The organism is Massilia niastensis DSM 21313 (genome assembly GCF_000382345.1).
Classification (GTDB): Bacteria; Pseudomonadota; Gammaproteobacteria; order Burkholderiales; family Burkholderiaceae_D; genus Telluria; species Telluria niastensis.
Map to the genome: position 1 here is coordinate 1 of NZ_KB908109.1, position 56097 is coordinate 56097.

56 protein-coding genes and 1 tRNA gene (1 of these 57 only partly in view) are annotated in these 56097 nt (G+C 64.7%); 29 read left to right on the forward strand and 28 right to left on the reverse strand.

From position 1 onward, the window contains the following. Positions 1-257 (forward strand): transposase (locus tag H162_RS0118635; protein ID WP_156885691.1); only part of this gene is annotated, 257 nt, incomplete at its 5' end. 96 nt (positions 258-353) lie between these two features. Here the strand turns inward: H162_RS0118635 and H162_RS0118640 are convergent. The 7 genes from H162_RS0118640 to H162_RS0118670 all read right to left on the reverse strand — a co-directional run bounded on the left by H162_RS0118640 (position 354) and on the right by H162_RS0118670 (position 7831). Beyond that, on the reverse strand, positions 354-1001 hold the full coding sequence (locus H162_RS0118640; protein ID WP_020655010.1) for a hypothetical protein: 648 nt from the start codon (positions 999-1001) through the stop codon (positions 354-356). Positions 1002-1466: 465 nt separating this feature from the next. After that, the gene (locus H162_RS32765) at positions 1467-1922 is read right to left on the reverse strand and encodes a hypothetical protein (protein ID WP_156885692.1); all 456 of its coding nucleotides are present in this window, start codon (positions 1920-1922) and stop codon (positions 1467-1469) included. Beyond that, on the reverse strand, positions 1919-2056 hold the full coding sequence (locus H162_RS34155) for a hypothetical protein (protein WP_156885693.1): 138 nt from the start codon (positions 2054-2056) through the stop codon (positions 1919-1921). Before H162_RS34155 ends, H162_RS32765 begins: the two co-directional genes overlap by 4 nt. A 445-nt stretch (positions 2057-2501) precedes the next feature. After that, positions 2502-3815, reverse strand: coding sequence for a DNA recombination protein RmuC (locus tag H162_RS0118655; protein ID WP_020655012.1), 1314 nt, complete (start codon positions 3813-3815; stop codon positions 2502-2504). Between the two features lie 5 nt (positions 3816-3820). Then, complete coding sequence (locus H162_RS0118660) at positions 3821-4216, reverse strand: group II truncated hemoglobin (protein ID WP_020655013.1); 396 nt, start codon at positions 4214-4216, stop codon at positions 3821-3823. Between the two features lie 66 nt (positions 4217-4282). Further along, positions 4283-6814, reverse strand: a complete 2532-nt coding sequence (locus H162_RS0118665; protein ID WP_026354815.1) for an ABC transporter permease — start codon at positions 6812-6814, stop codon at positions 4283-4285. Positions 6815-6823: 9 nt separating this feature from the next. Beyond that, positions 6824-7831, reverse strand: a complete 1008-nt coding sequence (locus tag H162_RS0118670; RefSeq protein ID WP_020655015.1) for an adenosine deaminase — start codon at positions 7829-7831, stop codon at positions 6824-6826. Between the two features lie 566 nt (positions 7832-8397). Between H162_RS0118670 and H162_RS0118675 the strand changes: the two genes are divergently transcribed. The 17 genes from H162_RS0118675 to H162_RS0118755 all read left to right on the forward strand — a co-directional run bounded on the left by H162_RS0118675 (position 8398) and on the right by H162_RS0118755 (position 28845). Further along, positions 8398-10320, forward strand: a complete 1923-nt coding sequence (locus H162_RS0118675; protein ID WP_020655016.1) for a PrkA family serine protein kinase — start codon at positions 8398-8400, stop codon at positions 10318-10320. Positions 10321-10563: 243 nt separating this feature from the next. Then, a complete protein-coding gene (locus H162_RS0118680) occupies positions 10564-11835 on the forward strand; it encodes a YeaH/YhbH family protein (protein ID WP_020655017.1) in 1272 nt (423 codons plus the stop codon). Between the two features lie 36 nt (positions 11836-11871). Further along, positions 11872-13395: a SpoVR family protein gene (locus H162_RS0118685; RefSeq protein ID WP_020655018.1), complete on the forward strand. Its 1524-nt coding sequence runs from the start codon at positions 11872-11874 to the stop codon at positions 13393-13395. A gap of 700 nt (positions 13396-14095) precedes the next feature. Then, the gene (locus H162_RS0118690; RefSeq protein WP_020655019.1) at positions 14096-14755 is read left to right on the forward strand and encodes an energy transducer TonB; all 660 of its coding nucleotides are present in this window, start codon (positions 14096-14098) and stop codon (positions 14753-14755) included. A gap of 83 nt (positions 14756-14838) precedes the next feature. Next, on the forward strand, positions 14839-15786 hold the full coding sequence (locus tag H162_RS31260) for a MotA/TolQ/ExbB proton channel family protein (RefSeq protein WP_040787683.1): 948 nt from the start codon (positions 14839-14841) through the stop codon (positions 15784-15786). 3 nt (positions 15787-15789) lie between these two features. After that, entirely contained in the window at positions 15790-16221 is a 432-nt protein-coding gene (locus H162_RS0118700; RefSeq protein ID WP_020655021.1) for an ExbD/TolR family protein, read from the forward strand. A gap of 73 nt (positions 16222-16294) precedes the next feature. Then, entirely contained in the window at positions 16295-16726 is a 432-nt protein-coding gene (locus H162_RS0118705; protein ID WP_026354816.1) for an ExbD/TolR family protein, read from the forward strand. A 67-nt stretch (positions 16727-16793) separates the two neighbouring features. Continuing rightward, positions 16794-18023, forward strand: coding sequence for a tetratricopeptide repeat protein (locus H162_RS0118710; RefSeq protein WP_020655023.1), 1230 nt, complete (start codon positions 16794-16796; stop codon positions 18021-18023). 395 nt (positions 18024-18418) lie between these two features. Beyond that, positions 18419-19390: a bifunctional riboflavin kinase/FAD synthetase gene (locus H162_RS0118715; RefSeq protein ID WP_020655024.1), complete on the forward strand. Its 972-nt coding sequence runs from the start codon at positions 18419-18421 to the stop codon at positions 19388-19390. 65 nt (positions 19391-19455) lie between these two features. Further along, on the forward strand, positions 19456-22350 hold the full coding sequence (gene ileS / locus H162_RS0118720; protein ID WP_020655025.1) for an isoleucine--tRNA ligase: 2895 nt from the start codon (positions 19456-19458) through the stop codon (positions 22348-22350). Positions 22351-22438: 88 nt separating this feature from the next. Continuing rightward, positions 22439-22966, forward strand: coding sequence for a signal peptidase II (gene lspA / locus H162_RS0118725; protein WP_020655026.1), 528 nt, complete (start codon positions 22439-22441; stop codon positions 22964-22966). 26 nt (positions 22967-22992) lie between these two features. Continuing rightward, on the forward strand, positions 22993-24213 hold the full coding sequence (gene coaBC, locus H162_RS0118730; protein WP_026354818.1) for a bifunctional phosphopantothenoylcysteine decarboxylase/phosphopantothenate--cysteine ligase CoaBC: 1221 nt from the start codon (positions 22993-22995) through the stop codon (positions 24211-24213). A gap of 9 nt (positions 24214-24222) precedes the next feature. Beyond that, the gene (gene dut / locus H162_RS0118735; RefSeq protein WP_020655028.1) at positions 24223-24672 is read left to right on the forward strand and encodes a dUTP diphosphatase; all 450 of its coding nucleotides are present in this window, start codon (positions 24223-24225) and stop codon (positions 24670-24672) included. Between the two features lie 16 nt (positions 24673-24688). Continuing rightward, positions 24689-25774, forward strand: coding sequence for a M48 family metallopeptidase (locus H162_RS0118740; RefSeq protein WP_020655029.1), 1086 nt, complete (start codon positions 24689-24691; stop codon positions 25772-25774). 194 nt (positions 25775-25968) lie between these two features. Further along, a complete protein-coding gene (locus tag H162_RS0118745; protein ID WP_020655030.1) occupies positions 25969-26982 on the forward strand; it encodes an XdhC family protein in 1014 nt (337 codons plus the stop codon). Positions 26983-27058: 76 nt separating this feature from the next. Beyond that, the gene (locus H162_RS0118750) at positions 27059-27970 is read left to right on the forward strand and encodes a DMT family transporter (RefSeq protein ID WP_026354819.1); all 912 of its coding nucleotides are present in this window, start codon (positions 27059-27061) and stop codon (positions 27968-27970) included. Beyond that, on the forward strand, positions 27967-28845 hold the full coding sequence (locus H162_RS0118755; RefSeq protein ID WP_020655032.1) for a DNA-3-methyladenine glycosylase 2: 879 nt from the start codon (positions 27967-27969) through the stop codon (positions 28843-28845). The genes H162_RS0118750 and H162_RS0118755 overlap by 4 nt, the downstream gene beginning before the upstream one ends. Before the next feature lie 125 nt (positions 28846-28970). Here the strand turns inward: H162_RS0118755 and H162_RS0118760 are convergent, their stop codons facing one another. Continuing rightward, a complete protein-coding gene (locus H162_RS0118760; RefSeq protein WP_020655033.1) occupies positions 28971-29384 on the reverse strand; it encodes a T6SS immunity protein Tdi1 domain-containing protein in 414 nt (137 codons plus the stop codon). On the opposite strand from H162_RS0118760, the gene H162_RS35585 reads away from it, so the two are divergent. After that, on the forward strand, positions 29383-29517 hold the full coding sequence (locus H162_RS35585) for a hypothetical protein (protein WP_267872155.1): 135 nt from the start codon (positions 29383-29385) through the stop codon (positions 29515-29517). The two genes, H162_RS0118760 and H162_RS35585, sit on opposite strands and share 2 nt — an antisense overlap. Positions 29518-29544: 27 nt before the next feature. Here H162_RS35585 and H162_RS0118770 read toward each other — a convergent pair. Further along, positions 29545-29621 (reverse strand) — tRNA-Met (locus H162_RS0118770). A 174-nt stretch (positions 29622-29795) separates the two neighbouring features. On the opposite strand from H162_RS0118770, the gene H162_RS0118775 reads away from it, so the two are divergent. From H162_RS0118775 to H162_RS0118790, 4 genes are all read left to right on the forward strand, one after another. Continuing rightward, positions 29796-30377, forward strand: a complete 582-nt coding sequence (locus H162_RS0118775) for an NUDIX hydrolase (RefSeq protein ID WP_020655034.1) — start codon at positions 29796-29798, stop codon at positions 30375-30377. Position 30378: 1 nt separating this feature from the next. After that, the gene (gene aat / locus H162_RS0118780; protein ID WP_020655035.1) at positions 30379-31107 is read left to right on the forward strand and encodes a leucyl/phenylalanyl-tRNA--protein transferase; all 729 of its coding nucleotides are present in this window, start codon (positions 30379-30381) and stop codon (positions 31105-31107) included. 53 nt (positions 31108-31160) lie between these two features. After that, entirely contained in the window at positions 31161-31889 is a 729-nt protein-coding gene (locus H162_RS0118785; RefSeq protein WP_020655036.1) for an arginyltransferase, read from the forward strand. 80 nt (positions 31890-31969) lie between these two features. Continuing rightward, on the forward strand, positions 31970-33007 hold the full coding sequence (locus H162_RS0118790; RefSeq protein ID WP_020655037.1) for a quinone-dependent dihydroorotate dehydrogenase: 1038 nt from the start codon (positions 31970-31972) through the stop codon (positions 33005-33007). A 46-nt stretch (positions 33008-33053) separates the two neighbouring features. Here the strand turns inward: H162_RS0118790 and H162_RS0118795 are convergent, their stop codons facing one another. The 7 genes from H162_RS0118795 to H162_RS0118825 all read right to left on the reverse strand — a co-directional run bounded on the left by H162_RS0118795 (position 33054) and on the right by H162_RS0118825 (position 39026). Further along, positions 33054-33983, reverse strand: a complete 930-nt coding sequence (locus H162_RS0118795) for a CysB family HTH-type transcriptional regulator (protein WP_020655038.1) — start codon at positions 33981-33983, stop codon at positions 33054-33056. Next, positions 33980-35053: a sulfate/molybdate ABC transporter ATP-binding protein gene (locus H162_RS0118800; RefSeq protein WP_020655039.1), complete on the reverse strand. Its 1074-nt coding sequence runs from the start codon at positions 35051-35053 to the stop codon at positions 33980-33982. The genes H162_RS0118795 and H162_RS0118800 overlap by 4 nt, the downstream gene beginning before the upstream one ends. A gap of 4 nt (positions 35054-35057) precedes the next feature. After that, positions 35058-35972: a sulfate ABC transporter permease subunit CysW gene (gene cysW / locus H162_RS0118805; protein ID WP_020655040.1), complete on the reverse strand. Its 915-nt coding sequence runs from the start codon at positions 35970-35972 to the stop codon at positions 35058-35060. Continuing rightward, on the reverse strand, positions 35969-36832 hold the full coding sequence (gene cysT / locus H162_RS0118810; protein ID WP_020655041.1) for a sulfate ABC transporter permease subunit CysT: 864 nt from the start codon (positions 36830-36832) through the stop codon (positions 35969-35971). Before cysT ends, cysW begins: the two co-directional genes overlap by 4 nt. A gap of 112 nt (positions 36833-36944) precedes the next feature. Further along, positions 36945-37718: a sulfite exporter TauE/SafE family protein gene (locus H162_RS0118815; RefSeq protein WP_026354821.1), complete on the reverse strand. Its 774-nt coding sequence runs from the start codon at positions 37716-37718 to the stop codon at positions 36945-36947. Between the two features lie 207 nt (positions 37719-37925). Continuing rightward, a complete protein-coding gene (locus tag H162_RS0118820) occupies positions 37926-38564 on the reverse strand; it encodes a peroxiredoxin (RefSeq protein ID WP_020655043.1) in 639 nt (212 codons plus the stop codon). 75 nt (positions 38565-38639) lie between these two features. Then, positions 38640-39026: a diacylglycerol kinase gene (locus H162_RS0118825; protein WP_020655044.1), complete on the reverse strand. Its 387-nt coding sequence runs from the start codon at positions 39024-39026 to the stop codon at positions 38640-38642. A 161-nt stretch (positions 39027-39187) separates the two neighbouring features. On the opposite strand from H162_RS0118825, the gene H162_RS0118830 reads away from it, so the two are divergent. Further along, positions 39188-39973 carry an IclR family transcriptional regulator gene (locus H162_RS0118830; protein WP_026354823.1) on the forward strand — a complete coding sequence of 262 codons (786 nt, stop codon included), beginning with the start codon at positions 39188-39190 and terminating at the stop codon, positions 39971-39973. Positions 39974-40022: 49 nt separating this feature from the next. Here H162_RS0118830 and pbpG read toward each other — a convergent pair whose 3' ends face one another. The 3 genes from pbpG to H162_RS0118845 form a co-directional block, all read right to left on the reverse strand. Next, entirely contained in the window at positions 40023-41171 is a 1149-nt protein-coding gene (pbpG, locus tag H162_RS0118835; RefSeq protein ID WP_051109958.1) for a D-alanyl-D-alanine endopeptidase, read from the reverse strand. A gap of 149 nt (positions 41172-41320) precedes the next feature. After that, complete coding sequence (locus H162_RS0118840) at positions 41321-42022, reverse strand: nitroreductase (RefSeq protein ID WP_020655047.1); 702 nt, start codon at positions 42020-42022, stop codon at positions 41321-41323. An 8-nt stretch (positions 42023-42030) separates the two neighbouring features. After that, positions 42031-42924, reverse strand: coding sequence for a DMT family transporter (locus tag H162_RS0118845; RefSeq protein ID WP_020655048.1), 894 nt, complete (start codon positions 42922-42924; stop codon positions 42031-42033). Positions 42925-43238: 314 nt separating this feature from the next. On the opposite strand from H162_RS0118845, the gene phaP reads away from it, so the two are divergent. Beyond that, positions 43239-43823 (forward strand): TIGR01841 family phasin, encoded by a 585-nt coding sequence (gene phaP, locus H162_RS0118850; protein WP_020655049.1) that lies wholly within the window; start codon positions 43239-43241, stop codon positions 43821-43823. Positions 43824-43984: 161 nt separating this feature from the next. Here the strand turns inward: phaP and H162_RS0118855 are convergent, their stop codons facing one another. From H162_RS0118855 to H162_RS0118880, 6 genes are all read right to left on the reverse strand, one after another. Further along, a complete protein-coding gene (locus H162_RS0118855) occupies positions 43985-44707 on the reverse strand; it encodes an ABC transporter ATP-binding protein (RefSeq protein WP_020655050.1) in 723 nt (240 codons plus the stop codon). Further along, positions 44707-45477, reverse strand: coding sequence for an ABC transporter ATP-binding protein (locus tag H162_RS0118860; RefSeq protein WP_020655051.1), 771 nt, complete (start codon positions 45475-45477; stop codon positions 44707-44709). The genes H162_RS0118855 and H162_RS0118860 overlap by 1 nt, the downstream gene beginning before the upstream one ends. A 16-nt stretch (positions 45478-45493) precedes the next feature. Continuing rightward, entirely contained in the window at positions 45494-46705 is a 1212-nt protein-coding gene (locus H162_RS0118865) for an ABC transporter permease subunit (protein WP_020655052.1), read from the reverse strand. 19 nt (positions 46706-46724) lie between these two features. Next, positions 46725-47654: a branched-chain amino acid ABC transporter permease gene (locus H162_RS0118870; RefSeq protein ID WP_026354824.1), complete on the reverse strand. Its 930-nt coding sequence runs from the start codon at positions 47652-47654 to the stop codon at positions 46725-46727. A 279-nt stretch (positions 47655-47933) separates the two neighbouring features. Then, the gene (ispH, locus tag H162_RS0118875) at positions 47934-48881 is read right to left on the reverse strand and encodes a 4-hydroxy-3-methylbut-2-enyl diphosphate reductase (RefSeq protein ID WP_020655054.1); all 948 of its coding nucleotides are present in this window, start codon (positions 48879-48881) and stop codon (positions 47934-47936) included. 20 nt (positions 48882-48901) lie between these two features. Continuing rightward, the gene (locus H162_RS0118880; RefSeq protein WP_020655055.1) at positions 48902-49354 is read right to left on the reverse strand and encodes an FKBP-type peptidyl-prolyl cis-trans isomerase; all 453 of its coding nucleotides are present in this window, start codon (positions 49352-49354) and stop codon (positions 48902-48904) included. A gap of 101 nt (positions 49355-49455) precedes the next feature. On the opposite strand from H162_RS0118880, the gene radC reads away from it, so the two are divergent. From radC to H162_RS0118900, 4 genes are all read left to right on the forward strand, one after another. Next, positions 49456-50127 (forward strand): RadC family protein, encoded by a 672-nt coding sequence (radC, locus tag H162_RS0118885; RefSeq protein ID WP_020655056.1) that lies wholly within the window; start codon positions 49456-49458, stop codon positions 50125-50127. Positions 50128-50336: 209 nt separating this feature from the next. Then, positions 50337-50573 carry a 50S ribosomal protein L28 gene (gene rpmB / locus H162_RS0118890; protein ID WP_026354825.1) on the forward strand — a complete coding sequence of 79 codons (237 nt, stop codon included), beginning with the start codon at positions 50337-50339 and terminating at the stop codon, positions 50571-50573. 13 nt (positions 50574-50586) lie between these two features. Then, positions 50587-50754, forward strand: a complete 168-nt coding sequence (gene rpmG / locus H162_RS0118895; RefSeq protein ID WP_005665735.1) for a 50S ribosomal protein L33 — start codon at positions 50587-50589, stop codon at positions 50752-50754. An 87-nt stretch (positions 50755-50841) separates the two neighbouring features. After that, positions 50842-52416 carry a DUF418 domain-containing protein gene (locus H162_RS0118900; RefSeq protein ID WP_156885694.1) on the forward strand — a complete coding sequence of 525 codons (1575 nt, stop codon included), beginning with the start codon at positions 50842-50844 and terminating at the stop codon, positions 52414-52416. Positions 52417-52655: 239 nt separating this feature from the next. Here H162_RS0118900 and H162_RS0118905 read toward each other — a convergent pair whose 3' ends face one another. The 3 genes from H162_RS0118905 to H162_RS0118915 form a co-directional block, all read right to left on the reverse strand. Then, complete coding sequence (locus tag H162_RS0118905; RefSeq protein WP_026354827.1) at positions 52656-53867, reverse strand: DesA family fatty acid desaturase; 1212 nt, start codon at positions 53865-53867, stop codon at positions 52656-52658. A 104-nt stretch (positions 53868-53971) separates the two neighbouring features. Beyond that, a complete protein-coding gene (locus H162_RS0118910) occupies positions 53972-55294 on the reverse strand; it encodes a mechanosensitive ion channel family protein (RefSeq protein ID WP_020655060.1) in 1323 nt (440 codons plus the stop codon). Between the two features lie 9 nt (positions 55295-55303). Beyond that, a protein-coding gene (locus H162_RS0118915) for an RsmB/NOP family class I SAM-dependent RNA methyltransferase (RefSeq protein WP_040787684.1) crosses the window boundary here: on the reverse strand, positions 55304-56097 show its 3' portion. 517 nt of this gene lie beyond the right edge of the window; 794 of the gene's 1311 nt are visible here — the last part of the coding sequence; its start codon lies beyond the right edge, outside the window; the stop codon is at positions 55304-55306.

Consider the following 56097-nt stretch of genomic DNA (forward strand, 5'->3'; position numbering starts at 1 on the left):
AGTGGGAGTCCGGTTCCTCGGTACGTGGGCGTCCTCGCATGTCCAAGGCGGGCCCGGCGCATCTGCGCAAGCTTCTGTACATGCCTGCTGTTGTGGCCAGGCGCTGCAACCCACACATCAAAGCCCTGAACGACCGGCTGCTTGCCAAAGGCAAGTCCAAGATGGCGGCGATCGGTGCAGCAATGCGCAAACTGGCGCACCTGTGCTTCGGCGTTGTCCACTCCGGCAAGCCCTACGACCCAGAATTTGCGATGTAGGGCTTGACGGTGAAGACGGTATCTACCGGTAACTCGTCGTAGGATGGGCATGGGAATCAGTCCAGTGGACTGATTCCCGCCCACGCGTTCATGCGATTAACGCGGCGCCGTCTTGATCGAGATGTTATCGACCGCGACGTCGTAGGTGGTCCAACCATAGAACATGCCTGGCACGAAGGTCGTAAACGCGATCTCGTCGACACCGGCGAGGACGTCGGCAAAGGTGCGTCCCGGCGGCAGCGCGACCCCGCCGGATCCGGTGCCGCCCCAACCCGCAGGCAGGCTGGCGGCCTTGGTATCGGCGATCGTCACCGACATGCTCTTCCAGTTGCCTTTCTTGACAGGACCGAGGTTGTACCACACCGAGGTATAAGGCATGCCGTTGTAGGGATTGTCGTAGTCGCGCAGTTCGACCACCAGGTGACGCTCCACTTCGCGCCCCTGGTAGGTAATGGAATTGGCCTTCACGTCAATACCGATCGTGACCGAGCGGACCGTGCTGTAATCGCCGATCCAGGCCGTGTCCCTGTTGACCCAGTTCAGGCCGAAGGTGTCGGGGATATAGCTGTAATAAGCTGCGCCGTGCTTGCCAGGCGTACCACTGATCCACGACCCGCCTATCCCCTCGCCGACGCCGGCCCAGCCTTGCGTCCCATTCGAAAACGTCACCGTCGTACTGGCCGGTGCCGCCGAGGCTACCGCGGACACGATCGACAGCAGCAGCATCGCAAGCTTTTTCTTCATGGTATCTCCTTGTTTATTTGAGCACATTGGTTGTATGTACATGCCTGGAAGGCAAGTCATACTGCAAGCCGCTGGAAATAGTGTCAAATGTGCGAGAGTGAAATTTTGTAATGATATGTATTTCACAACATTACAAATTTTTAAAAGAATCTTTGCCTGGATTGCGCTAGCAGGAAACACAATAACTCGGCTTTTCACTCTTGTGGAAAGCCGGACAGAAGCGATCGGGACCGGTGGACCAGCCCGGTGCTCCCCCCGGTTGGCAGCACTTCAGGCCTTGCCACAGATCAGCACGAGTGCGCCACTTCCGCGTGTTTTCATAGTCGATAGTGGAGGACAGTGCTGCCGCTGCGGATGGGCCAAGCGCGACAATCCGCTTGCGCCATCGCGGCACCCAGCTCGATCAGTGCTTCCCTGCACCTTGACCGAAATGTTATCCACGGCCACGTCGTAGGTGGTCCAACCCTAGCCGGAGCCCGGCACGAAGGTCGTGAACACCACCTCGTCGACACCGGCGAGAACATCGGCGAACGTGCGTCCGGCTGGCAGCGCCGGATAGCCGCCACCGGTGCCGCCCCAGACTGCGGGCAGGCTTTTAGCCCTGGTATCGGCGATCGTTACCGACATGCTCTTCCAGCCGCCCTTCTTGATCGGGCCGAGGTCGTACCACACCGAGGTGTAATCGCTGCCTGGCTGCGGATTGTCGTTAGCGCGCAGTTCGACCACCATGTGGCGCCCCACTTCATGACCCTCGTAGACGATGGAGTTCGCCTTCACGTCGATGCCGATGGTGGCCGAGCGTACCTTGCTGTAATCGCCCACGAAGGCCATGTTGGTCCGGTTCACCCAGTTGAGGCCGAAGCTCAAGGGAATGTAGCGGTAGTAGGCCGCCCCGTGCTTTCCGGGTGTACCGCTGATCACGATCCGCCTACGCCATCGCCGATGCCTGCCCAGCCTTGCGTCCCATTCGAACACGTCACCGTCGCGTCGGCCGGCGCGGCCGAGGCCACGGCGGATGCGAGCGAGAGCAGTACCATTGCAAGTTCTTTCTTCATGAAATCTCCTCCTTGGTCATGTCGTTAGCCGCATGTACATACGACTGCCTCAAGGGCAGGTAATACTGCGAGTCGACGACAAGATATGTCAAACCAGGCCGGAATGAATTTTCCAATGACACTCATTCCTCATCATGAAAGAAATTCAGAAGAGTTAATAGAAAATTTTCGCTATATGAGAACGCAACATCCATCCTTTCCGAAATTTTAGAAAGACCTCGACATGAACGAGAAGGAGGGATCTGGGTGCTTCAGGTCTGCGCTGGCCTGAAGCACCGCATCGCCCGGACGCGGCGCTGCGGGCGCAGTGGGCCATGTGCGGCATGGCGTGATGGAAAGGAACAGACTGGGGGCGGCGCGGCTGGACCATGCACGGTGGATCGACTTGCGCCATGTGATGCGGGTGCGTCCCGGGCAGCAGCCGAGCCGCATTGCACGGCCGGGTTCAGTCGTCCTGCTCGGCCGTTTCGGTTCCCAGCAGCAGTTGCGCCGCCTCGTTCGGCAGCGCCTCGACCGACTTGAGCTTGCGCGCCATCTGGCGGCTGCGCACCTCGGCGCTCTCGATGTTGCGGGCGGCCTTTTCCAGGGTGGCCCTGGTGGTGGCGAGCACGTCGCCGAACTTGGTGAACTCGGTCTTCACCGCGCCCAGCACCTGCCACACTTCGGACGAGCGCTTCTCCAGCGCCAGGGTGCGGAAGCCCATCTGCAGGCTGTTGAGCAGGGCCGCCAGGGTGGAGGGGCCGGCGATCGTCACCCGCAGGCTGCGCTGCAGGTCGTCCGCCAGGCCCGGGCGCCGCATCACTTCCGCGTACAGGCCCTCGGTCGGCAGGAACAGGATCGCGAAGTCGGTGGTCTGCGGCGGCGACACGTACTTGTCGCAGATCGTGCGCGCCTCGCCGCGCACCGCGCGTTCGAGTTCGCCGCCGGCGCGCGCCACGCCCTCGGCGTCCGCGCAATCGGCCGCTTCCAGCAGGCGCTCGTACTGCTCCTTCGGGAACTTGGCGTCGATCGGCAGCCACAGAGGCGGACCGCCATCGACCACGCCCGGCAGCTTGATCGCGAACTCGACCCGCGCGTTGGAGCCGGCCACCGTCTCCACGTTCTTCGCATACTGGTCGACAGTGAGCACCTGCTCCAGCAGCATCTCGAGCTGCACTTCGCCCCAGGTGCCGCGGGTCTTGACGTTGGTGAGCACTCGCTTGAGGTCGCCGACCCCGATCGCCAGCTGCTGCATCTCGCCCAGGCCCTGGTGCACCTTCTCGAGCCGCTCCGACACCTGGCGGAAGGATTCGGTCAGGCGCGTCTCGAGGGTCGCATGGAGCTTTTCGTCGACCGTCTGGCGCATCTCCTCCAGGCGCTTGCCGTTGTCGCTCTGCAGGTCGCGGATCTTGGTCTCGAGCGTGCCGCGCACTTCCAGCATGCGCTGGGCGTTCGATTCGGTGAGGTTGGCCAGGGTCTGCTGGAGGGTGTCGGCGAAGCGCTTGAGCGCGCGCGCCTGCTCTTCGCGGCCGCTGGCCGAGTGCAGCTGCATCTGCTGGCGCATGCTGTCGAGCTGCTGGACGGTGGCGCCGTGGTATTGCGCCAGGTGCCCGGCCAGTTCCTGGCGCGTGGCCTGGGCGCTCGACTGCATTTCCAGGCGCAGCTCGCGCTCGACCCGTTCGAAATGGCGGCTGTCGTCGCCGCCGCGGGCGCGCAGCAGCACCGCCACTTGCAGGCCGGCGACCAGGACCAGGCCGGCGAGGAGCAGGATATCGATCATCGGGTTCAGTCGGCCTTGTTCCGCATCCAGTCGGCGGTGTGGTAGAACGACTGCATCAGCCGCAGGCGCAGCTCGTCGTCCCAGCCCAGGTCTTCCATCGCCCACGCCATCGCGCGCAGCCACTGGTCGCGCTCCTTGGTGCCGATCGCGAACGGCAGGTGGCGCGCGCGCAGGCGCGGATGGCCGTAGCGCTCGACGAACAGGTCGGGCCCGCCCATCCAGCCGGACAGGAACATGAACAGCTTGTCGCGCGAGCTGTCGTTGGGGATGGGGTGCATCGCGTGGATGCCGGCGAATTCCGGCTCCAGTTGCATCAGGTCGTAGAAGCGGTCGACCAGTTCGCGCAGCGGCTCGGCGCCGCCGATGACTTCGTAGAGGGTGCGGGTTTCGGATTCAGACATCCCGCCATGATAGCGCAGCCGCCGCGAGCCGTGGCCGCGGCGGCTGAAACTGTTGCGCTCCTGCCGTCAGGCTTCGCGCAGGGTCTGCAGCGGCGGCTGGCGCAGCACGCCGCGCAGCCCGAGCCAGCCGCCCGCGATCGCGCACAGCGCGCCCACCAGCAGCCCGGCCAGCCACACGCCGGGCTCGAACACCCATGGGAACTTGAACTGGTAAGTCGCCAGCCCCCAGCCCAGCGCCGCCGCGCCGCTGGCCGCCAGCAGGCCGGCCAGGCCGCCCACCAGCAGGAACTCGATGCGCTGCGCCTGCGCCAGCTGCTGCCTGGTCGCGCCCAGCGCCCGCAGCAGGCCGGCCTCGCGGGTGCGCTCCGACTGCGATCCCATCAGCGCCGCGTACAGCACCAGCACGCCCGAGGCCAGGGTGAACACGAACAGGAATTCGACCGCCGTCACCACCTGGTCCAGCACTTCCTGCAGCTGGCGGATGATGCCGGAGACGTCGATCACGGTCAGGTTCGGATAGGCGCGCGTCAGGCTGTTGGCCAGCTTCGCGCCCTCGGCCGGCAGGTGGAAGGCGGTCATGTAGGTGGTCGGCGCATCCTTCATCGCGCCCGGATTGATGATGACGAAGAAGTTGGCGCGCATCGAGCCCCATTCGAGCTTGCGCAGGCTGGTGATCTTCGCCTCCACCAGCAGGCCGGCCATGTCGAAGCGCATCGTGTCGCCCAGCTTCAGTCCCAGCGTGTCGGCGATGCCCTTCTCCACCGAGGCCTCGGCCACGCCGGGGGCGTCGCGGTACCAGCTGCCGGCCACGATCTCGTTCGCCTGCGGCAGGCTGGCGGTGGTGGACAGGTTGAATTCGCGGTTCGCGAGGCGGCGCGCCTGGTCGCTCTGGTAGGTGTCGCGCGTGAGCTCCTTGCCGTTGACGGCGGTGAGGCGCCCGCGGATCATCGGGTACAGCACCGGCGCCTTGACGCCGCCGCCCAGGAGCTGGCTTTCCACGCCTGCTTTTTGCTCGGGCAGGATGTTGATGATGAAGCGGTTCGGCGCGTCGGCCGGCGTGGCCAGGCGCCAGGCGGCCATCAGGTCGCCGCGCACCACCGTCAGCAGCAGCAGCGCCATCAGGCCCAGCGCCAGCGACACCACCTGCACCACGGTCGCGCCCGGGCGGCGCTGCAGCGAGGTGACGGCGAAGCGCCAGGACTGGTGCCTGAATGCCCCGCGCAGGCGGCGCAGCAGCAGCAGGCCGAGCCAGGCCACCAGCGCGAACACGCCGAAGCCGCCCAGGAAGCCGCCAGCAGTGATCAAGGCCAGTGTCGGGTCGCCCGCCTGCCACAGCAGCAGCGCGAGGAACACGCCGACGCCCAGGCCGTAGGTCGCCAGCGCGGCCGGCTGCGGCGCGGTCTGCTCGCGCCGGATCACGCGGTTGTGCGGGACGTTGCGCAGCTGGAGCACGGGCGGCAGCGCGAAGCCGACCAGCAGCAGCATGCCGGTGACGACGCCGTGCACGGCGGGCAGCATGGAGACCGGCGGCAGCTCGGTGCGGATCAGGGAGGCGATCATCTCGACCAGCACGAAGTGGGCGCCGAAGCCGACCAGCACGCCCAGCACGCTGCCGGCCAGGCCGACCAGCGCGAATTCGGTCAGGTACAGCGCGCCGACCTGGTTCTGGGTCAGGCCCAGGCAGCGCAGCATGGCGCAGGCGTCCAGGTGGCGCTGCATGAAGCGGCGCGCCGCCATCGCCACCGCGACCGCCGCCAGCATCGCCGACAGCAGGCCGACCAGCGACAGGAAGCGGTCGGCGCGGTCGAGCGTGGCCTGCATCTCGGGACGGCCGTTTTCCAGCGTCTCGATGCGCACGCCCTTGACGTTGCCGTCGCGGATCTGGGCGCGCAGCCATTTTTCATAGTCGCGTACCGGCGCCATGTCGTTGCGCGAAGGCGAAGCGACCTGCATGCGGAAGGTCACGCGCGCGAAATCGTCGACCAGGCCGGTGGCCTTCAGGTCGTCCAGCGCCAGCATCACGCGCGGCGCGAAGTTGGCGAACGAGGCGCCCTTGTCCGGTTCGGTGGCGATCAGCTGGGCGATGCGGAAGCGGCTGTTCCCCAGCTGGATCGTGCCGCCGACTGTCGTCTGCAGCGCCGGCAGCAGGTTGGCGTCGACCCAGACCGTGCCGGGTTCCGGCGTGGCCGTGGTCTTTTGTCCGATCGCGCCGCTCGCCTGGTCGGGATCCTGGGTGATGCTGAGCTGGCCGCGCAGCGGATAGCCCGGCGTCACCGCCTTGATCGAGGACAGCTGGGCCAGCGAGTCGTCGCCCTCGCCCGCCTGCGCCATGCTGGGGAAAGAAACGGTGTCGGCGATCAAGAGGCCGCGCCGCTGCGCTTCGAGGCGCCAGTCGGCGCGCACCGGGTCGTCGGCGTTGACCAGCAGGTCGGCGCCGAGCAGCTGGTGCGCGTCGCGGTTCAGGCCCGCGCGCATGCGGTCGATGAAGAAGCCGACCGAGGACAGCGCCGACACCGCCACGATCAGCGCCACCAGCAGGAAGCGCAGCTCGCCGGCGCGCCAGTCGCGCGCCGTCATGCGTAGAGCCTGGACGAACATGGCGGGTCCTTAGGCGTTGGCGAAGTAGGCGTCGACCTCGGCCAGCCAGGCGCGCTTGCGCTCCGGTTCGACGAAGGCGGCGGCGAAGCTGTTGCGCGCCAGCTGGCGCGCGTGGCGCGCGTCGAGCGGCAGCGCCTCGAACGCGGCGACGAAGTTCTGGTTGATGTAGCCGCCGAAATAGGCCGGATCGTCCGAGTTGACGGTCGCGGCCAGTCCTTCGTCGAGCAGGCGGCGCAGGTTGTGCGTGCCCATCACGTCGAACACGCGCAGCTTGATGTTCGACAGCGGGCAGACGGTCAGCGCCATCTGCTCGCGCGCCAGGCGCGCCACCAGTTCCGGGCTTTCCAGGCAGCGCACGCCGTGGTCGATGCGTTCCACGTTGAGGACGTCGAGCGCGCTCTCGATGTAGCTCGGCGGCCCCTCCTCGCCCGCGTGCGCGACCAGGTGCAGGCCGAGCTGGCGCGCGCGCTCGAACACGCGCGCGAATTTCTCGGGCGGATGGCCGACCTCGGACGAATCCAGGCCCACGCCGATGAACTTGTCGCGGAAGGGCAGCGATTCTTCCAGGGTGGCGATGGCTTCGTCCTCGGACAGGTGGCGCAGGAAGCACATGATCAGGCTGGCGCTGAGCGGGCCTTCCTGGCAGGCGCGCCAGATGCCGTTGATGACGGTCTCGAACGGCACGCCGCGCGCGGTGTGGGTCTGCGGATCGAAGAAGATCTCGGCATGGCGCACGTTGTCGGCATGGGCGCGCGCCAGGTAGGCGGCGGTCATGTCGTAGAAGTCCTGCTCGGTGAGCAGCACGCTCGCACCCGCGTAGTAAATATCCAGGAAGGACTGCAGATCGGTGAAATCGTAGGCCCGGCGCAACGCCTCGACCGATGGGTAGGGTAGTGCGACACCATTTCTTTGTGCGAGCACAAAGATCAATTCGGGTTCCAGCGAACCCTCGATATGAATGTGCAGTTCTGCTTTGGGCATACCCTGCACCAGGGTGCGCAGCCGATCGTCGAGCATGGTTTTCTCCGGCAAATGTCAGTTTGGTAGGACACGGCTGACAAGTGTAACGCATGCGCGCCGACCCCTTCCGTCAGAGTGAAAATGGGGGGTGTGCGCCTGCGATTCGCGTGCGCCACAGGTTGAGCAGATAGTGCAATATCGACTCACAATTTGTGGAATGGAACCAGCATGGCGGGGCCGGCGTCGGCCACGCAGGAATACCCGGATGCGGCGCTCCGGCATACCGTGGAAAACGCCGCTAAAATACTGCTTAAAAATGTAATTTCCTTATTCGATTCAAGTACTTGGAACCGCATTGCGAACTCACACGACACTGCTTTGACTTCGGGCACTAATAGGCACATAATAAATTTCATAAACGCAAATAAAGACGCTCTCCGCTGAGGGGCCCGGACACGATCCGGGACGACAAGAAGAATTCGCTCCGTGTATACGGCGCCCCATCCGGCGCCGCCCACGTCCGATCGACAAGGAGTACGCCACAACCAACCGGGGCCTGTGCAGCCGCAGATGGCTCGGCTGCCGTGACAGTGATCGTTGTTAGCACCTTAGAGGACACTAAAATGAGCATCTTTGAGAACTACGCCGCCCGCTACGAACGCACCCGGGAAGAGGAATACTCCATGTCGGAGTTCCTGCAACTGTGCAAGAAGGATCCGCTCACCTACGCCACTGCACCCGAACGCATGCTGGCCGCAATCGGTGAGCCGACCCTGGTCGATACCCGGCTCGACCCGCGCCTGTCGCGCATCTTCGCCAACAAGGTCATCAAGATCTATCCGGCCTTCCGCGAGTTCTACGGCATGGAGGAAGTGATCGAACAGGTCGTCTCCTACTTCCGCCACGCCGCCCAGGGGCTCGAGGAACGCAAGCAGATCCTGTACCTGCTCGGCCCGGTCGGCGGCGGCAAGTCGTCGATCGCCGAGAAGCTCAAGAGCCTGATGGAACACGTGCCCTTCTATGCGATCAAGGGCTCGCCGGTGAACGAATCGCCGCTCGGCCTGTTCAACGAACTGGAGGACGGCACCATCCTCGAGGAAGACTACGGCATCCCGCGCCGCTACCTGCGCGCGATCCCGAGTCCGTGGGCGGTCAAGCGCCTGCACGAGTTCGGCGGCGACATCAACAAGTTCCGCGTCGTCAGGCGCTATCCGTCGATCCTGAAGCAGGTCGCGATCTCCAAGACCGAGCCGGGCGACGAGAACAACCAGGACATCTCCTCGCTGGTCGGCAAGGTCGACATCCGCAAGCTCGAGGACTTCGCCCAGGACGACCCGGACGCCTACAGCTACTCCGGCGGCCTGTGCCTGGCCAACCAGGGCCTGATGGAATTCGTCGAGATGTTCAAGGCCCCGATCAAGGTCCTGCACCCGCTGCTCACCGCGACCCAGGAGGGCAACTACAAGGGCACGGAAGGCTTCGGCGCGATTCCTTTCGAGGGCATCGTGCTGGCGCACTCGAACGAGTCCGAATGGAAGACCTTCCGCAACAACCGCAACAACGAGGCCTTCCTCGACCGGATCTACATCGTCAAGGTGCCGTACTGCCTGCGCGTGACCGACGAGATCAAGATCTACGACAAGCTGCTGCGCAATTCGTCGCTGGACAAGGCGCCGTGCGCCCCGGGCACCCTGCGCATGATGGCCCAGTTCGCGATCCTGTCGCGCCTGAAGGATCCCGAGAACTCCAGCATCTATTCCAAGATGCTGGTGTACGACGGCGAGAACCTCAAGGACACCGACCCGAAAGCCAAGTCGCTGCACGAATACGTCGACTACGCCGGCGTGGACGAGGGCATGAACGGCCTGTCGACCCGCTTCGCGTTCAAGATCCTGTCGAAGGTGTTCAACTTCGACACGACCGAGGTGGCGGCCAACCCGGTGCACCTGCTGTACGTACTCGAACAGCAGATCGAGCGCGAGCAGTTCCCGCCCGAGACCGAACAGCGCTACTTCTCCTATATCAAGGAGCACCTGGCGCAGCGCTACGTCGACTTCATCGGCAAGGAGATCCAGACCGCCTACCTGGAAAGCTATTCCGAGTATGGCCAGAACATCTTCGACCGCTACGTTACCTTCGCCGACTTCTGGATCCAGGACCAGGAATTCCGCGATCCGGATACCGGCGAGAGTTTCGACCGCGAGTCGCTGAATTCCGAACTGGAGAAGATCGAGAAGCCGGCAGGCATCTCGAATCCGAAGGATTTCCGAAACGAAATCGTCAACTTCAGCCTGCGTGCGCGCGCCACCAATGCCGGCAAGAATCCGGCGTGGACCAGCTACGAGAAATTCCGTAGCGTGATCGAGAAGAAAATGTTCTCGAACACAGAAGAACTGCTGCCTGTGATTTCGTTCAATGCGAAAGCGAGCGCCGAGGATGCCAACAAGCATGCCGACTTCGTGGCCCGCATGGTCGAGAAAGGCTATACGCCGAAACAGGTGCGGCTCCTGTGCGAATGGTACCTGCGTGTGAGGAAATCCTCGTAAAGACACGCGCGGCGCCGGATACGGCGGGCCAGATCCCGTCCGTCCGGCGGCGCCGGCGGTCCCCTGCCCCCGCTCCCTGCCTGGCGGCCATGCCGCCGTGGTGCCGGCGCCAGGCATGGCCGGCCGCGGCGCGCGTCCCGTGCACGCCCAAATGCATAGCGTATTAAGATAGGGGTGTTACCGGCATCCCGGATGCCGGAGCGCCGGAGCGCCCAGCGCGCGATTTTCAGCAGGAGGCCTGTTTTGACTTACCTCATCGACCGTCGCTTGCAAGGCAAGAACAAGTCCGCGGTGAACCGCGAACGCTTCCTGCGCCGTTACAAGGCGCAGATCAAGGACGCGGTCGGCCGCGCAATCAAGGGTCGCTCGATCACCGACATCGAGAACGGCGAAAAGGTCTCCATTCCCGTCAAGGACGTGAACGAACCCCATTTCGGCCATGCCCACGGTGGCGTCTGGGAAACGGTCAACCCGGGCAATACCGAATACCAGAAAGGCGACCAGTTCAACCGTCCGCGCAGCGGCGGCGGCGGCTCCGGGCGCGGACGGGCAGGCAACAGCGACCAGACCACCGAAGACGACTTCATCTTCGAACTGTCGCGCGAAGAATTCATGAATTATTTCTTCGAGGACCTGGAGCTGCCGAACATGGTCAAGACGCAGCTGACCCAGACCGTCGAGTACAAGAACCAGCGCGCCGGCTACAACGTGTCCGGCACGCCCTCGAACATCCACGTGCTGCGCTCGCTGCGCGGCGCGCTCGGGCGCCGCATCGCGGTGGGCGGCCCGGCGCGGCGCCAGCTGGCCGAGGCCGAGGAAGAGCTCCAGTTCCTGCTCGACGCGGGCGCGCCCGCCGACGAGGAGCGCGTGGTCGAGCTGAAGGACCTGATCCACCACCTGCACATCCGGCTCAACGCGATCCCCTTCATCGATCCGTTCGACCTGCGCTACTCGAACCGCATCAAGGTGCCCAAGCCCAGCACCCAGGCCGTGATGTTCTGCATCATGGACGTGTCGGGCTCGATGGACGAAACCCGCAAGGACACGGCCAAGCGCTTCTTCATCCTGCTCTACCTGTTCCTCAAGCGTGTTTACGAAAAGATCGAAGTCGTCTTCATCCGCCACCACACGGCGGCGGCCGAGGTCGACGAGAACGAGTTCTTCCATTCGCGCGAGTCGGGCGGCACGGTGGTGTCGTCGGCGCTGAACCTGCTGCAGAAGATCCTTGCCGAACGCTACGGCAGCGCCGACTGGAACGCCTACGTGGCCCAGGCCTCGGACGGCGACAACTGGGACAACGATTCGGTACTGTGCAAGCAGCTGCTCAACAGCGGGATCATGCCGCGGGTCCAGTATTACACCTATGTCGAGATCACCGACGGCCCGCCCCAGAACCTGTGGGAGCAGTACTGCGACGTCGCGGCCCACCACCGCAACTTCGCGATGCAGAAAATCGTCACCCCGGCCGACATCTACCCGGTATTCCGGGAGCTGTTCAAGAAACAGGCGAAGTGAGCGGCCATGGGGAAATCAGGCTACAGTGAGGCACGCATGCCAAGAGATCCGAACAATCCGCGCGCCCTGCCCGAACAGTCGGAGTGGACCTTCGACCTGATCGAGCAGGCGCATGAGGAAATCAAACGGGTGGCCAAGCGCTACGGGCTGGACACCTACCCGAACCAGCTCGAGATCATCACCGCCGAGCAGATGATGGATGCCTATACCTCGGTGGGCATGCCGGTGTCGTACAACCACTGGTCGTTCGGCAAGCATTTCCTGACCACCGAGAAGAGCTACCGCCGCGGCCAGATGGGCCTGGCGTACGAGATCGTCATCAACTCGAATCCCTGCATCGCCTACCTGATGGAGGAGAACAGCCTGACGATGCAGGCGCTGGTGATCGCGCACGCCGCCTACGGCCACAATTCCTTCTTCAAAGGCAATTACCTGTTCCGCACCTGGACCGATGCCGACGCCATCGTCGACTACATGGTGTTTGCCAAGAACTACATCGCCGAATGCGAACAGCGCTACGGGATCGACGCGGTCGAGGAATTGCTCGACTCCTGCCATGCGCTGCAAAACTATGGCGTGGACCGCTACAAGCGCCCGGCCAAGCTGTCGGTGGCCCAGGAAACGGCGCGCCAGAAGGAACGCGCGGAATACGCGCAGTCGCAGGTGAATGCCTTGTGGCGCACCCTGCCGCGCCATGAGGAACAGGTCGCCAACGCCCCGACCCACCGCTTCCCGCCCGAACCCGAGGAGAACCTGCTCTACTTCATCGAGAAGTACGCCCCCCTGCTCGAACCCTGGCAGCGCGAACTGGTCCGGATCACGCGCAAGATCTCGCAGTACTTCTATCCGCAGCGCCAGACCCAGGTCATGAACGAGGGCTGGGCCACCTTCTGGCACTACACGATCTTGCAGGATCTATATAAAGAGGGAATCGTCGGCGACGGTTTCATGCTCGAATTCCTGCAAAGCCACACCAATGTCGTGTATCAGCCAGCGGCCACCAGCCCCTACTACAGCGGGATCAACCCGTATGCGCTCGGCTTTGCGATGATGACCGACATCCGGCGCATCTGCGAAGACCCGACCGAGGAAGACCGCGCCTGGTTCCCCGACATTGCCGGCAGCGACTGGCTCAAGACCCTGGACTTCGCGATGCGCAATTTCAAGGACGAGAGCTTCATCGCCCAGTACCTGTCGCCCAAGCTGATCCGCGACTTCCATTTCTTCGCCGTGCTCGACGACGACCGCAGCGACAAGCTGACGATCTCGGCCATCCACGACGACCAGGGCTACCGCTACGTGCGCCAGAAGCTGGCCGAGCAGTACAACCTGGGCAGCCGCGAGCCGAACATCCAGGTCTGGCAGGTCAATACACGCGACGACCGGGCGCTGACCCTGCGCCATACCCAGTTCAACCGGCGTCCGCTGAACCAGCAGGCCCAGGAGGTGCTCAAGCATGTGGCGCGCCTGTGGGGCTTCGATGTCCGCCTCGAAACGGTCGACCCCAGCGGCCACGTCGTCAGCTTCCTCGAGTGCCGCCGCGAAAAGCGCGGCCGCTGACCCTTCCGCCGGCGGCGCCCTGCCGCCGGCATCCCTTTACTTCCCCATCTATTCCGCGCTTTGTTTGTTGCAGATTTTAAAATATACTTCTGCTATCTTTGTTAGCGCTCTCATTTTAGCTGCATAAACAGGCTCAGCACGATGACTGCCTGAAGAGAGAACAAAAATTGCTGTTGCCGCGCACATTTTGTGTCTGTCAAGCCGACGATTAGGGTTATACTTACTATTACTGATGCCGAACCGTATAACGGGCATCACCTTTACTTATACCTTGGCGGCGCTCGCCTGCCGTCCGCATCGCAATTTAGTGGTCCCGAGTGTGCACGTGGAGTTGGCTATAGTTTGTGGAAAGATTGAAATCACATCATACGAAATTTGCCAACTCGATTTTTTTACGTTCAAAATTTGGCAAAACATTGGTGCAACCTGATGTTCCACACCATGAGGAGAAAATATACATAAAATTACAGATAACCATTGCTTTCTCGACCACACGACACCTGCGTCCTGGGTGGTAAAGAAGAGCTTCTTTGTCTGCATTTACAAGTAGTTAGGGCCACTTTAGAGGCCGTAAAAATGTATGTGCAAAAAAGAATTCGTAGGTATAATTCCTCGAATGTCCCGGATGCGGCTCCAGGTTTTTGTCGTGTTTAGTGGGTTTGGTAGCAACAAAAAAGAGTTGGTATTGGAGAAATATGGCATGAATTTTTCGCATGAGAAGAACCCCGGGAAGAATTTCACTGGCTTAGCCATTGTCATCCTGCTGCACGTTCTGGTTGCTTGGGCAGTGATCAATGGCCTGGGTACCCGGATCGTCGCCAAGGTGACGGAAGCCGTGGAAACGAAACTGATCGAAGAGGTGGCACCGCCGCCGCCGCCGGAAACGCCGCCACCGCCGCCACCGCCGGAAATGAAGGCCCCGCCGCCTCCATTCATCCCGCCGGTCGAGGTGCAGGTCAACCAGCCGCCGCCACCGCAAAACACGATCGCCGCCGCAACCAATACGCCGCCGCCGACCAATTCGCTGGCTCCGCCGGCACCGCCTGCACCACCGGCACCGCCGGCGCCGGCACGTGGTCCGAGCCGTACCGAAGCAGTGGCCGACTTTAATACTTGCGCACGTCCGGAATATCCGCGTTCGTCGCAGCGCAATGAAGAAACGGGTACCACGACCCTGCAGTTCCTGATCGGTGTCGATGGTCGCGTGATGGATTCCAAGCTCGCGAAGTCGAGTGGCTTCCGTGACTTGGACCGGGCCGCACAGTCGGCTCTGAGCAAATGCCGATTCAAGCCGGCCATGGTTGATGGTCAGCCTCAACAGGCGTGGACAGCGGTGCAGTACGTCTGGACGCTGGAATAAAACCGAGACAGATCATCGTCTCAAACTTTGATTTTCGTTGTCATTAGTTCAGCGAACTGTCTATTTAATATTTTGGAGGAAGCATGTTTAAGAATACCCGTTTGTCCGCTATCCTGGCGGCTGTCCTGTTCTCGGTAACGGCAGCTTCGGCCCTGGTCTCCGCACCGGCCTTCGCTGACGCTCCGAAGACCGAAGCAGCCGCACCGGCAGCTGACGCCGCAGCCGCACCGGCCGCCGACGCAGCCGCTGCTCCGGCCGACGCTGCTGCCGCTCCGGCAGACGCCGCCGCTCCGGCCGCCGCAGGTGGCGAGGCAGCGACCGAAGAAGTCCACAACCCGTACGGCTTCCAGGCCATGTGGGAAGAAGGCGACTTCGTCAACAAGGGCACCATCATCATCCTGTCGCTGATGTCCATGGGTTCGTGGTACATCATCATCACCAAACTGATCGACCAGCAGAAGATCATGCGCCAGTCGAAGGAAGTCTCGGCCAAGTTCTGGAAGGCACCGTCGATCGCCGCTGGCTCGGCAGCCCTGAAAGAAGGCTCGCCGTTCCGCTTCATCGCTGAAACCGGCACCAAGGCAACCCAGCACCACGACGGCGCCCTGCTCGAGCAGATCGACCTGTCGACCTGGGTCACCATGCAGATCCAGCGCGCTGTGGACCGCGTCCAGTCGCGTCTGCAAGACGGCCTGTCGTTCCTGGCAACCGTTGGTTCGACCTCGCCGTTCATCGGTCTGTTCGGTACCGTCTGGGGCATCTACAACGCACTGACCGCTATCGGTATGTCGGGTAACGCTTCGATCGACAAGGTCGCAGGCCCGGTGGGTGAAGCACTGATCATGACCGCCTTCGGTCTGTTCGTGGCGGTTCCGGCAGTTCTGGGTTACAACTGGCTGGTGCGTCGTAACAAGTCGGTCATGGAAGACGTCCGTTCGTTCTCGGCTGACGTGCACTCGGTCCTGATCTCGGGCGCCATGTCGACCTCGGAAGCCAGCCGCGCCGGTGCTGCCGCTAAGAAGATCGGATAAATCATGTCGATGAGTGTCGGCTCCGATACCGGAGATGATGATGCCGTGATGTCAGAAATCAACACGACGCCGCTCGTCGACATCATGTTGGTTCTTCTGATCATCTTCCTGATCACCAGCCCGGTGGTTCTGAATCTGCAGAAAGTGAACCTGCCTGCAGAGACGAACCAGGTTACCAAGACCAAGCCGGAAGACATCAATATCACCGTCAACAAAGACGGCGAGATGTACTACAACCAGACGCGCATCGCGAACACGGACGAGCTGTTCAAGTTCCTCGCGGAGCAGTCGGTGAAGGTGCCGCAACCTGCTGTGAAAGTTCGTGGCGACCAGGAAACTCGCTACGAGTCGATCGGTCGGGTGATCTATACGGCACAACGTGCTGGGGTACAGAAGGTCGGTTTCGTGATCGAACCGCCTGATCGCGGGGGCTAATCAGTCCTGATCGCGGTGTCCGGGATTCCCGGATACCGCGCCCCGCCACCCCAACATTTGAAAAGGAAACACCATGGGTATGAACGTAGGTTCGGGCTCCGCAAAAGGAGCTGATCCGGAACCGATGATGGAAATGAACATGACGCCGCTGATCGACGTCCTGCTCGTTCTCATCATCATGTTGATTATCACGATTCCGAAGCAGAACCACTCGGTCAATCTGAACATGCCGGTCGGCAATCCGCCACCGATGACGGAGAAGCCGGTAGTGGTCACGATCGACGTGGACTTCGACGGTACCATCCTGTGGGATGGTCAGGCGATCCCGGATCGTGCGACCCTGGAAGCCAAGATGAACGGCGTCGCTGCAATGGCCAACCAGCCGGAAGTGCACCTGCGTCCGAACAAGCTGGTTGAGTACAAGGTTGTAGCAGGCGTCATGGCAACTGCCCAGCGTCTCGGCGTCACCAAGATCGGCATGGTCGGTAACGAGCAGTTCCAGTAATCGTTCCATGTTAGACCAACACGGCAGGGTTTCCCTGCCGTGTCCATTTTGAAATAAGGATTTCCCGATGATCAAATTCCGTCTCGCACACCTCGGCCTGGCACTGGCCGCGCTTGGCTTCACTGCCCTCACCCCGGTGATCGGTCTTTCCCCGGCAATCGCTGCGGAAGCGCTGCGCGCGGAAATCGGCAAGCCCATCCAGCAAGCCCAGGCACTGATGAAGTCGGGCAAGCACAAGGAAGCACTGGCAGCCTTGCGCGATGCGGACAAGGTGAGCAACAAGACCGCCAACGAAAGCTACCTGATCGAGCGCGTGCGCGCCGCGGCAGCCTCGTCGGCCGGCGACTACGACACGGCAGCCAAGGCCTTCGAAGCCCTGCTCGCTTCGGGCAAGCTGAGCGCCGCAGAGCGTTCGCAATTCGCCGAAGGCCTGGTCGGCATCTACATGCGTGGCGGCGACCTGAACAAGGCGAACGCGGCCATCGAGAAGCTGCTGAAGGAAAAGGACGATCCGAAGCTGCGCGCTTACCTGATGCAGAACTACTACAAGCAGGGCAACGTTGCCGCGCTTGAAAGCGAACTGCGCAAGGTCGAGCAGAGCGGCCGCCTGACCGAAGACCAGCTCGGCATGCTGGCCAATATCCAGCTGAAGAAGAACGACAAGGTCGGCTACGTCAATACCATCGAGAAACTGGCCGCGGGCTATCCGAAGGCCCAGTACTGGACCGACCTGCTGAACCGCGTGCAGGGCAAGCCGGGCTTCTCGGGCCGCCTGTCGGTGGACGTCTACCGCCTGAAGCTGGCCAACAACCTGATGAAGAAGCCGAGCGAGTTCATGGAAATGGCCCAGCTGGTGCTGCAGGCGAAAGCTCCGGCCGAAGCGCTGAAGGTCATCGACAAGGGCTACAAGGCCGGCGCCCTGGGTACCGGTTCGGAAGCGGCCCGTCACCAGCGCCTGAAGGACCTGGCCGAGAAGAACCTGGCCGACCAGAACAAGGGCGTCGCCGCCCTGGAAGCCGAATACACCGCCGCCAAGGACAACGATGCGCTGGTGGGTCTCGGCTACGCACTGGTGCAGGCTGGCCAGGCCGACAAGGGCCTGAAGATGATGGAAGCCGCCATCAAGGCCGGCGGCCTGAAGTACACCGACGAAGCCAAGCTGCGCCTGGGCGAAGCCTACGCTGTCGCCGGCAAGAAGCAGCAAGCCATCAACACGCTCAAGGGCGTGGGCGGCAAGGAAGGCACTGCCGAACTGGCCCGCTACTGGATCATGGCGATCAACCGTCCGATCGCCTGATCGCTGTTGCGATCATGAAAACGCCGCCTCCGGGCGGCGTTTTTTTTCGCCTATCGATTCAGGGTCAGGTCTGTCATTCGGACATGGACGCTCACTCCTTGCGAAATCTCATCACGTTGAACTCAGCGGCGCGCTCTATCACACCTCTGCCCATGCACAGGTTTCGGTGAAAACTGTGAGCCGAGCAACTAACGCCATTGAGATAAACAAGCCAGCGTTTTGAGATAGATCAAAGGTGCGCGATCGGTGTCCGAATGACAGACCTGACCCTGAATGGACTCCCGGCAACGATCTCCATCAGGCTGCCGTCGGGTCTCGCTGCTGTGCAACATGCGAGTTACCGTATAATCAGGTATTTCGTCCCGCCCCCTCGGCATGCGTAACTGGAACAACCAATGAAGGTATTTCGCGGACTTCCCAACGACAGGGCACGGGCGCCCTGCGCGCTCACGATCGGTAATTTCGACGGTGTCCACCGCGGCCACCAGGCGTTGTTTGCACACGTCCGCGGCGCCGCCGCCGCCCTCGGCCTGGAAGCGGCCGTGATGACTTTCGAGCCCCATCCGCGCGAATACTTCGCGCAGCGCACGGGCGACCTGTCGAAGGCGCCGGCGCGCATCGCCAACTTGCGCGACAAGCTGGGCGCCCTGGCCAACGCCGGCATCGACCGCGTCATCGTCGAACACTTCAACGAACACTTCGCCTCCATGCCGCCGCAGGAATTCATCGAGCGCGTGCTGGTCGAAGGCCTGCACGTCAAGTGGCTGATGGTGGGCGACGATTTCCGCTTCGGCGCCAGGCGCGCCGGCGACATCCAGATGCTGACCGAGGCCGGCAAGCGCTTCGGCTTCCAGGTGGAGACCCTGCCCGCCGTGATGCACGGCGACCAGCGCATCTCGTCCTCGGCGGTGCGCGCCGCGCTGGCCGAGGCCGACTTCACCCGCACCAGCGAACTGCTCGGCCATCCCTACGGCATGTCCGGCCACGTGATCCACGGCCAGAAGCTCGGCCGCACCCTGGGCTTTCCGACCCTGAACCTGCGCGTGGCGCACCGCCCTGCCCTGTCGGGCATCTTCGTGGTCCAGGTGCACGGCCTGGCCGACCGGCCGCTGCCGGCCGTGGCCAGCCTGGGCGTACGGCCGACCGTCGAGGACGCCGGCCGCATGCTGCTCGAAGTGCACATCTTCGACTGGAACCAGCCCTGCTACGGCAAGCTGGTGCGCGTGGAATTCCTGTCCAAGCTGCGCGACGAAGAAAAATACGACGACCTGGCGACCCTCACCGCCGCGATCGACCGCGACGCCGACCAGGCGCGCGCCTTCTTTGCCCACCGCAACGGCGCGCTGACGGCCACCGACCGAATTTGACGCGGCCGCAGTCCGCGTCCGCGGCCACGCCGCGTCCCGAAACGAATCTCCTGAAGAAGAACCTTATGTCCGATACCAAAAACGTCCCGAACAGCGGCGCCCAGAAAGGCGCCAAGAAGCCAGAGAGCAAATACCCGGTCAACATGACCGACACCAAGTTCCCGATGCGCGGCGACCTCGCCAAGCGCGAGCCGGGCTGGGTCAAGCAATGGCAGGACAAGAAGATCTACCAGCGCATCCGCAAGGCGGCCGCCGGCCGTCCGCGCTTCGTGCTGCACGACGGTCCGCCGTACGCCAACGGCGACATCCACCTCGGCCACGCCGTCAACAAGATCCTGAAGGACCTGGTGGTCAAGTCGCGCACGATCGCCGGCTACGACGCCCCGTATGTGCCGGGCTGGGACTGCCACGGCATGCCGATCGAGATCCAGATCGAGAAACAGTTCGGCAAGAACCTGCCGACCGCCGAGGTGCTGCAAAAGGCCCGCGCCTACGCGCTCGAGCAGATCGACCGCCAGCGCGCCGGCTTCATCCGCCTGGGCGTGCTGGGCGAGTGGGAAAACCCCTACATGACCATGGCCTACGGCAATGAAGCCGACGAACTGCGCGCGCTCGGCAAGCTGCTCGAAAAAGGCTATGTCTACCGTGGCCTGAAGCCGGTCAACTGGTGCTTCGACTGCGGCTCGGCGCTGGCCGAGGCCGAAGTCGAGTACCAGGACAAGCGCGACCCGGCGATCGACGTCGGCTTCCCCTTCGCCGAACCCGAGAAGATCGCGGCCGCCTTCGGCCTGGCCAGGCTGCCGACCGACTACGGCTTCATCGTGATCTGGACCACCACCCCGTGGACCATCCCGTCGAACCAGGCCCTGAACGTGGGTCCGGAAGTCAGCTATTCCCTGGTCCAGGCCGAGCGCGACGGCAAGCCGCTGCTGCTGATCCTGGGAAGCGAACTGGTCGAGTCCTGCCTGCAGCGTTATAAACTGGAAGGCAAGGTCATCGCCACCACCCTGGGCGAAAAGCTGGGCGGCCTGCACTTCAAGCACCCGCTGTTCGCCGCCGATCCGTTCTACGACCGCAGGTCGCCGGTCTACCTGGCCGACTACGTCACCACCGACAGCGGCACCGGCGTGGTCCACTCGGCCCCGGCCTACGGCCTGGAAGACTTCCAGTCGTGCAAGTCGCACGGCATGAAGGACGACGAGATCCTGAAACCGGTGATGGGCGACGGCCGCTTCGCCTCCACCCTGCCGCTGTTCGGCGGCATGAACATCTGGGAAGCCTCGAAGCCGATCTGCTCGGCCCTGACCGAAGCCGGCGCCCTGTTCGAACTGAAGATGTTCGACCACAGCTACATGCACTGCTGGCGCCACAAGACCCCGATCGTCTACCGCGCCACCAGCCAGTGGTTCGCCGGCATGGACCTCACCCCGAAGGATGGCGGCCCCTCCCTGCGCGAGACCGCGCTGGCCGGCATCGCCGACACCAGGTTCTTCCCCGACTGGGGCCAGGCGCGCCTGCACGGCATGATCGCCAACCGTCCGGACTGGACCCTGTCGCGCCAGCGCCAGTGGGGCGTGCCGATGGCCTTCGTCATCCACAAGGAGACCGGCGAGCTGCACCCGCGCACCCCGGAGCTGCTGAAGCAGGTCGCCCAGCTGATCGAGAAGGAAGGCATCGACGCCTGGCAGAAGCTGGACCTGGCCACCCTGCTGGGCGCGGACGCCGCCCAGTATGAAAAGAACAAGGACACGCTGGACGTCTGGTTCGATTCCGGCACCACGCACCAGACCGTGCTGCGCGGCTCGCACCTGGAGCAATCGAGCTTCCCGGCCGACCTCTACCTGGAAGGCTCGGACCAGCACCGCGGCTGGTTCCACTCCTCGCTGCTGACCTCCTCGATGCTGAACGGCCGCCCGCCCTACAAGGCGCTGCTGACCCACGGCTTCACGGTCGACGAGCAGGGCAAGAAGATGTCCAAGTCGCTGGGCAACACGCTGGCGCCGCAGAAGATCTCCGACACCCTCGGCGCCGACATCCTGCGCCTGTGGGTGGCCTCGACCGACTACACGGGCGAGCTGTCGATCGGCGAAGAGATCCTCAAGCGCGTCACCGAAGCCTACCGCCGCATCCGCAACACGCTGCGCTTCCTGCTGGCCAACACCTCGGACTTCGACCCGGCCAAGGACGCCGTGCCGGTGGCCGAGCTGCTCGAGATCGACCGCTATGCGATCGCCGCGATGGCCCAGCTGCAGCAGGACGTGGCCGGCCACTTCGAGCGCTACGAGTTCCACCCGGTGGTGGCGCGCCTGCAGAACTACTGCTCGGAAGACCTGGGCGGCTTCTACCTCGACATCCTGAAGGACCGCCTGTACACCACCGGCGTGAATTCGCATGCGCGCCGCTCGGCCCAGACCGCGCTGTGGCACATCGCCCATTCGCTGCTGCGCGTGATGGCGCCGATCCTGTCCTTCACCGCCGAGGAAGCCTGGGCCGTGTTCGCCGGCGAGAAGGCCTACGCCGACAGCGACGAGACCATCTTCACGCAGACCCTGTGGAGCTTCCCGGCGCTGCCGGACGGCGAAGCCCTGCTGGCCAAGTACGCGGCCCTGCGCGAAGTGCGCGCCGAGGTCACCAAGCAGCTGGAAGAAGTGCGCGCCGCCGGTTCGATCGGCTCCTCGCTGCAGGCCGAGCTGACCATCAAGGCTGCCGGCGACAAGTACCGGCTGCTCTCGAGCCTGGACGACGACCTGAAGTTCGTCTTCATCACCTCCCAGGCCACGGTGGTCGAGGTGCAGGACGCGGCGGACGAAGCCGTCGTGGTGGCGCCGTCGGAAGCGGAAAAGTGCGAGCGCTGCTGGCACTATCGCCGCGACGTCGGCCACCACCACGAGCACGCGACCCTGTGCGGCCGCTGCGTGAGCAACCTGTTCGGCAGCGGCGAAGCGCGCCGCTTCGCGTAAGACCTTCCCGCGGCATGCGACCCATGCCGCGGACACCACCATCGCCCGGCCGCATACGCGCGGCCGGGCAGGTCTCGACATCTCTACCATGGCAACCAAAAAGAAATCCGCAATCTCCGCGCCGAAAGCCGTGCCCCGTTCGGGCCCCAGCCTGCTGCCCTGGCTCGGCATCGCCCTGATCGTGGTCCTGCTCGACCAGGTCACCAAGATCACGGTCGAACGCAGCTTCGCGTACGGCGAAACGCTGCCGGTCACCAGTTTCTTCAACCTGATCCTGGTCTACAACCCGGGCGCGGCCTTCAGCTTCCTGGGCGACGCCGGTGGCTGGCAGCGCTACCTGTTCACCGGCATCGCGATCGCCGCGGTGGGCTACATCCTGTACCTGCTCAAGCGCCATGCGGGCCAGCGCCTGTTCTGCTTCTCCCTGGCCCTGATCATGGGCGGCGCGGTCGGCAACGTCATCGACCGCCTGGCCTACGGCCACGTGATCGACTTCCTCGATTTCTACTGGAAGGGCGTGGGACACTTCCCGGCCTTTAACATCGCCGACATCGGCATCTCGGTGGGCGCCTTCCTGTTCATCCTCGATGAACTGCGCCGCGTAAACAAGTCGTAGACAAACCCCAGGAGGATGACATGAGCATGGACCTGAAGGGCAAGAAGCTTGTCCTGGGCCTGACCGGCGGCGTGGCCTGCTACAAGGCGGCGGAACTGTGCCGGGCGCTGGTCAAGCAGGGCGCCAGCGTGCAGGTCGTGATGACCGAGGCGGCCACCCACTTCATCGGCGCGGTCACCATGCAGGCGCTGTCCGGGCACACGGTCTACACCGACCAGTGGGATCCGCGCGTCGCCAACAACATGGCCCACATCGACCTGACGCGCAGCGCGGACGCGATCCTGGTCTCGCCCTGCTCCGCGGACTTCATCCGCAAGCTGGCGCACGGCGCCTGCGACGACCTGCTCTCGACCCTGTGCGTGGCGCGTCCGCGCCACGTGTCGCTGCTGGTCGCGCCGGCAATGAACGTGGAGATGTGGGAAAACCCGGCCACCCGCCGCAACGTGGCCCAGCTGCGCGAGGACGGCATCCAGATCCTCGGCCCGGACGCCGGCTCCCAGGCCTGCGGCGAGACCGGCTTCGGCCGCATGCTCGAACCGGACGAACTGGTCGAAGAGCTGATCGCCTCGTTCCAGCACAAGGTGCTGGCCGGCCGCCGCGTATTGATCACCGCCGGCCCCACCTTCGAGCCGATCGACCCGGTGCGCGGCATCACCAACCTGTCCTCCGGCAAGATGGGTTACGCGGTGGCGCGCGCGGCGCGCGAAGCCGGCGCCGACGTTACCCTGGTGTCCGGGCCGACCTCGCTGCCCACGCCGCACGGCGTGCGCCGCGTCGACGTCCTGACCGCCCAGCAGATGCACGACGCCGTCATGGCGAAGGTGGAGGGCCAGCACGTGTTCATCGGCGTGGCCGCGGTGGCCGACTGGCGCGTGGCGAATGCCAGCGACCAGAAACTGAAGAAGCAGGACGGCGGCGCCCCGCCGCAGCTGGAGTTCGCGCAGAACGCCGACATCCTGGCCTCGGTCGCCGGCACCACCTCGCTGTCCGGCTGGCCGTATTGCGTGGGCTTCGCCGCCGAATCCGAAAACCTGATGGAATTCGGCGCCGCCAAGCGCGAGCGCAAGGGCATTCCCCTCCTGGTGGGTAATATCGGCCCACAGACCTTCGGGCAGGACGACAACACCATCATCGTGTTCGACGAGAACGGCCACACCGTGCTGCCGCGCGCCGACAAGCTGACCCTGGCGCGCCAGCTCGTATCCGAAATCGCCAAGCGCCTGGAACAGCGCTCCCTTTTGACCTGAAGAAGAAGCATGAAACACATCGACCTCAAGATCCTCGACCCACGCATGAAGGAACTGCTGCCGGCCTACGGCACGCCGGGCAGCGCTGGCCTCGACCTGCGCGCCTGCCTCGACGCGCCCCTGACCATCGAGCCGGGACAGACCGTGCTGGTGCCGACCGGCCTGGCGATCCACATCGCCGATCCGGGCTATGCGGCCATGATCCTGCCGCGCAGTGGACTCGGCCATAAGAACGGCATTGTTCTCGGCAATCTGGTAGGCTTGATCGACTCCGATTACCAGGGCCAGCTGATGGTCTCGACCTGGAACCGCGGCCACGCCACCTTTACCCTGCAGCCGATGGATCGCCTGGCGCAGCTGGTCGTGGTGCCGGTGCTGCAGGTTGGCTTCAACGTGGTGGAGGAGTTCGCATCGAGCGACCGGGGCGCCGGAGGATTCGGCAGCACCGGCAAACAATAACAATGTGAGGAGCACCATGATCCGCATCCATCGCCTGCGCCCTGCGGCGCTGGTCGTCGCCGTCGCCGCACTGCTGTCCGCCTGCACCACCCCCGGCATCCTGCAGATGCCCGGCCAGCCGGGAGGCCCCATCGTCACCGAACCGGGCAAGCCCGAGCTGACGCCGCAGATGGCGGCGGCCGCCGACACCCTGGCGAAGATGGCCACCCTGCAGGACCGCCTGTACCGGGTCGCGGCGCCGCTCCTGATCGATAATGCGGAACTGTGCACCAGGCACGCGCGCAACCTCCTCGGCTTCACCGCCAAGAACCGCCATGCCTACCCGGGCTACTACAACGAGGCCGCCCATGTGGTGTTCGGCATGGGCGAACGCCTGCAGGTGACCAATGTGCTGGCCGGCAGCGGCGCCGCGAAGGCGGGGCTGCGCCAGGGCGACGGCCTGGTGGCCGCCGGCGGCAAGCCGCTGCCGGAAGGTCCGAACGCCCTGTCGCAGGCGGGTGCGGTGTTCGGCCCGATCATGGCCAGGCAGGCGACCCTGCCGCTGACCATCGAGCGCAACGGCAGCAACCGCGACCTGACCATCCCGGTGACCCGCGCCTGCGCCTTCGCCATCGAGCTGGGCAACACCGACAACGTCAACGCCTATGCCGACGGGATGCGCGTGATGGTCACGCGCGGCATGATGAATTTCACCCAGAACGACGATGAGCTGGCCTTCGTGCTGGCCCGCACGATGGCGCACAACATGCTGGGCCATGCGGCGACCCAGCGCAACGCGGCGACCATCGGCAGCATCATCGATAACCTGATGCGCGTCGCGCCGGACACCTCGATGCTGATCGGCAGCGGCGGCATCAAGGCCATGCCGGCGGCGCAGGATGCGGCGGCGGACCACCTCGCGACCTACCTGCTGGCGCGCGCCAGCTACCGCATCGACAACCTGTCGGGATTCTGGAAGCGGGTGGCGGGGACCTATCCGGCCACCGTGCTCAATGGCTATACGGCCAACCATCCGGGCATGGCGGCGCGCATCGCGGCGATCGAGAAGGCGTCGGCGGACGTGAAGGCGAAGCAGCGGGCGAACAAGCCGCTGGTGCCTTGAGGCGCCGACACCGAGCGATGAACCTGGGTCCCGCCTGCGCGGGGACCCAGGCCTGCAAGCACGGACGCAGCGCCTCCAGGCAGCCGCAGGCTTCACCCCTCCCGCATACCGCCACACCACTCCCACATACCTTGTCCTTTTTTTGTATCATTGATCATCTCATTTCTTGACACCGCGCAACGCGGCCGCGAACCATGGACAGTATCGATCTCGAAGTGCTGAAAACCTCCGCGGCCTGGCTGGCGGCCGGCCGGCGCTGCCAGCTGGTCACCGTGGTCAAGACCTGGGGTTCCAGCCCGCGCCCGGTCGGCGCGACGCTCGCCCTATGCGAGGATGGCCAGGTGGTCGGCTCGGTGTCCGGCGGCTGCATCGAGGATGACCTGATCGACAAGGTGCGCAACAACGGCATCGACTTCGCCCACCCGGAAGTGCTCAGCTACGGCATCAGCGCCGACGAGGCGCACCGCTTCGGCCTGCCCTGCGGCGGCACCATCGAACTGGCCATCGAGCCGCTTTCGCCCGACAGCCGCATTCCCGAACTGCTCGACCGCCTCGCCGGCGGCGAACTGGTCGAACGCAGCGTCGACCTGCGGACCGGCGCCGTGGCGCTGGGCCGCGCCGCCGCCGGCGCCGTCCAGCGCGTCGAGGACGGCGTGCTGCACACCATCCACGGCCCGCGCTGGCGCCTGTACATCATCGGCGCCGGCCCGCTGTCGCGCTTCCTGGCCCAGATCGCGGCCGGCATGGAGTACCGCGTCACCGTCTGCGACCCGCGCGAGGAATACCGCAGCGGCTGGAATGTCGAGGGCGTGGAACTGGTCCACGCCATGCCCGACGACCTCGTGCTCGAAGCGAAGCTCGACGCCCGCAGCGCCGTGGTCGCCCTCACCCACGATCCCAAGCTCGACGACCTGGCGCTGATGGAAGCGCTCAGGTCGGAAGCCTTCTACGTCGGCGCGATCGGCTCGCGCCTGAACAATGAAAAACGCCGCGAGCGCCTCAAGCTGTTCGACCTGGACGATGAACAGCTGGCCCGCCTGCACGGTCCGATCGGCCTGTACATCGGCAGCAAGACACCGGCCGAGATCGCGGTCTCGATCATGGCCGAGATGACCGCCGTGAAGAACGGCGTGCCGCCAGCCCTGCTGGTGCCGCACTCGAAGGCCGTCGAACCCGCCACCGCCGGGGTGTGCGCGCGCGCCGCGTGAATTCCACGGCAAGAACCGGATGGCGCGGCCCCGCCCGCGCCGCCACCATCACGGGTCATCCCCTTTCAGTCTCTTCATGAATACAAGCAACATGCTGCGCCTGGTGGCGCTGGCCGCCATCTGGGGCGGATCCTTCCTTTTCATGCGCATCGCCGCGCCCGTGCTGGGACCGGCCGTGCTGATCGAATACCGGGTCGCCTTCGCGGCACTGTTCCTGGCGGCGGTCGCCTGGTTCCTGCACCGGCGCGGCCGCGGCACGCCGCTCGCGCTGCGCCGGCACTGGAAGCACTACCTGATCCTGGGCCTGTTCAATTCGGCCCTGCCCTTCGTGCTGTTCGCCTTCGCCGCGCGCACCCTGTCGGCCTCGGTGCTGTCGGTGCTGAACGCCACCGCGCCGATGTGGGGGGCGCTGGTGGGCGCAGTCTGGGCGCGCCATCGGGTCGGCGGACGCACCGCGCTCGGCCTGCTGCTGGGCACCGGCGGCGTGGCCCTGCTGGTCGGCTTCGACCATGTGTCGGAACGCCCCGGCGCCGGCGTCGCGGTGGCCGCCGCCCTGGTCGCGGCCTTCAGCTACAGCATCGCCAGCCAGTACGCGAAGACGGCGAAAAGCGTGCCGCCCTTCGCCAACGCGCACGGCTCGATGTGGGCCGCCTCGCTGCTGGTGCTGCCGCTGATTCCCTTCTTTCCCTCGCCGGGCCAACCGACGCCCGGCATCATGGCCGCGGTGCTCGCACTGGGCGTGCTGTGCAGCGGGATTGCCTACATCCTCTACTTCAAGCTGATCGAGGAAGTCGGCACCACCTCGGCGCTCACGGTCACCTTCCTGAACCCGCTGTTCGGCATCCTGTGGGGCGCGCTGTTCCTGCACGAGGTGGTCGGCTGGCATACGCTGCTCGGCTCGGCCATCGTCCTGCTCGGCACGGCGCTGGTGACCGGCTTCCTGCCCTCCTCCCTGCGCGCGCGCGCAGCCGTGCAAGGCAAGCGATGAAGACGGCGCTCACGATCCCGCTGCCGCAGGGCTACCGCATCCAGGACGTGCTGGCTTTCCACGGCCGCGATGCCGAAGGCGTGGCCGAACAGGTCGGCGCCGCCGGCCTGCGCAAGGGCGTCCTGCTCGGCGGCGTGCCGGTGCTGCTGGAGATCGACTTCGCAGCGGGCGCCGCGCATTGCGCCAACGATGCCGACGGCCCCGCCACGCCCGCGCTGCAGGAGGCCGCGCAGGACGCCCTGCTGAATATGCTGGGCTTGCGCATCGACCCGGCCGCGTTCGCCGATTTCGCGCGCGACGACCCCGTGCTCGGGCCGGTCGTGGCGCGCCAGCCCGGCCTGCGCATCGTCCAGTCGGCGACCGTGTTCGAGGCGCTGACCTGGGCCATCATCGGCCAGCAGATCAACCTGAACTTCGCCATCGCGCTGCGCCGCACCCTGATCCTGCTGGCCGGGCGCCGGCATGCGAGCGGGCTGTGGTGCTATCCGGAAGCGCCTGATGTCGCCCGCCTCGAGCTCGAGGCGCTCACCAGCCGCAAGTTCTCGCGCGCCAAGGCGGAAACGGTGTTGCGCCTCGCCCATCTCGTGCATGAAGGCAAGCTATCGCTCGAGCGCGAACGCGACCCGGCCGAGGTCAGCCGCGAGCTGCTCGCCGTCAAGGGCATCGGTCCCTGGACCGTCAATTACGCCCTGCTGCGCGGCTATGGCTACCCGGATTGCTCGCTGCACGGCGATGTGGCCGTGCGCACCGCCTTCCATCAATTGATCGGCGGCGAAGCGCGTCCCGGTATCGCCCAGGCCGAGCAGCTCTTGCGCGCCTATGCGCCGCACCGGACCATGGCCGCCGCCTACCTGTGGGCCAGCCTCGGCGAGTAGGGCGGACAGCTCGGACATCAGTCCACTGGACTGATGTTCTCCAAGCGGTGATTGTTTGCGGCTCCGTTCTCGGACACGAGCCGGTTGACGCATGTTGAACGCGTGGGCAGGACCTGCCCACCCTGCTAATTCCAGCGCGGCAGGCCGTCGAACTGCTGCGCGCCCTCCCCGGAAAACCGGATCAGCTCGGCCAGCGGGACGGTCGCCAGGTTGTCCCTGCCGTAGTGCCCGCCCAGCGCGCTCGGGATCTTCAGGCAGTACTTGCGTCCCTCGGTCAGCGGTCCCAGCGCCGCTTCGGCCAGGCGCACCACTTCGGGCATGTACCAGTCGTTCAGGAAATCCTGGTTATACGACAGCGCATCGAGCGCGGCCCGGCTGCTGGCGACCGGCTCGCAGCACAGGTCCTGCGGCCGCAGGCGCCAGTAATGGCCGTCTTCGTCGCGAATGATGAGGTTGCCGAATGCGTTTTCGCCCAGGACTTCGACCGCCGTCAGGCCTACCCAGCCCCAGGATGCGTTGATGTCGTCGACATGGATCATGTTCGCCCCTCCCTTGTCGCAGCAATACAGCTTCGACCGTGCAGGCTTGCCGGCGTTGCCGATGGATGAGCGGAGTTTGAGCTGGATCGCGTTTGCCGTGCGGATCGCGCCGGAAAAACGAAAAGGCCGCTGACTCTTGCGAATCAACGGCCTTGGAATCTGGTTGCGGGGACAGGATTTGAACCTGTGACCTTCGGGTTATGAGCCCGACGAGCTGCCAGACTGCTCCACCCCGCGTCTGATGAAATGAATTATACGCCCCTTCGCATCATTAGGCAATCTCAATCCACTCCTAATGTGCGATTGCAGCAGGTAATGGCTCATGCGTAGGCGCCTTACCGCTGTCGCAAAGGCGGCATGGCTGGGCCAATCAGTGTAAAGTAAAGGGCAATATCAATACTTCGTTGACCTATGAAATTCTGCTCCGAGTGCGCCCATCCTGTCGCGCTGGCCATCCCCGAAGGCGACAACCGGCCGCGCTACGTCTGTCCGCACTGCAATACCATCCATTACCAAAATCCGAAAATGGTCATCGGTTCGATCCCGGTCTGGGAACAGGACGGCAAGGTGCAGGTCCTGCTGTGCCGCCGCGCCATCGAACCGCGCTACGGCTACTGGACCTTGCCGGCCGGCTTCATGGAAAACGAGGAAACCACCGGCCAGGCCGCGGTGCGCGAGACCGAGGAGGAAGCCGGCGCCAACGTCGAACTCGGCAAGCTGTTCACCCTGCTGAACGTCGCCCATGTCCACCAGGTCCACATGTTCTACCTGGCGCGCCTGCTCGACCTCGACTTCGAACCCGGCATCGAAAGCCTGGAAGCGAAACTGTTTACCGAAGCCGAGATCCCGTGGGACGAACTGGCTTTCCCGACCATCCGCACCACGCTCGAACTGTTCTTCGCCGACCGGATCAAGCTGCGCGAAGGCGGCAGCTACGGGTTCCACAGCCGGGACATCAACCGCCCCATGCTCGCTCCCCGCGAGCCCGACTGACATGATCCCCTGGCTCGAGACCGATACGCCGTTTCCCGACGTGTCCGAGGCGCTGACCGTGGACGCGCCGGGACTGCTCGCGGCCGGGGCCGATCTCTCGCCGCAGCGCCTGCTGCTTGCATACAAGAACGGTATCTTTCCCTGGTTCTCGGAAGGCCAGCCCATCCTGTGGTGGAGCACCGATCCGCGCATGGTGCTGTACACCGACCGCTTCAAGGTCAGCGACAGCCTGAGGAAAGCGCTGCGCCGGGTCGAGCGCAGCCGGCTGGGCGGCGGGCGCTGGGACGTGCGCTTCGACAGCGCCTTCGAGGACGTGATGCGCGCCTGCGCCGCGCCGCGCCGCGACGGACCGGGCACCTGGATCTCCGAAGAGATCGTCGACGGCTATACCGGCCTGCACCGCCTCGGCTACGCGCACTCGTCCGAGGTCTGGCTGGACGGCGAGCTGGTCGGCGGCGCCTATGGCGTCTGCATCGGCCGCATGTTCTATGGCGAGTCGATGTTCGCGCGCGTCTCGGACGCGTCCAAGATCGCGCTGGCCTACCTGGTCGGCTTCCTGCGCGGCCATGGCGTGCGCCTGATCGATTGCCAGCAGGAGACCGGCCACCTGGCCTCGCTGGGCGCCGCGCCGATCCCGCGCAGCGCCTTCCTGGAGCATTTGCGCGCCGCGATCCGCGAACCCGCCATTGAACGGTGGCAGGTTGTTGCACCGTTGACTGGGGAACGGTAACGCGGACTGGATTTCGCTAAAATAGGTCCACCACGTCGTCTCGAGAGTCTTGCATGACGCACCTAAATGACCTGCCCTTTGCCACGCTGCAGTTCTATACAACCGCGCCCTATCCGTGCAGCTATCTCGACGCGCGCCAGGCCCGCTCGCAGGTTGCGACACCTTCGCACCTGATCAACGCCGACGTGTATTCCGAGCTGGTCAAGAACGGTTTTCGCCGCAGCGGCATCTTCACCTACCGTCCTTATTGCGACGGCTGCCAGGCCTGCATCCCGGTGCGCGTCAAGTGCGAGGACTTCGCGCCCAACCGCACCCAGCGCCGGGCCTGGAAGCGCCACGCCGACCTGGTCGCGATGGTGGCCAACCTGTCGTTCTCGGACGAGCACTATGCGCTCTACCTGCGCTACCAGACCACCCGCCATGTGGGCGGCGGCATGGACCAGGACAGCCGCGACCAGTACGCCCAGTTCCTGCTGCAAAGCCGCGTCAATACCCGCCTGGTCGAGTTCCGCGAGCCCAACGGCACCCTGCGCATGGTATCGATCATCGACGTGCTGTCGGACGGCCTGTCGTCGGTGTACACCTTCTTCGATCCCGACGTCGTGGGCGCATCCTACGGCACCTACAACGTGATGTGGCAGGTCAACCAGGCGCGCGAGCTGGGCCTCTCTTATGTCTACCTGGGCTACTGGATCGAGCAGAGCCCGAAGATGGCGTACAAGATCAATTTCCGCCCCCTCGAGGCGCGCATGAACGGCGTCTGGGGGGTATTGAACCGCTGAGCGGGCCGCCGGCGGGGACATTCGACGAGCTTGCCGGTCCGGCACTGTAAAATGGCGGCGAAATAACCTCCGAGTGCCCCATGTCCGACAAACTCCTGTATACCCTCGCCCGCCCCCTGCTGTTCACGCTCGACCCCGAAACGGCCCACAACCTGACCCTGCCCGCCCTGCGCCGCGCCGCGCAGCTCGGCCTGACCGGGGTCGTCGGCAAGCCCGCACCCGATCCGCGCACCGTGATGGGCATCACTTTCCCGAACCCGGTCGGCCTGGCCGCCGGCCTCGACAAGGATGGCGCCTACATCGACGGCCTGGCCGCGCTCGGCTTCGGCTCGATCGAGATCGGCACCGTGACGCCGCGCGGCCAGATGGGCAACCCGAAGCCGCGCATCTTCCGCCTGCCGCGCGCGCGCGGGATCATCAACCGCATGGGCTTCAACAATGGCGGGGTGGACGCCTTCGTCGCCAACGTGCAGGCCTCGCGCTTCTACCAGGACAAGCAGGGCGTGCTGGGCCTGAACATCGGCAAGAACGCCGACACCCCGATCGAGCGCGCGGCCGACGACTACCTGCACTGCCTGCGCAAGGTGTATCCGTACGCCAGCTATGTGACGGTCAACATCTCGTCGCCGAACACCAAGAACCTGCGCCAGCTGCAGAGCGCGTCGGAACTGGATGCGCTGCTGGCCCAGCTGAAGGACGAACAGGCGCGCCTGGCCGACCAGCACGGCCGCTACGTGCCGCTGGCGCTGAAGATCGCACCGGACATCGACGGCGACCAGATCCGCAACATCGCGGGCGCCCTGCTGCGCCACAAGATCGATGGCGTGATCGCCACCAACACCACGCTGAGCCGCGACAGCGTCCGGGGCCTGTCGCATGCGGAGGAAACGGGCGGGCTGTCGGGGGCGCCGGTGTTCGAGCTGTCGAACATCGTGATCCGGGCGCTCAAGACCGAGCTGGGGGATGAGGTGCCGATCATCGGCGTGGGCGGGATCATGCGCGGGCAGGATGCGCGCGCCAAGATCGCGGCGGGGGCGAAGCTGGTGCAGCTTTACAGTGGGCTGATCTATGCGGGGCCGGCGCTGGTGAAGGAGTGTGCGAAGGCGCTCAAGGGCTGACCATCTCCGCGTGGGCGGGAAGACCCGCCCACCCTGCCGATTAAGCTCACTCCGCCGCCTGCAAGGCCTTCTCGATATCCGCCCGCGTGTAGCCCTGGGCGAAGCGCTCGATGAAGTGATACGCATACGCCCGCAGGTAGGACCCGCGGCGCACCGCCAGCCTGGTCACGTTCTGCGCGAACAGGTGCGATACCTCGATCGCCCGCAGCCCCTTGTCGCGGCCGTGGTCGAAGGCCATCGAGGCCACGATCCCCACGCCCAGTCCCAGGCTCACGTACTGCTTGATGACGTCCGAATCCATCGCCGTCAGCACGATGTCCGGCGCCAGCCCGGCCTCGATGAATGCGGCATCGATATGGCTGCGGCCGGTGAAGCCGACGTCGTAGGTGATGAGCGGATACTCGGCCAGGTCCTCCAGGCGCAGCGGCGTCGCGCTGTTGAAGATCGGGTGGCCTTCCGGCGCCACCACCAGGTGGCTCCAGCGGTAGCACGGGAAGGACACCAGGTCAGGGAAGGCCGACAGGCCCTCGGTCGCGATGCCGATGTCGGCCTTGCCCGACAGGACCCACTCCGCGATATGCTCCGGCGCGCTCTGTTGCAGGGCGATGCGCACGCCCGGGAAGGCCGCCCGGAACGACTGCACCACCTGCGGCAGCGCATAGCGCGCCTGGGTGTGGGTCACCGCCACCGTCAGGGTGCCGCTGTCCTGGGCCGAATACTCGCGGCTGGCCTGCTGCAGGTTCTCGGCCTCCACCAGCAGGCGCTCGACGATCCGCAGGATGCCCTTGCCGGGCGGGGTCAGGCCGGTCAGGCGCTTGCCGTTGCGCTCGAAGATCTCGACGCCGAGTTCTTCTTCGAGCTCGCGGATCTGGCGCGACACGCCGGGCTGCGAGGTGAACAGCGCGTTCGCCACCTCGGTCAGGTTGTAGTCGCGGCGGGCCGCCTCGCGCACGGAACGCAGTTGCTGGAAATTCATATGCCTTCACCCTGATCCACGAACACTTCGATACGGCGCGGACGCACTACCAGCGTCTCGCCTTCCTTCAGGCCGAGGCGCGCGAAGCGCTCGTTCGGCATGACTGCTTCGATCAGCTGCGCATTGTCGGCGCGCTCCAGGTCGAGCTGGGCCAGCGGACCGATCGCATGGGCGCGGCGCAGCTTGGCCACCACGCCCTCGAGGCCCGGCGCGTAGCGCTCGACATCGAGGTCGTGCGGACGCACATAGCCGATCCCTGCGCCGTTTTGCACGCCCGCATGCTCGGGCGCCTTGAAGCTCACGTCGCCGCTGGCCAGCACGCCCTCGTGCACGCGGCCATGGAACAGGTTCACGTTGCCCAGGAAGCCGTAGACGAAGGGCGAAGCCGGCTGGTTGTACACCGCATCCGGCGTGCCCTGCTGCTCGACGCGGCCCTTGTTCATCAGGACGATCTGGTCGGCCACCTCGAGCGCCTCTTCCTGGTCGTGGGTCACGAAGATCGAGCTCACGTGCAGGTCGTCGTGCAGGCGGCGCAGCCAGCGCCGCAATTCCTTGCGCACCTTGGCGTCCAGGGCGCCGAACGGCTCGTCCAGCAGCAGCACGCGCGGCTCCACCGCCAGGGCGCGGGCCAGCGCGATACGCTGGCGCTGGCCGCCCGAGAGCTGCGGCGGATAGCGGTCGGCGATCCAGTCCAGCTGCACCAGCTCCAGCAGCTGGCGCACCTTGTCGCGGATCTGCTGCTCGGAGGGGCGTTCGCGGCGCGGCTTGACGCGCAGGCCGAAGGCGACGTTCTCGAACACGGTCATGTGCTTGAACAGCGCGTAATGCTGGAACACGAAGCCGACCTGGCGTTCGCGCACGTGGCGGTGCGAGGCATCCTGGCCGTCGAGCAGGACGGCGCCCGAATCCGGATGCTCGAGGCCCGCGATGATGCGCAGCAGGGTCGTCTTGCCGCAGCCCGAAGGGCCCAGCAGCGCCGTCAGCTCGCCGTCGGGGAACTTGAGCGAGACATCGTCCAGCGCGGTGAACTGGCCGAACTGCTTGCGGATGTGTTGGACTTCAATCGTCATGCTGCTACTCCGGAAGGCGGACGTCGGTCGAGGCCTTGCGGGCCTGGTGCAGACGCCATTCGATAAAGGACTTGACAGCCAGTGTCACCAGCGCGAGCAGCGCCAGCAGCGATGCGATCGCGAACGCGGCCGTGAAATTGTATTCGTTGTACAGGATCTCGACCTGCAGCGGCATCGTGTTGGTCTCGCCGCGGATGTGGCCGGACACCACCGACACCGCGCCGAATTCGCCCATGGCGCGGGCGTTACACAGGATGACGCCGTACAGCAGGCCCCACTTGATGTTCGGCAGCGTGACGCGGAAGAAGGTGGACCAGCCCGAAGCCCCCAGCACCAGCGCGGCTTCTTCCTCTTCGGTGCCCTGCTGCTGCATCAGCGGGATCAGCTCGCGCGCCACGAACGGGAAGGTGATGAACACCGTCGCCAGCACGATGCCGGGCACCGCGAACAGGATCTTGATGTCGTGCTCCATCAGCCACGGTCCGAACCAGCCTTCGGCGCCGAACATCAGCACGTAGATCATGCCCGCGATCACCGGCGACACCGAGAACGGCAGGTCGATCAGGGTGAGCAGCACGCTCTTGCCGCGGAATTCGAACTTGGCGATGGCCCAGGCGGCGGCCACGCCGAACACCAGGTTCAGCGGCACCGAGATGCCGGCCGCGATCAGGGTCAGCTTGATGGCGGAAATCGCGTCCGGATCGGTGATCGATTCGACGTAGGTTGCCCAGCCGCGCTTGAGCGCTTCGGTGAACACCGCCGCCAGCGGCACGAACAGGAACAGGGTCAGGAACAGCAGCGCCACCGCGATCAGGGTGATGCGCACCCAGCCCGGCTCCATCAGGTTGGTCGCCGGCTTGCGCGCCGGCGCACTGGCCGGACGCGCCGGCGGATTGATCTTGTCGAGGACCGCGCTCATTTCTTGCCTGCCCGTTTGCGTGCCCAGGCCTGCAGCAGGTTGATCGTCAGGAGCAGGATGAACGAGATGATCAGCATGACCACGGCGATCGCGGTGGCGCCGGTGTAGTCGTACTGCTCCAGCTTGGTAATGATGAACAGCGGCGTGATCTCGGACACCAGCGGCAGGTTGCCGGCGATGAAGATCACCGAGCCGTATTCGCCGGTGGCGCGGGCGAAGGCCAGCGCGAAGCCGGTCAGCAGCGCCGGCGTGATCGTCGGCAGCACCACGCGGACGAAGGTCTGGAGCGGGCTGGCGCCCAGGCTGGCGGCGGCTTCCTCGAGCTCTCTCTCGGCTTCCTCGAGCACCGGCTGCACCGTGCGCACCACGAACGGCAGGCCGATGAAGGTCAGCGCCACCACCACGCCCAGCGGCGTGAAGGCGACCTTGATGCCGTACTCGGCCAGGTATTGGCCGATCCAGCCGTTATGCGAATACAGCGCGGTGAGCGTGATGCCGGCCACCGCGGTCGGCAGCGCGAACGGCAGGTCGACCAGGGCGTCGACGAAGCGCTTGCCGGGGAACTGGTAGCGCACCAGCACCCAGGCGACGATGCCGCCGAAGATCACGTTGATGAAGGCGCCGATCAGCGAGGCGCCGAAGGTCAGGCGGTAGGACGCCATCACGCGCTCGGAGGTGACGGCGCCCCAGAAGGCGTCCCAGCTCATGGTGAAGGTCTTCAGGAAGACCGCCGACAGCGGGATCAGGACGATCAGCGCCAGGTAAAAGATCGTGAAGCCGAGCGACAGCCCGAAACCGGGGATGACCCGGCCCGGACTCTTGCGCTTCGGCGCCCGGCGCGGCTGTGCGATGGATGTCATGGAGGCCCTTATTACAAATTCTTCTAACGGGCTAAGATAATCTCACGCAGTATTCATAAAGCAAACGAAACTTTCCTCATTTGCATAGACAGTTTCTGCTATTTGGCGAGCCTCAAAGAACGAGCTTCGCTGCAACGCCGGTCAGGGTCGTGGCCAGCAGGACGCGCAGGAAGCGTTCCGGCACGGCGCGCGACAGCATGGCGCCGAGGGTGATGCCAGGCAAGGAACCGACCAGCAGGGTCAGCAGCAGCATCCAGTTGATCGAACCCAGCCACCAGTGGCCGAGGGCGGCGATGGCGGTCAGCGGCACCGCGTAGGCGATGTCGGTGCCGGCCACCTCGGACGGGGTCAGGCGCGGATACAGGAATACCAGCAGGGTGGCGCCGATGGCGCCGGCGCCGATCGAGGACACGGTGACCAGCACGCCGAGCACGGCGCCGGAAATGATGGTGACGGCGGACAGCGAGCGGCCCTGGAGCTGGCGCTCCGGGTGGGCATTGATCCAGGCCAGCAGCTTGCTGCGGAACAGCAGCGCGATCACGGTCAGCATGACCGAGATGGCGATCGAATAGCGGATCACCTGGCCCATGCCGGCATCCAGGCCGCCGAAATAGCGCAAGCCGATTGCGGCCACCACCGCGGCGGGCAGCGCGCCCAGGCACAGGCGGCCCACGATCGGCCACTTGACATTGCCGTTGAAGCGGTGAGTGATGGTGCCGGCGCCCTTGGTGATGGACGCGAAGGCGAGATCGGTGCCGACGGCGACCGAGGGCGAGACGCCGAACAGCAGGGTCAGGAGCGGGGTCATGAGCGAACCGCCCCCTACCCCGGTCATCCCGACCAGTACTCCGACGGCGAATCCCGCTATTACATAAGTCATCGACATTGCTGTGCTCCCAGTGTGGCGCACAGGGTAAGTCGGCTCTGCCGTTTGACAAACGACAGCTTCCTTATTTGCTTATGCGGAGATATTCGATGAATGAAGCGGAAAATGTTGCATTGCCGCCACATTTAACTGGTTTATATTGACTTGCAGGGAGGGCGGCAGAGCCCGCTTAGCGCCCGCGCCCACCCTGCCGCAAGCCAGGACGGCTTACTTGTTCGGCTGCGGCGTGAAGCGCAGGTAAGGACGCGGCGACTCGTAGCCTTTCGGGTACTTCTGCCTGATCACTTCCGGGTCCGTCACGGTCAGCGGGATGATGACCGGATCGCCATCCTTCCAGTTGCCCGGGGTGGCCACGGTGTAGCCGTCGGTCAGCTGCAGCGCGTCGATCACGCGCAGCACTTCATCGAAGTTGCGGCCGGTGCTCATCGGGTAGGTGATGGTCAGGCGCACCTTCTTGGCCGGGTCGATCACGAACAGCGAGCGCACGGTGGCGGTCAGCGACTGCTCCGGGTGGATCATGTCGTACAGCTCCGAGACCTTCCTGTCGGCGTCGGCGATGATCGGGAAGCCGACCACGGTCTTCTGGGTCTCTTCGATGTCCTTGATCCACTCGTTGTGCTTGTCCACCGGGTCGACCGACAGCGCGATCGCCTTGACATTGCGCTTCTCGAATTCAGGCTTGAGCCTGGCGGTCAGGCCCAGCTCGGTGGTGCAGACCGGGGTGAAATCGGCCGGATGGGAGAACAGCACGACCCACGAGTCGCCTGCCCATTCGTGGAAGCGGATCTTGCCGATGCTGGAATCCTGTTCAAAATCGGGTGCGGTATCGCCGAGGCGCAAACTCATCATCATCTCCATGGTTGAGGACAAACAGGTAGCCGGCAGGCGTGCCGCCGGCTTGCCGCAGGACGTATCCGGCGGCTAGAAAAAACGGTTGTACAGAACGACGGCCCAGGTCGCCACCGCGATCAGCAGGGTCAGCGCGACGGCGCCGCTGCCCATGTCCTTCGCGACTTTCGACAGCGGATGGCGCTCGAGCGAGATGCGGTCGACCACCGCCTCGATGGCCGAGTTGATCAGTTCGACGACGAGCACCTGCACCAGCACGGCGATCAGCGCCAGCTTCTGGAAGCCGGACAGCGGCAGCGCCAGCGCGACCACGACGGCCACGGCCATCACGCAGATCTCCTGGCGGAACGCCGCTTCGCTGCGCCATGCCCAGGCGAAGCCATCCCAGGTGTTGCGGCACGCCGAGATGATGCGGTCGAGGCCGCGCTTGGTCTTGAATTCGCTGATCGGCTGTTCCATCGTGCTCAAAAGGTTGAATTGACAATCATTCTGGATTGCTATTATGCCCCGCCGCGCGCCGATATGGTGGCCGGTCTTTGCGCGCGGTAAGCCTGGGGTTTGCATCCGCTTTTCACATCATGGTATAAAGGGGACAAATACTGCACTGCACCAACCACATGATGAAAATGGAAACCCTCGAACCGGCCAAGACCTCGATCCAGGTGATCGAACGCATGATGGCGCTGCTCGACGCGCTGGCCAGCTATTCGGACCCTGTCAGCCTGAAGGAATTGTCGAAGGTGTCGGGCCTGCATCCGTCGACCGCGCACCGGATCCTGAACGACATGGTGGTCAGCCGCTTCGTCGACCGGGTCGAGCCGGGCACCTACCGCCTCGGCATGCGGCTGCTGGAACTGGGGAACGTGGTCAAGAGCCGGCTGTCGGTGCGCGAGGCGGCGCTCGATTCGATGCGCGCCCTGCACCGCAAGACCCAGCAGACGGTCAACCTGTCGGTGCGCCAGGGCGACGAGATCGTCTACATCGACCGCGCGTTCTCGGAGCGTTCGGGGATGCAGGTGGTGCGCGCGATCGGCGGCCGCGGCCCGCTGCACCTGACCTCGACCGGCAAGCTGTTCCTGTCGGTGGACGACGTCAAGGCGATCCGCGCCTACGCCACCCGCACCGGACTGGCGGGCCACACCAAGAATTCGATCACCGACCTGGCGCGCCTGGAGCGCGAACTGAGCCTGGTGCGCGCGCGCGGCTATGCGCGCGACAACGAGGAGCTGGAGCTGGGCGTGCGCTGCATGGCCGCCGGCATCCACGACGACAGCGGCAAGCTGGTGGCCGGCCTGTCGATCTCGGCGCCGGCCGACCGCTTGCAGGAAGACTGGCTGGAAGACCTGGTGCAGACGGCGGCGCGGATTTCGTCGACCCTGGGATACCGGCCCGCTCCGGCGGCCTGAGCCTGGGCTACGCGGAATGCCGCGTTGAGCGCACTCCGCGGCAGGCCGGTCAGGGCACGGAAGTCTCGACCGACGCCGCCGCCGCGGTCACCGTCGGCACCGCCCTCGACGGCCCGCCCAAGGTCCCCGGCAGCGCTTCCAGCCAGCGCCGCATCCGCCCCGCATCCGCGGTCCGCGACATCTTCCCCTTCGAATCGAGGAACACCATGACCACGTTACGCCCGTGGATCATGGCCTGCATCACCAGGCAGCGCCCCGCCTCGTTGATGAAGCCCGTCTTCTGGATACCGATATTCCAGTCCGGCATCGCGACCAGGTAATTCGTGTTCGCATAGCGCATCGGGCGCCCGCTGGCGCTGACGATCGAATTCGGCGTCGTCGAATATTCGCGCAGCAGCGGCACCTGGTGCGCGGCGACGACCAGCTTGGCGAGGTCGCGCGCGCTCGACACGTTGCGGCTCGACAGGCCGCTCGAGTCGACGTAATGGGTGTCTTTCATGCCCAGTTCGCGCGCCTTGGCGTTCATGGCGTCGACGAAGGCCCCGATGCCGCCCGGGTAGTTGCGGCCGAGCGCGGAGGCGGCGCGGTTTTCCGAGCTCATCAGGGCGATATGCAGCATCTCGCGGCGCGTCATGCGCGCCCCCACCGGCAGGCGCGAGCTGCTGTACTTGTGGCGGTCGACATCGGCGTCGGTGACGCTCAACACCTCTTCCAGGTCCTGGCCGGCCGCGGTCACCACCAGGCCGGTCATGAGCTTGGTGATCGAGGCGATCGGCAGGGCCACGTTGGCATTTTTCTCGAACAGGACTTCGGAGCTGTTCTGGTCGAGGACGAAGGCGACGTTCGAGCGCAGCGACAGCGGATCGGGCGTGCCGCTCAGGCCAGCCGCGTCGCCCAGGCTGCGCGAGTCGACGAAGACCGGCGGCGCGGCGCGGCGCACGGGCTGGTAGGTGACCACGCGCTTGCCGCGCACCATGGCGACACGGCGCACCATGCGCTGGCGGTTGTCGGCGGCGATGGCCTTGGCGGTGTCCTGGCGCTTCTTGGCCCGCACCGCTTTCCTGACCGGCTTGCGTTTCTGCTTTTTCTTGACGACCTGGGCCTTGTTGGCCCGTGCGCTTTCTCCCGCACCGGCGGCCTGTGCCGGCTCGAAGGAGAACAGCAAAGAAATAATGGCAGCCAAAGCAATTTTATACATCTGGAAGCCCTTCGATGCTGATGAGATACGGAATGAAGTTTACCTGAACAATGGGTAATCGCACGTTCAACTCGCATTCCGCATAGTAATAATCACAAAAGCAACACACAATTTCATCAAACTTCGTTTGATATCAACAGGATACCGCTTTATGCCTGCTCAAGGAAAGTGGTAAAACCTGTAATCGGCTCGCGTTCGGTCACCAGCGTATTTTCGACCCGATCCGGGTCGGCCCAGCCCAGCGCCATGCCGCAGACGACCATCTCGTTGGCGGGTAAACCCAGCTGGGCCGCGATGATCCGGTGGTACTGCGTGAAGGCCGCCTGCGGGCAGGTATCGAGGCCGCGGGCGCGCGCCGCCACCATGATATTTTGCAGGAACATGCCGTAGTCGAGCCAGGAGCCCTGCTCCATGACGCGGTCGATGGTGAAGATCAGGCCGACGGGGGCGTCGAAGAACGCGTAGTTGCGGGCGTGCTGGGCCGCCATTCCCTCCTTGTTCTCGCGCGTCAGCCCGAGCAGGCTGTACAGGTCCCAGCCGACCTTGCGGCGCCGGTCGATATACGGCGACACCCACTCGCGCGGGTAATAGGCGTATTCCTCGGTGTGGGCGCGCGCCTGGTCCGGGTCGGCATTGGTGGCGAGGATCGCATCGGACAGGGCATTCCGGGCCGGCCCCGTCAGGACATACACCCGCCACGGCTGGGTGTTGGTGCCGGACGGCGCGCGCGCCGCCACTTCGAGGATGCGCTCGATGTCTTCGCGCGCCACGTCCTTGTCGAGGAAGGCGCGGATCGAGCGGCGCGATTCGATGGCCGCGTCGACGGCTTCTTGCTGGGGGCTGGAAATCATGGAATCTCCTATTTCTTGACCACGAAGGCCACGCCCGTGACGGCGACGGCCATGCCGGCCAGTCCGAGCAGGTTGAACGATTCGCCGAACAGCAGCCAGGCCATGATGGCCGTGGTCGGCGGGGTCAGGTACAGCAGGCTGGTGACTTCGGTGGCCTGGCTGCGGCCGATCAGCTTGAACAGCAGGAAGATCGCGCCGATCGACAGCGCGAACACCGACCACAGCAAGGCGATCAGGAAGTCCTGGCTCCAGGTCACGCTCGAGACGAGCGGGTCGAGATCCTCGAGCCAGATGGCGAGGGGCAGCAGCGCCGCCACCGTGGCGGCGAACTGGATCACGGTGCCGGTGCGCAGGTCGAAGCGCGGGCAGAAGCGCCGCTGGTACATGGTGCCGGCGGTGATGGAGAACAGCGCGAACACGCACAGGCCGATCGCCGCGGCCGACAGGTTGACCAGGGAGATTTTCGCGGCCACGACCAGGGCCACGCCGCCCAGGCCGAGCAGCAGTCCCAGCCACTGGCGCGGGCGCACCCGCTCGCCGATCAGGGGCGCGGCGGCGGCGGTCAGGATCGGCTGCATGCCGACGATCAGCGCCGTCAGGCCGGCCGGCATGCCGAGCTTGATCGCGGCCCAGACGCCGCCGAGGTAGCCCGCCTGCAGCAGCAGGCCGGCGACCGCCACATGCCTGATCTGGCCGTGCGGCCAGGGCGCGCGCCAGAGCAGCACGATCGGGACCATGACGGCCAGCACGCCGAGGCAGCGCAGGATCAGGAAGGTCAGCGGCGGCGCGTACGGCAGGCCGAGCTTGGCGACGATGAAACCTGTACTCCACAAGAAGACGAAGAACAGGGGAACGGGAGAGAGCCAGGCAGTGGCGGAGGAAGTGGTCGCGCGGGTTTGCATGATCCTGGCTGGAACACATTGAACAAGAACTCAAGCAGCTAGTCTAGCATGGCCACTGCTGACCATTTTTCCCGGTACAAAAAACGGTTTTCCTTGTGCTGGATCAAGTGAAATTGCTTGCATTAAATGCATTCAAGAAATTTATGTATCCTGGATGGTGCAATGCACCAAAAAGGCTTGACTCGTTCAACGAACTGGTTGAAAATTGGTTCTGTTGCGGTGCACAAAAAAGAGTTTCGTCGAGTTTCACGAAGAACCTGCCCCTCAAAGAGCAATATTTCAACCCACGAAACGTAGTCCAATTGGAGAGCCACATGTTTGCAATCCCTGAGCAATTTTCGAACGCCACCAAAGTCAGCCTGGAATCGCAGTTCACGCTGCTGTCGTCCCTGACCAGCAAGACCTTCGAAGGCTTGGAGCGTCTGGTCGAACTGAACATCAACACTGCACGCAGCACGCTGGAAGATTCGTCGGCCGTGGCACGCCAGCTGCTGGGCGCCAAAGATCCCCAGGAGTTCTTCTCGGTCACCGCCTCGCAGGCACAGCCGGCCGCTGAAAAAGCGCTGGCGTACAGCCGCCAACTGGCATCGATCGCCACCGGCGCCGGCGCCGAGTTCTCGAAGGCCGCCGAAAGCCAGATCGTCGAAGCCAACCGCAAGGTGATCTCGCTGGTCGACGAAGTGAGCAAGAACGCCCCTGCCGGTTCGGAGAGCTTTGTTGCCGCCGTCAAGACCGCGATCAGCAACGCCAACGCAGGCTACGAGCAGTTCAGCAAGACCTCGAAGCAGGCGGTCGAAGCTGTCGAAGCGAACCTGAACGCTGCTGTGAACCAGTTTTCGCAAAATGCTCGCAAGGCTAGCAATGCCGCGACTGCTGCCACGACGGCTGCTGCGGCCTAAGTTGGTCAGAGTCAAATGAAAAAGCCGGAACGCGAAAGCGTTCCGGCTTTTTGTTTTTGGTGCGCTGCAGGAGGTTGCGTCGTGTGATGCTGTGTGGTGCGGTGCAGGATGAACCGCTCCGCCTGCCCGCGACGCTTGCGCTCCTGCTCCGGCAGCCTTGCCTATTCCCCCAGGTACGCCGCCTGCACCCGCGGATCGTGCAGCATGTCCTGCGCATTCCCGGTCATGATGATCGCCCCCGAATCCATCACATACCCCCGGTGCGCCGCCTGCAGCGCCAGCCGGGCGTTCTGCTCCACCAGCAGGATGGTGATCCCCTGCTGCGACACCTCGCGGATCACTTCGAAGATCTTCTCCACCATGATCGGCGACAGCCCCATCGACGGCTCGTCCAGCAGCAGCAGGGTCGGATGGCACATCAGCGCGCGCGCCATCGCCAGCATCTGCTGCTCGCCGCCCGACAGGGTGCCCGCCAGCTGCGCCGAGCGTTCCTTCAGGCGCGGGAACACCCCGTACCACTTCTCGATGTCGGCATCGACCCCCGCCTGGTCGTCGCGCGTATACGCGCCCATCAGCAGGTTTTCATGGATCGTCATGCGCGTGAACACGCCCCGCCCTTCCGGCACCATGGCCAGCTTGCGCTCGACCATGCGGAACGACTGCGTGCCGTTCAGCGACGCTCCGAGGTAGGAGATCGTGCCCTCGACCTTGCACGCCGGGAGCGTGCCCGTGATCGCCTTCAGGGTCGTGGTCTTGCCGGCGCCGTTGGCGCCGATCAGGGTCACCAGTTCGCCCTTGTTGACCTCCAGGTCGACGCCCTTGACCGCCTTGATGCCGCCGTAGGCGACCTTCAGGCCTGCGACTTTCAGAATGTTCTCGCTCATCAGTGAGCACCTCCCAGATAGGCTTCGATCACGGCCTGGTTCTTCTGGATCTCGGCCGGCAGTCCCTCGGCGATCTGCTTGCCGTATTCGAGCACGGTGATGCGGTCGCACAGGCCCATCATCAGCTTGACGTCGTGCTCGATCAGCAGCACCGTCTTGCCCTGGGCCTTGATCTTCAGCAGCAGTTCGCGCAGCGCCAGCTTCTCGGTGGCGTTCATGCCGGCCGCCGGCTCGTCCAGCGCCAGCAGTTGCGGATCGGTCGCGAGCGCGCGCGCGATCTCCAGGCGGCGCTGGTCGCCGTAGGACAGGAACCTGGAAGTGCGGTGCGCGAACTGGCCGATGCCGACGAAGTCGAGCAGTTCCTGGGCGCGCGCCCGGATCGCCGCTTCTTCGTCGCGCGCCGCCTTGTGGCGGAAGATCGCGCCGAACACGCCCTGGCGGGTGCGCACGTGGCGGCCCACCATCACGTTTTCCAGCGCGCTCATCTCGCCGAACAGGCGGATGTTCTGGAAGGTGCGGGCGATGCCCGCCTTCGCCACTTCATGCGGCGCCGACGGCGAATACGGCTTGCCGGCCAGTTCGAAAGTGCCGCTGTCGGGCTGGTACAGGCCCGTGATCACGTTGAAGAAGGTGGTCTTGCCGGCGCCGTTCGGGCCGATCAGGCCGTAGATCTGGCCCTGCATGATCTTGATGCCGACGTCGGTCAGGGCCTGCAGGCCGCCGAAACGCTTGTTGACGCCGGAGATGTTCAATAAAACCTGGTCGCTCATCGTAGTCCTTTGTGCCTCAAGCCGTGGCGGCTTCCTCTTCCTCGCGCGCCAGGGCGGCGTTCGGACGGTGTTCCTTGTTCGGCGACGGCCACAGGCCGGCCGGACGGGTCAGCATGATCAGCACCAGCGCCAGGCCGTACAGCAGCTGGCGCAGCACTTCGGCTTCGATCAGGATCTTGCCGAACAGGGCCTGCTGGGCCGGCTCGACCACGTGGCGCAGCACTTCCGGCAGCGCGGCGAGCAGCACGCCGCCCAGCACCACGCCCGGGATGTGGCCGATTCCGCCCAGCACCACCATCGCCAGCACCGCGATCGACTCGGTCAGCGCGAACGATTCCGGCGACACGAAGCCCTGGAAGGCGCCGAACATCGCGCCGGCCACGCCGCCGAAGGAGGCGCCCATCGCGAACGCCAGCAGCTTGACGTTGCGGGTGTTGATGCCCATCGCCTTGGCGGCGATCTCGTCCTCGCGGATCGCGACCCAGGCGCGGCCCAGGCGCGAATGCTGCAGGCGGCTGGTGATGAAGATGGTCGCGATGCACAGGAACAGGAACAGGAAGTAGTACGCGTTCACCGACGGCATGCCGTAGTCGCCGATGTAGACCGTGGCCTTCGAGCCCGTCTCGCCCGACAGCGACAGCCCGAACACGCGGATCGGGTCGATCAGGTTGATGCCCTGCGGTCCGTTGGTGAAGTTGATCGGGTCGTTCAGGTTGTTCATGAAGATGCGGATGATCTCGCCGAAGCCCAGGGTCACGATGGCCAGGTAGTCGCCGCGCAGCTTCAGGGTCGGGGCGCCGAGCAGCGCGCCGCACAGCGCCGCGACGAGGGCCGCCAGCGGCACGATCGCCCACACCGACAGGTGGATGCCGTTCTGCTGGATCTCCGGCCCGAAGAAGGCCACCAGCGCCTCGCCCAGCGCGGGAGAATAATAGATCACCGATTCGAGCAGGGCCGCGAACTGCGGCGACGAGAACAGGCCGACCAGGTAGGCGCCGACCGCGAAGAAGGCGATGTAGCCGAGGTCGAGCAGGCCGGCGAAGCCGACCACGATGTTCAGGCCCAGCGCCAGCATGATGTACAGCAGCGCGATGTCGATGATGCGGACCCAGGAGTTGCCGAACTGGGCAGCGAAGAACGGGAACACGATCAGCAGCGCGAGCACGATCGCCATGCTGGTGTAGGCCTGGCGCGGCTTGTGCTGGACGTCGAAAGTCAGGAGTGCCATGGAGTAGTCCTTTGTTCGGTCAGGCGCGGTCGGCCACGCGTTCGCCCATGATGCCGGATGGGCGCAGGGTCAGGACCAGGATCAGCACCACGAAGGCGAAGATGTCCTGGTAGTGGCTGCCGAGGAAGCCGCCGGTCAGGTCGCCGATATAGCCGGCGCCGAGCGCTTCGATGATGCCCAGCAGGATGCCGCCGATCATGGCGCCGTAGATGTTGCCGATCCCGCCCAGCACCGCCGCGCAGAAGGCCTTCAAGCCCGGCAGCACGCCCATGGTGAAGGTGATCGTGGCGTAGTTGGCGCCCCACATCACCCCGGCCACGGCGGCCAGCGCGGCGCCGATGGCGAAGGTGGCGACGATCACGCGGTTCGAATCCACGCCCATCAGGCCGGCCACGCGCGGGTTCTCGGCCACGGCGCGCATCGCGCGTCCCATCCTGGTGCGTTCGACCAGCAGCACCAGGCCGGCCATCGCGACCAGCGCCAGCACCAGCAGCAGCACCTGGGTCTGCGAAATCAGGGCGCCGCCGATCGTGATCGGTTCGGACGACAGCAGTTGCGGGAAGGGGATCGGGCTGCGGCCCCAGATCATCATGGCGAAGGTCTGCAGCAGGATCGATACGCCGATCGCGGTGATCAGGGGCGCCAGGCGCGGCGCGTTGCGCAGGCGCCGGTAGGCGACCCGTTCGATGATGATGTTGACCAGCATGGTCACCGGGATCGCGCCGAGGATGGCGAAGGCCAGCTGCGCGTAGCCGGGCAGGCCCGGCGCATAGGCCTCGAGGAGCTTCAGGAGGCTCAAGCCGATCATGGCGCCGATCATCAGGACGTCGCCGTGGGCGAAGTTGATCAGGTTGAGCACCCCGTACACCATGGTGTAGCCGAGGGCGACGAGGGCGTACATACTGCCCAGCACCAACCCGTTGAGTATCTGTTGGACGAAAGTCTCCATCGTTTTCGCTTGCCTCTTTCCGATCTAACAAAAACGGCACTTCGGGTTGTCCCCGAAGTGCCGCTCATGGCCTGACGTAATGTCACAAACGCCGCGCCGCCGGCGTCGTGTGCCGGCGTGCCCGTGCTACCGTGTTCCGCGGCCGTGCAAGCTGTTTCCTAGAAAACAGTTGCCACGACTATGTTTCCGAGCGCCATCATCATAGCTTGGCTTTTGGAAAACTAACAATGGAAAATGGTAACTGTGGCCAGGCGTTTTGTATAGATGGAAAAATAAAGTTCAGACAGCGTCGCTACGGACCCCATCCAGCCCTTTCGGCAGCGGGAAAGTGACGTGTTCCTCGACGCCCTCGAGCGCGCGCACGCTGGCCGCACCCAGTTCCTTCAGGCGGTCGATCACGGCCTGCACCAGCACTTCCGGGGCCGAGGCGCCGGCGGTGACGCCGATGCGCTTCTTGCCGACGATCCAGCCTGGGTCGATCTTGCCGGCGTTGTCGACCATGTAGGCGGGCGTGCCCATCTTGTCGGCCACTTCGCGCAGGCGGTTCGAGTTCGAGCTGTTCGGGCTGCCGACCACGATCACCACCTCGACCTGGGGCGCCAGGAACTTGACCGCTTCCTGGCGGTTGGTGGTGGCGTAGCAGATGTCGCCCTTCTTCGGCTCGATGATGTTCGGGAAGCGTTTTTTCAGCGCGGCGATGATCTCGGCGGTGTCGTCGACCGACAGCGTGGTCTGCGACACGTAGGCCAGCAGGTCGGGATTGCGCACCTGCAGCCTGCCGACATCCTCGACGGTCTCGACCAGGTGCATGCCCTCTTCCGCCTGGCCCATGGTGCCTTCGACTTCCGGGTGGCCGTCGTGGCCGATCATGACGATCTCGGCGCCCTGCTTGCGCATCTTCGCCACCTCGACATGGACCTTGGTCACCAGCGGGCAGGTGGCGTCGAAGATCTTCAGGCCGCGCGCCTCGGCTTCGGCGCGCACCGCCTTCGAGACGCCGTGGGCCGAGAACACCAGGGTGTTGCCGGCCGGGACATCGTCGAGTTCCTCGATGAAGATGGCGCCCTTGTTGCGCAGGTCTTCCACCACGTAGGCGTTGTGCACGATTTCATGGCGCACGTAGATCGGCGCGCCGAACTGTTGCAGGGCGCGCTCGACGATCTCGATGGCACGGTCCACGCCGGCGCAGAAACCGCGCGGCTGGGCTAGCAGGATTTCATTTTCCATGTCGTGTAAGAGTGACGGATTTACAGAACCGAAATCAGTTTCACTTCGAATTGCAGCGCCTGGCCGGCCAGCGGGTGGTTGAAGTCGAACACGGCCGAGGTGTCGCGCATTTCCAGCAGCACGCCGGCGAAGCGGCCGCCCTTGGGCGCGTTGAACTCGACCACTTCGCCGACCGCGTAGTCGGTGCCCGGCACCGAGTTCTCGTCCAGGGTTGCCTTCGAGACAGCCTGGATCAGTTCGGGATTGCGCTCGCCGAAGGCTTCGGCGGCGCTCAGCTCGAAGGTCTGGTGCGTGCCTTCCGGCAGGCCCAGCAGGCGCTGTTCGAGGAAGGGAGCGAGCTGGCCCTGGCCCAGCAGCAGGGTGGCGGGCGTACCGTTGAACGTGGTGACGATATCGGAACCGCCGGCCACGGCCAGCCGGTAATGCAGGGTCAGGTAGGACGATTCGTTGACGACGGGGGAAGCGTTGGACATGTTCGTTTGTGGTGGCAGGCATACCTGTTCAGGCAATCCGCTATTGTAAGCCAGGCGCGGGGCTTGCGCCTTGGAGCGCGTCTTTTTGGCGAGGATTACACATGGCAATTTGCGACTGGCCCGAGGAGGAGCGTCCACGCGAGCGGCTGCTGCGGGCGGGGGCGGCGGCGCTGTCGGACATCGAGCTGCTGGCGATTTTCCTGCGTGTCGGGGTGGCCGGCAAGAGCGCGGTGACCCTGGCCCAGGACATGCTGGCGCATTTCGGCTCGCTGCACCGGCTATTGCATGCCGAGGCGGCCGAGTTCGGCCAGCTGCATGGGCTGGGGCCGGCCAAGTATGCGCAGCTCCAGGCGGCGATCGAGCTGGCGCGGCGCGCGGTGGCGGAACAGTTCCAGCGCGAGGCCTTGTGCTCGCCGGAATCGGTGCGGCGCTACCTGCGCAGCCAGTTCGCACTGCAGGCGCACGAGTCCTTCGTGGTGCTGTTCCTGGATGTGAAGAACCGGCTGATCCATTGCGACGAGATGTTCCGGGGGACGCTCACGCACACGAGCGTGTACCCGCGCGAGGTGGTCAAGGCGGCGCTGCGGCGCAATGCGGCGGCGGTGATCCTGGCGCACAACCACCCGTCCGGCATGGCGGAGCCGAGCGAGGCGGATCTGCGCCTGACGGCGGCGCTGGCGCAGGCGCTGGCGCTGGTCGACATCCGGGTGCTCGACCATTTTGTCGTGGCGGGGAGCCAGGTGCATTCGTTTGCGGAGCATGGACAGCTGTGAGAACGGCAGGCGCCGCCATTACCGCAAATTCCAGCGCGTAAACAAGCACTTAACAGCCACTTGGAAAGACCTTGTCGCACTCATCCTGAATTGTTAAATATCCAGACGAGCATAAGACACAATTGTTTTTCGCAAGTGATTGATTCCGCTTCGTTTTTCGCGCTATACTCTCGTTTTTCCAGTTCTGGAACATTATTAAGGAGTGCACTATGGCACGTGTCTGCCAAGTTACGGGCAAGGGAGTGATGGTTGGTAACAACGTCTCCCACGCTAACAACAAAACGAAACGCCGCTTCCTGCCGAACCTGCAGAACCGTCGCATCTTCGTGGAATCCGAAAACCGCTGGGTCTCCCTGCGTCTGTCGAACGCTGGTCTGCGCGTGATCGATAAGCTCGGCATCGACGCCGTGCTGGCCGACATGCGTGCCCGTGGCGAAAAAGTTTAATTAGGGAGCTATCATGGCAAAAACTGGCCGCGACAAAATCAAGCTGGAATCGACCGCAGGTACTGGTCACTTCTACACCACCACCAAGAACAAGCGCACGATGCCGGCGAAGATGGAAATCACCAAATTCGACCCGAAGGCTCGCAAGCACGTGATCTACAAGGAAACCAAGATCAAGTAATTCGATCTTGCCTTCCCAAAAAGAGCCGCCTGTGCAAACTGGCGGCTCTTTTGTTTTCGGGCAGCGCGCCGTTACCATGTGATGACGATGAGCAGCCCACCCTCCCCGCCCCCAGTCTTCACCCCCACCGCCAGCAGCCAGCGGCTCGACGCCCTGGACGTCCTGCGCGGCTTCGCGCTGGTCGGCATCTGCATCGTCAACGTCGAATACTTCAACCGCCCCGTGGTCGACTCCGGCAGCGGCATGCAGGCCGGACTGGAAGGACTCGACTGGCTCACCGCCTTCGTCGTCAACTACTTCTTCACCGGTAAGTTCTGGACCATCTTTTCGCTGCTGTTCGGCATGGGCTTCGCCCTGATGCTCGAACGCGCACGCGCGGCCGGCCGCCCCTTCCTGCCGGCCTACCTGCGCCGCATCGGCGCGCTGGCGGTGTTCGGCCTGCTGCACCACGTCTTCCTGTGGAGCGGCGACATCCTGCTCAGCTACGCGGTCGGCGCCATCGTGCTCATGCTCACGCTGTTCGCGCGCGCCCGGATACTGTTCCTGGCGCTGCTGGCCTGCATGGGGCTGTCGGCCCTGTTCGACCTGCCCTTCCTGGCGCACCTGGCCATGCCCATCGGCTTCGCCGCCTTCATCGGCCTCTACCTGCGCCCCAGGCCGGGCCACTCGCTGTTCCCGCTGGCGCTCCTGGTCCCGGGCGGCCTGATGCTGCTGTCGGCGCTGATCATGGGAGCGACCGGCAAGACCGAGGGCGTGGACGTCGTCACCGTCGTGGGCGCCCTGCTGGTCATCCTCGCATTGCTGGCGCGGCGCTACAGCGAGCCGGAATCCGCGCGGCCGCTGCGCGCCGGCATCGTCATCTTCGTGCTGAGCTTCGGCCTGATCGCCGCCGAGGGCGGGGTGCGCTACTTCGCGCCGCATTCGGGAGCGCTGTCCGCCGCCACGGCCACCAGCGACGAAGACGTCGAGGCCAGCGACGCGGAATCGCGCAGGCTGCGCCACCGGGAACGCGTGCGCCGCAGCGCCGAGGAGCGCAAGGTCCTCACCACGGGCAGCCATGCCGACGCGGTGGCCATGCGCACGCGCCACCTGGGCGAGCGGATGCGCGACGAAATGGGATTCGGGGTGGTGCTGGTCGGCGTGTTCCTGATCGGCGTCTGGTTCGTCCGCTCGTCCGTGATCGCCCATGCCGGCGCCCACCTGCCCATGTTGCGCCGGCTGGCGCTGGCGGGCATCGTGGGCGGCGTGCTGGCGGGCCTGGCCAGCGGCCTGATCGCCACGGGACGGCCATCCGGGATCGACGACCAGGGCTACGATTTCGCCCACGGCCTGCTGATGCTGGGCAGCCTGCCGGCCTCGCTCGGCTACCTGGCGGCCGTGCTGCTGATGCTGCACAGCCGCGGTCCGCTGGCGCGGGTGCGGCTGCTGGCGCCGTTCGGGCGCATGGCGCTGACCAACTACCTGGTCCAGTCGCTCGTGTTCGCCTCCCTGTTCTACGGCCACGGCCTGGGCCTGTGGGGCATGGGCCGCGCGGCCCAGGTCGGCGTGGCGCTGGCGCTGTGTGCGCTGCAGGTCGCGTTCAGCCACTGGTGGCTGGCCTGCTTCCGCTACGGTCCGGTGGAATGGGTATGGCGAGCGCTTACTTACCTCAAGCGGCCATAGTCGTCAGTTCAGGGTCAGGTCTGTCATTCGGACACGGACGCACAATCCTTGCAAAATCTCAAAACGGCTTTGCATATTTCATGCAAGCCGAACATAAGCCGAGCAACTAACGCTTTGGGAATAAACAAACCAGCGTTTTGAGATAGATCAAAGGTGCGTGATCGGTGTCCGAATGACAGACCTGACCCTGAATAAAAAACGGCTCCCGAAGGAGCCGTTTTCATTGGTGCACGAAGAAATCAGGCGTAGCTGCGCAGGCGCATCGAGAATTCCTGCAGCGCCTTGATGCCCGAGGCTTCGGCGCGGTTGCACCAGTCCTGCAGCTGGTGCAGCAGCTGGTCGCGGGTCGAGTGCGAACGTTCCCAGATCGCGCCCAGTTCCACGCGCATCTGGTGCATGGTTTCCAGCGCCTTGCTGTGCTGGAACAGCTCGACCAGTTGCTGCTGTTGCGAGGATTCCAGCTTGGCCGGCTCGCGCTGCAGCAGCTTGCGCGAGCTCTTCAGGAAGCGCGCTTCCAGCTCGGCCTTGTGCTTCAGGTGCTCCAGTTCTTCATGGAAGGCGCGGCGCACCGACTTGGCGTACTTGGCCATCACGTCGTAGCGGTTGGCGATCACCGACTGCAGGGTGTCGAAGTCGGCAACCTGCTTGTCCTTGGCGAACTTCGGCTCCGGCGCCACTTTCTTCACCTTCGCCAGGCCCAGCATCTCGAGCATGCGGATATAGCCCCAGCCCACGTCGATCTCGTACCACTTGCTCGACAGCTTGGCCGAGGTCGCATAGGTGTGGTGGTTGTTGTGCAGCTCTTCGCCGCCGATCAGGATACCGAAAGGAAAGATGTTGGTCGCCGCATCGTTGCAGTCGTAGTTGCGGTAGCCCCACCAGTGGCCGAGACCGTTGATGATGCCGGCGGCGGTGATCGGGATCCACATCATCTGGATGGCCCAGACGGTCAGGCCGAGCACGCCGAACAGGGCAACGTTGATGAACAGCAGCGAGATCACGCCGGCCGTGCTGCGGCCCGTGTAGACATGGCGCTCGATCCAGTCGTCCGGCGTGCCATGGCCATACTTGTCCATCGTTTCCTTGACCTTGGATTCGGCGCGGTACAGCTCGGCGCCTTCCAGCAGCACCTTGCGGATGCCGCGGGTCTGCGGGCTGTGCGGATCTTCCGCGGTGTCGCACTTGGCGTGGTGCTTGCGGTGGATCGACGCCCATTCCTTGGTGACCTGGCCCGTGGTCAGCCACAGCCAGAAGCGGAAAAAGTGGCTCGGAATGGCGTGCAGGTCCAGCGCACGATGCGCCTGGTGACGGTGCAGGTAGATCGTGACGCTCGCGATCGTGATATGGGTGACGATCAGCGTATACAGCGCGACTTGCCAGCCGGAAAAGTCCAGCAGGCCAGTCGAAAGGAACTCCAGCACAGGGTGCAGGATGTCGCTAGAAAAATTCATTCAGGCTCCAAAGTGGGGTCTTGTCCGACGCGCAATAGGTATGGCGCATGCGTAACCCCAGCATTTTACGCGCTTCTCATGACACGAAGCACGAATTGCCTGCCTTAATTTGTGTCGGGGTGAGGACTGCGCGCCACAGCAGATGCTATATGGGCATCGAGGAGCCTGGTATCAATGGCAGGATGACCAAGTTTGATCACGCCCGCATGCACCAGGTCGTAAATCTTCCTGTTGACCTCGGAAATCGGACCGCCGCCCCCGTTTTCCGGATCGCCGATCCAGAAGCCCACTTCGAGCTCGTAGCCATCGGCCACGAAGGCGTTCAGCAGCACGTTCGGCACCGGCTCCTCCAGCACCCGCGCCACGCCCTGCGGTTGCGTTTCGAGCAAGGGCATCACCGTCGTCAGGTCGCTGTCGTAGGACACGACCAGCTTGGTAACGAGGCGCGTGTTGCGGTTGGTGACCGACTGGTTCAGCACCACGCCGGTGATCAGCATCTCGTTCGGCAGCAGGGTCTGGGTGCCGTCGGTACTGCGCAACACGGTGTAGCGCGTATTGATGCGCGCCACCTTGCCGGAATACTTGTCGAGCGTGATCGGATCGCCAATGGTCAGGCTGCGCTCCAGCAGGATGATGAAGCCGGAGACATAGTTACTCGCGATACGCTGCATGCCGAGACCGAGGCCGACGCCGAGCGCGCCGCCGAACACCGACAGCACGGTCAGGTCGAGGCCGGCCAGCGAAAGGCTGAACAGCACCGACACCAGGATCAGCGCCGCGCGGCTGACGCGCGCCATCGCCACGCGCAGCGAGCTGTGCACGCGCTCGAGGCCCATCAGGCGCTCTTCCAGCGCGGCGCCGGCCCACAGCGCCAGCATCATCAGGACCACGATCGACACGATGCCCTGCAACAGCTCTGCGAGCGAGACTTCGTGCTTGCCGATCGGCAGCATGGTCTTGTCGAGGAAGCTGATCACATCGGGCAGCACGCCCGTCAGGTGCATGGCCACGCCCAGCCAGACGATCAGGGCGAACACCCGCTCGAAGGTCTGCAGCGCAGCGCCCAGGGGACCGTGGCGCGCGAAGATGCGGCGCAGCAGGTAGAAGAAAGTGCGGATCACCGCCAGCGAGGTGAACAGCGGCAGCGCGACCCGCAACAGGTGCACGCTCTGGTAGCGCTCCATGACCAGCTTGGTCAGCGCCAGCAGCGCGACGATCAGCAGCGGCGGCAGCACGCGGCCGAAGCTGGCCACGCCGAAGCCCATCAGGCCGCCCTGCTGGGCGCGCTCGTGCAGCCAGGCGCGGTGGATCAGCCGCGCCAGGCCCCAGCCGCCGACGATGCAGGCGATGATGGCAAGCGCCTGCCACAGGATGGCAGGCCGTTGGATATCGCCGAGCAGGTCGGCCAGCAGGTCCGAAATCGGCATGCCCTGCCCTTACGCCTCGGCGTCGTCGGCCTCGACGGCCTCATCGGCCGGAGCCGCCTTGGCCATGGCCTTGCGCTCCATGACGGCGGCGAAGAAGCCGTCGGTCTGGTGCTTGTGCGGCAGCAGCTTCAGGTACTGGTCCATCTCGAGCGGGATCTTCTGCTCGGCCAGCACCTTGCTCATCGGAACCAGCTCGAAGTCCGGATGGGTCGCCAGGAATTGCTCGACGATCACATCGTTTTCTTCATTCAGCAGGCTGCAGGTGGCGTACACGAGGCGGCCGCCGCTCTTGAGCAGGCGCGCGGCGCCATCCAGGATCGAGGCCTGCTTTTCCTGCATCTCGGCGATGGCTTCCACCTTCTGGCGCCACTTGACGTCCGGATTGCGGCGCAGGGTGCCCAGTCCCGAGCACGGCGCGTCGACCAGCACGCGGTCGATCTTGCCGGCCAGGCGCTTGACCTTGGCGTCGCGCTCATGCGCGATCAGCACCGGATGCACGTTCGACAGCCCGCTGCGCGCCATGCGCGGCTTGAGCTTGGCGAGGCGCTTCTCGGACACGTCGAAGGCATACAGGCGGCCGGTGTTGCGCATCTGCGCGCCCAGCGCCAGGGTCTTGCCGCCGGCGCCGGCGCAGAAGTCGACCACCATTTCGCCGCGGCGCGCGCCGACGATCTGGGACAGCACCTGGCTGCCCTCGTCCTGCACCTCGATCGCGCCTTCCTTGAACAGCGGCAGGTTCTGCAGCGACGGCTTCTTCAGCACGCGCAGGCCCAGCGGCGCATACGGCATCGGCTCGGCGGCGA

Coding starts and splice junctions, on each gene's coding strand:
- H162_RS0118750 (WP_026354819.1), top strand. CDS start 27,059: ATGAATACAAGCAACATGCTGCGCCTGGTGGCGCTGGCCGCCATCTGG.
- H162_RS0118785 (WP_020655036.1), top strand. CDS start 31,161: ATGACGCACCTAAATGACCTGCCCTTTGCCACGCTGCAGTTCTATACA.
- H162_RS0118740 (WP_020655029.1), top strand. CDS start 24,689: ATGATCCGCATCCATCGCCTGCGCCCTGCGGCGCTGGTCGTCGCCGTC.
- H162_RS0118775 (WP_020655034.1), top strand. CDS start 29,796: ATGAAATTCTGCTCCGAGTGCGCCCATCCTGTCGCGCTGGCCATCCCC.
- H162_RS0118755 (WP_020655032.1), top strand. CDS start 27,967: ATGAAGACGGCGCTCACGATCCCGCTGCCGCAGGGCTACCGCATCCAG.
- H162_RS0118820 (WP_020655043.1), bottom strand. CDS start 38,564: ATGAGTTTGCGCCTCGGCGATACCGCACCCGATTTTGAACAGGATTCC.
- rpmB (WP_026354825.1), top strand. CDS start 50,337: ATGGCACGTGTCTGCCAAGTTACGGGCAAGGGAGTGATGGTTGGTAAC.
- H162_RS0118910 (WP_020655060.1), bottom strand. CDS start 55,294: ATGCCGATTTCGGACCTGCTGGCCGACCTGCTCGGCGATATCCAACGG.
- H162_RS0118840 (WP_020655047.1), bottom strand. CDS start 42,022: ATGATTTCCAGCCCCCAGCAAGAAGCCGTCGACGCGGCCATCGAATCG.
- H162_RS0118815 (WP_026354821.1), bottom strand. CDS start 37,718: ATGTCGATGACTTATGTAATAGCGGGATTCGCCGTCGGAGTACTGGTC.
- ispH (WP_020655054.1), bottom strand. CDS start 48,881: ATGGAAAATGAAATCCTGCTAGCCCAGCCGCGCGGTTTCTGCGCCGGC.
- H162_RS0118685 (WP_020655018.1), top strand. CDS start 11,872: ATGCCAAGAGATCCGAACAATCCGCGCGCCCTGCCCGAACAGTCGGAG.
- H162_RS0118760 (WP_020655033.1), bottom strand. CDS start 29,384: ATGATCCATGTCGACGACATCAACGCATCCTGGGGCTGGGTAGGCCTG.
- H162_RS0118640 (WP_020655010.1), bottom strand. CDS start 1,001: ATGAAGAAAAAGCTTGCGATGCTGCTGCTGTCGATCGTGTCCGCGGTA.
- H162_RS0118905 (WP_026354827.1), bottom strand. CDS start 53,867: ATGAATTTTTCTAGCGACATCCTGCACCCTGTGCTGGAGTTCCTTTCG.
- H162_RS0118655 (WP_020655012.1), bottom strand. CDS start 3,815: ATGATCGATATCCTGCTCCTCGCCGGCCTGGTCCTGGTCGCCGGCCTG.
- H162_RS0118795 (WP_020655038.1), bottom strand. CDS start 33,983: ATGAATTTCCAGCAACTGCGTTCCGTGCGCGAGGCGGCCCGCCGCGAC.
- H162_RS0118690 (WP_020655019.1), top strand. CDS start 14,096: ATGAATTTTTCGCATGAGAAGAACCCCGGGAAGAATTTCACTGGCTTA.
- H162_RS0118855 (WP_020655050.1), bottom strand. CDS start 44,707: ATGAGCGAGAACATTCTGAAAGTCGCAGGCCTGAAGGTCGCCTACGGC.
- lspA (WP_020655026.1), top strand. CDS start 22,439: ATGGCAACCAAAAAGAAATCCGCAATCTCCGCGCCGAAAGCCGTGCCC.
- H162_RS0118790 (WP_020655037.1), top strand. CDS start 31,970: ATGTCCGACAAACTCCTGTATACCCTCGCCCGCCCCCTGCTGTTCACG.
- H162_RS0118870 (WP_026354824.1), bottom strand. CDS start 47,654: ATGGAGACTTTCGTCCAACAGATACTCAACGGGTTGGTGCTGGGCAGT.
- H162_RS0118800 (WP_020655039.1), bottom strand. CDS start 35,053: ATGACGATTGAAGTCCAACACATCCGCAAGCAGTTCGGCCAGTTCACC.
- cysW (WP_020655040.1), bottom strand. CDS start 35,972: ATGAGCGCGGTCCTCGACAAGATCAATCCGCCGGCGCGTCCGGCCAGT.
- aat (WP_020655035.1), top strand. CDS start 30,379: ATGATCCCCTGGCTCGAGACCGATACGCCGTTTCCCGACGTGTCCGAG.
- rpmG (WP_005665735.1), top strand. CDS start 50,587: ATGGCAAAAACTGGCCGCGACAAAATCAAGCTGGAATCGACCGCAGGT.
- H162_RS0118705 (WP_026354816.1), top strand. CDS start 16,295: ATGGGTATGAACGTAGGTTCGGGCTCCGCAAAAGGAGCTGATCCGGAA.
- radC (WP_020655056.1), top strand. CDS start 49,456: ATGGCAATTTGCGACTGGCCCGAGGAGGAGCGTCCACGCGAGCGGCTG.
- H162_RS0118745 (WP_020655030.1), top strand. CDS start 25,969: ATGGACAGTATCGATCTCGAAGTGCTGAAAACCTCCGCGGCCTGGCTG.
- H162_RS0118860 (WP_020655051.1), bottom strand. CDS start 45,477: ATGAGCGACCAGGTTTTATTGAACATCTCCGGCGTCAACAAGCGTTTC.
- coaBC (WP_026354818.1), top strand. CDS start 22,993: ATGGACCTGAAGGGCAAGAAGCTTGTCCTGGGCCTGACCGGCGGCGTG.
- H162_RS0118710 (WP_020655023.1), top strand. CDS start 16,794: ATGATCAAATTCCGTCTCGCACACCTCGGCCTGGCACTGGCCGCGCTT.
- H162_RS0118715 (WP_020655024.1), top strand. CDS start 18,419: ATGAAGGTATTTCGCGGACTTCCCAACGACAGGGCACGGGCGCCCTGC.
- H162_RS0118825 (WP_020655044.1), bottom strand. CDS start 39,026: ATGGAACAGCCGATCAGCGAATTCAAGACCAAGCGCGGCCTCGACCGC.
- H162_RS0118845 (WP_020655048.1), bottom strand. CDS start 42,924: ATGCAAACCCGCGCGACCACTTCCTCCGCCACTGCCTGGCTCTCTCCC.
- H162_RS0118675 (WP_020655016.1), top strand. CDS start 8,398: ATGAGCATCTTTGAGAACTACGCCGCCCGCTACGAACGCACCCGGGAA.
- H162_RS0118865 (WP_020655052.1), bottom strand. CDS start 46,705: ATGGCACTCCTGACTTTCGACGTCCAGCACAAGCCGCGCCAGGCCTAC.
- cysT (WP_020655041.1), bottom strand. CDS start 36,832: ATGACATCCATCGCACAGCCGCGCCGGGCGCCGAAGCGCAAGAGTCCG.
- H162_RS0118665 (WP_026354815.1), bottom strand. CDS start 6,814: ATGTTCGTCCAGGCTCTACGCATGACGGCGCGCGACTGGCGCGCCGGC.
- H162_RS35585 (WP_267872155.1), top strand. CDS start 29,383: ATGTTCGCCCCTCCCTTGTCGCAGCAATACAGCTTCGACCGTGCAGGC.
- H162_RS0118880 (WP_020655055.1), bottom strand. CDS start 49,354: ATGTCCAACGCTTCCCCCGTCGTCAACGAATCGTCCTACCTGACCCTG.
- pbpG (WP_051109958.1), bottom strand. CDS start 41,171: ATGTATAAAATTGCTTTGGCTGCCATTATTTCTTTGCTGTTCTCCTTC.
- H162_RS0118670 (WP_020655015.1), bottom strand. CDS start 7,831: ATGCTCGACGATCGGCTGCGCACCCTGGTGCAGGGTATGCCCAAAGCA.
- H162_RS34155 (WP_156885693.1), bottom strand. CDS start 2,056: ATGAAGAAAGAACTTGCAATGGTACTGCTCTCGCTCGCATCCGCCGTG.
- H162_RS0118700 (WP_020655021.1), top strand. CDS start 15,790: ATGTCGATGAGTGTCGGCTCCGATACCGGAGATGATGATGCCGTGATG.
- dut (WP_020655028.1), top strand. CDS start 24,223: ATGAAACACATCGACCTCAAGATCCTCGACCCACGCATGAAGGAACTG.
- H162_RS0118900 (WP_156885694.1), top strand. CDS start 50,842: ATGAGCAGCCCACCCTCCCCGCCCCCAGTCTTCACCCCCACCGCCAGC.
- phaP (WP_020655049.1), top strand. CDS start 43,239: ATGTTTGCAATCCCTGAGCAATTTTCGAACGCCACCAAAGTCAGCCTG.
- H162_RS0118660 (WP_020655013.1), bottom strand. CDS start 4,216: ATGTCTGAATCCGAAACCCGCACCCTCTACGAAGTCATCGGCGGCGCC.
- H162_RS31260 (WP_040787683.1), top strand. CDS start 14,839: ATGTTTAAGAATACCCGTTTGTCCGCTATCCTGGCGGCTGTCCTGTTC.
- H162_RS0118830 (WP_026354823.1), top strand. CDS start 39,188: ATGAAAATGGAAACCCTCGAACCGGCCAAGACCTCGATCCAGGTGATC.
- ileS (WP_020655025.1), top strand. CDS start 19,456: ATGTCCGATACCAAAAACGTCCCGAACAGCGGCGCCCAGAAAGGCGCC.